The 45,388-nt window shown below is 72.3% G+C and carries 29 protein-coding genes and 1 pseudogene; 7 read left to right on the top strand and 23 right to left on the bottom strand.

Annotated features, from left to right (window positions below; translation table 11 throughout):
- The coding region (locus IO36_RS35165) for a MinD/ParA family ATP-binding protein (RefSeq protein ID WP_037626209.1) at positions 1-1,688 on the top strand (1,688 nt) is incomplete at its 5' end.
- A 112-nt stretch (positions 1,689-1,800) separates the two neighbouring features.
- Here IO36_RS35165 and IO36_RS35160 read toward each other — a convergent pair.
- From IO36_RS35160 to rimP, 9 genes are all read right to left on the bottom strand, one after another.
- Entirely contained in the window at positions 1,801-2,754 is a 954-nt protein-coding gene (locus IO36_RS35160) for a bifunctional riboflavin kinase/FAD synthetase (RefSeq protein ID WP_078943640.1), read from the bottom strand.
- Positions 2,755-2,984: 230 nt separating this feature from the next.
- On the bottom strand, positions 2,985-7,028 hold the full coding sequence (locus IO36_RS48625; RefSeq protein WP_037626196.1) for a trypsin-like peptidase domain-containing protein: 4,044 nt from the start codon (positions 7,026-7,028) through the stop codon (positions 2,985-2,987).
- Positions 7,029-7,292: 264 nt separating this feature from the next.
- A complete protein-coding gene (gene truB, locus IO36_RS35150) occupies positions 7,293-8,198 on the bottom strand; it encodes a tRNA pseudouridine(55) synthase TruB (protein WP_037626194.1) in 906 nt (301 codons plus the stop codon).
- Positions 8,195-8,650: a 30S ribosome-binding factor RbfA gene (rbfA, locus tag IO36_RS35145; RefSeq protein ID WP_037626193.1), complete on the bottom strand. Its 456-nt coding sequence runs from the start codon at positions 8,648-8,650 to the stop codon at positions 8,195-8,197. The genes truB and rbfA overlap by 4 nt, the downstream gene beginning before the upstream one ends.
- A 43-nt stretch (positions 8,651-8,693) precedes the next feature.
- Positions 8,694-8,987 (bottom strand): DUF503 domain-containing protein, encoded by a 294-nt coding sequence (locus IO36_RS35140; RefSeq protein WP_037626190.1) that lies wholly within the window; start codon positions 8,985-8,987, stop codon positions 8,694-8,696.
- Positions 8,988-9,262: 275 nt separating this feature from the next.
- Positions 9,263-12,391, bottom strand: a complete 3,129-nt coding sequence (infB, locus tag IO36_RS45255; protein ID WP_078943639.1) for a translation initiation factor IF-2 — start codon at positions 12,389-12,391, stop codon at positions 9,263-9,265.
- Positions 12,392-12,540: 149 nt separating this feature from the next.
- Entirely contained in the window at positions 12,541-12,819 is a 279-nt protein-coding gene (locus IO36_RS35125; RefSeq protein ID WP_078943638.1) for a YlxR family protein, read from the bottom strand.
- Positions 12,820-12,920: 101 nt separating this feature from the next.
- Entirely contained in the window at positions 12,921-13,919 is a 999-nt protein-coding gene (gene nusA, locus IO36_RS35120) for a transcription termination factor NusA (RefSeq protein ID WP_037626182.1), read from the bottom strand.
- A 2-nt stretch (positions 13,920-13,921) separates the two neighbouring features.
- Positions 13,922-14,419: a ribosome maturation factor RimP gene (gene rimP, locus IO36_RS35115; RefSeq protein WP_037626180.1), complete on the bottom strand. Its 498-nt coding sequence runs from the start codon at positions 14,417-14,419 to the stop codon at positions 13,922-13,924.
- Between the two features lie 251 nt (positions 14,420-14,670).
- Between rimP and IO36_RS35110 the strand changes: the two genes are divergently transcribed.
- Genes IO36_RS35110 through IO36_RS35100 form a run of 3 tightly spaced genes read left to right on the top strand, consistent with a single transcriptional unit; the run spans position 14,671 to position 16,763 of the window.
- Positions 14,671-15,300, top strand: coding sequence for a hypothetical protein (locus IO36_RS35110; protein WP_037626178.1), 630 nt, complete (start codon positions 14,671-14,673; stop codon positions 15,298-15,300).
- Positions 15,297-15,770: a ferritin-like domain-containing protein gene (locus IO36_RS35105; RefSeq protein ID WP_037626175.1), complete on the top strand. Its 474-nt coding sequence runs from the start codon at positions 15,297-15,299 to the stop codon at positions 15,768-15,770. Before IO36_RS35110 ends, IO36_RS35105 begins: the two co-directional genes overlap by 4 nt.
- A gap of 39 nt (positions 15,771-15,809) precedes the next feature.
- Entirely contained in the window at positions 15,810-16,763 is a 954-nt protein-coding gene (locus IO36_RS35100; protein ID WP_037626173.1) for an aminoglycoside phosphotransferase family protein, read from the top strand.
- Between the two features lie 218 nt (positions 16,764-16,981).
- Here IO36_RS35100 and IO36_RS35095 read toward each other — a convergent pair whose 3' ends face one another.
- From IO36_RS35095 to IO36_RS35060, 8 genes and pseudogenes are all read right to left on the bottom strand, one after another.
- Positions 16,982-18,673, bottom strand: coding sequence for a proline--tRNA ligase (locus IO36_RS35095; protein ID WP_037626171.1), 1,692 nt, complete (start codon positions 18,671-18,673; stop codon positions 16,982-16,984).
- Between the two features lie 71 nt (positions 18,674-18,744).
- A complete protein-coding gene (locus tag IO36_RS35090) occupies positions 18,745-19,314 on the bottom strand; it encodes a GNAT family N-acetyltransferase (RefSeq protein WP_051901182.1) in 570 nt (189 codons plus the stop codon).
- Positions 19,315-19,375: 61 nt separating this feature from the next.
- Positions 19,376-20,224, bottom strand: coding sequence for a GNAT family N-acetyltransferase (locus IO36_RS35085; protein WP_037626168.1), 849 nt, complete (start codon positions 20,222-20,224; stop codon positions 19,376-19,378).
- Between the two features lie 475 nt (positions 20,225-20,699).
- Positions 20,700-21,720 (bottom strand): annotated as a pseudogene (locus IO36_RS35080) (flavodoxin/ferredoxin-dependent (E)-4-hydroxy-3-methylbut-2-enyl-diphosphate synthase).
- 170 nt (positions 21,721-21,890) lie between these two features.
- Entirely contained in the window at positions 21,891-23,195 is a 1,305-nt protein-coding gene (locus IO36_RS35075) for a M50 family metallopeptidase (RefSeq protein ID WP_037626164.1), read from the bottom strand.
- Positions 23,192-24,448, bottom strand: coding sequence for a 1-deoxy-D-xylulose-5-phosphate reductoisomerase (dxr, locus tag IO36_RS35070; protein WP_037626162.1), 1,257 nt, complete (start codon positions 24,446-24,448; stop codon positions 23,192-23,194). The genes IO36_RS35075 and dxr overlap by 4 nt, the downstream gene beginning before the upstream one ends.
- Before the next feature lie 192 nt (positions 24,449-24,640).
- Positions 24,641-27,403, bottom strand: a complete 2,763-nt coding sequence (gene secA / locus IO36_RS35065; RefSeq protein WP_107065876.1) for a preprotein translocase subunit SecA — start codon at positions 27,401-27,403, stop codon at positions 24,641-24,643.
- Between the two features lie 161 nt (positions 27,404-27,564).
- Positions 27,565-29,496 (bottom strand): acyl-CoA dehydrogenase family protein, encoded by a 1,932-nt coding sequence (locus IO36_RS35060; RefSeq protein ID WP_037626160.1) that lies wholly within the window; start codon positions 29,494-29,496, stop codon positions 27,565-27,567.
- Positions 29,497-29,798: 302 nt separating this feature from the next.
- On the opposite strand from IO36_RS35060, the gene IO36_RS35055 reads away from it, so the two are divergent.
- Together IO36_RS35055 and IO36_RS35050 are read left to right on the top strand one after the other, a co-directional pair.
- On the top strand, positions 29,799-30,812 hold the full coding sequence (locus IO36_RS35055; RefSeq protein WP_037626158.1) for a LacI family DNA-binding transcriptional regulator: 1,014 nt from the start codon (positions 29,799-29,801) through the stop codon (positions 30,810-30,812).
- Between the two features lie 330 nt (positions 30,813-31,142).
- Positions 31,143-33,185: a glycoside hydrolase family 31 protein gene (locus IO36_RS35050; RefSeq protein WP_037626156.1), complete on the top strand. Its 2,043-nt coding sequence runs from the start codon at positions 31,143-31,145 to the stop codon at positions 33,183-33,185.
- A gap of 51 nt (positions 33,186-33,236) precedes the next feature.
- Here the strand turns inward: IO36_RS35050 and IO36_RS35045 are convergent, their stop codons facing one another.
- From IO36_RS35045 to IO36_RS35020, 6 genes are all read right to left on the bottom strand, one after another.
- On the bottom strand, positions 33,237-33,953 hold the full coding sequence (locus IO36_RS35045) for a glycoside hydrolase family 12 protein (RefSeq protein WP_037626154.1): 717 nt from the start codon (positions 33,951-33,953) through the stop codon (positions 33,237-33,239).
- Positions 33,954-33,993: 40 nt separating this feature from the next.
- Complete coding sequence (locus IO36_RS45250; RefSeq protein WP_078943636.1) at positions 33,994-36,480, bottom strand: glycosyl hydrolase family 95 catalytic domain-containing protein; 2,487 nt, start codon at positions 36,478-36,480, stop codon at positions 33,994-33,996.
- Complete coding sequence (locus IO36_RS35035) at positions 36,477-38,483, bottom strand: beta-galactosidase (protein WP_051901181.1); 2,007 nt, start codon at positions 38,481-38,483, stop codon at positions 36,477-36,479. Before IO36_RS35035 ends, IO36_RS45250 begins: the two co-directional genes overlap by 4 nt.
- A 117-nt stretch (positions 38,484-38,600) precedes the next feature.
- On the bottom strand, positions 38,601-39,536 hold the full coding sequence (locus IO36_RS35030; RefSeq protein WP_037626153.1) for a carbohydrate ABC transporter permease: 936 nt from the start codon (positions 39,534-39,536) through the stop codon (positions 38,601-38,603).
- Complete coding sequence (locus IO36_RS35025; protein WP_037626151.1) at positions 39,533-40,585, bottom strand: ABC transporter permease; 1,053 nt, start codon at positions 40,583-40,585, stop codon at positions 39,533-39,535. Before IO36_RS35025 ends, IO36_RS35030 begins: the two co-directional genes overlap by 4 nt.
- 26 nt (positions 40,586-40,611) lie before the next feature.
- Positions 40,612-42,291: a type 2 periplasmic-binding domain-containing protein gene (locus IO36_RS35020; RefSeq protein WP_037626149.1), complete on the bottom strand. Its 1,680-nt coding sequence runs from the start codon at positions 42,289-42,291 to the stop codon at positions 40,612-40,614.
- A 359-nt stretch (positions 42,292-42,650) separates the two neighbouring features.
- Here IO36_RS35020 and IO36_RS35015 point away from each other — a divergent pair.
- On the top strand, positions 42,651-45,388 hold a 2,738-nt coding region (locus tag IO36_RS35015; RefSeq protein WP_037626147.1), incomplete at its 3' end, for a glycoside hydrolase family 3 C-terminal domain-containing protein.

Raw genomic sequence — 45,388 nt, 5'->3', positions numbered from 1 at the left:
CCCCTGCCCCTGCCCCTGCCCCTGCCCCTGCCCCTGCCCCTGCCCCTGCCCCTGAGCAGGGCTACGGCTTCCCGCAGCCCGCAGCCGGACCGGCCGCTCCGCAACCCGGCCATGACCTCGCGCAGCCGCAGACGCACCCGCAGCCCCCCGCCGGGGCCGCCCCGCCGTACCCGGCACAGGATCAGCCCCAGCCCCCGCAGCAGCCCGGTCCGCCGGTGCAGCAGCAGCCGACCGCCCCCGTCGACCCGCGGACCGGGACCGCCTGGCCGCAGCCCGTGCGGCACGACCAGCGGCAGCCGACCAACCCCGGCGCCGCCCCGCTCGGGTACACCGCGGCGGTGGAGCTGTCCTCCGACCGGCTGCTCAACAACAAGCGGCAGAAGGCCAAGAGCGGCCGTCCGACCGCAGCGTCCTCGCGCTTCAAGCTGGGCGGGAAGAAGGAGGAGGCCGAGCGGCAGCGCAAGCTGGAGCTGATCCGGACCCCGGTGCTCTCCTGCTACCGGATCGCCGTGATCAGTCTCAAGGGCGGTGTCGGCAAGACGACCACGACCACCGCGCTCGGCTCCACGCTCGCCACCGAGCGCCAGGACAAGATCCTGGCCATCGACGCCAACCCGGACGCCGGCACGCTCGGCCGCCGGGTGCGCCGCGAGACCGGCGCCACCATCCGTGACCTCGTGCAGGCCATCCCGTACATCAACTCGTACATGGACATCCGGCGGTTCACCTCGCAGGCGCCCTCCGGGCTGGAGATCATCGCCAACGACGTCGACCCGGCCGTGTCCACGGCCTTCAACGACGAGGACTACCGGCGCGCGATCGACGTCCTGGGCAAGCAGTACCCGATCATCCTGACCGACTCCGGCACGGGTCTGCTGTACAGCGCCATGCGCGGGGTGCTCGACCTCGCGGATCAGCTGATCATCATCTCGACGCCGTCGGTGGACGGGGCGAGCAGCGCCAGTACGACGCTGGACTGGCTGTCGGCGCACGGGTACGCGGACCTGGTGTCGCGGTCGATCACCGTGATCTCCGGAGTGCGCGAGACCGGCAAGATGATCAAGGTGGACGACATCGTCAGCCACTTCGAGACGCGCTGCCGGGGTGTCGTGACCGTGCCGTTCGACGAGCACCTGGCCGCGGGCGCCGAGGTCGACCTCGACATGATGCGGCCCAAGGTGCGCGAGGCGTACTTCAACCTGTCCGCGATGGTCGCCGAGGACTTCGCCCGGCACCAGCAGTCGCACGGGCTGTGGACCAACGACGGCAACCCGCCGCCGGTGGCCGCGCCGCCGATGCCCGGGCAGTACGTGCCGGGGCAGCAGGTCCCAGGGCACTACGCTCCCGGGCAGCAGGTGCCGGGAGCGCCCGCGCAGGGCCCGGCCCCGCAGCAGCCAGGACAGCCGTACGCCCAGCCGCAGCAGCCGCAGCCCGGGCAGCCTTACGCCCAGCCTGGGCAGCCGTACCCGCCCCAGCCGGGCCAGGCCTATCCCCAGGCTCCGGCACAGGGTTACCCGCAGCCGCCCCAGCCCCAGCCCCAGCCGGGCCAGCAGTTCCAGCCCGGTCAGACCGCTCAGCCCGGTCAGCAGGGCCGGCCCGGGGAGCAGTTCCAGCCCGGTCAGCCGTACCCGCCGCACCAGGGCCAGACCCCGCCGCCCCCGGCGCCCTCCGCGCCTCCGCAGCAGTAACAGCGGCGGAAAAACCGCGAAGACCCGCACCGTTCACGGACGGTGCGGGTCTTCGCGTCATGCAGCGCGATGGAGCGCGGTGGAGAGGAGCCGGCGGCAGGCCGGGAAGGGGCTACGCCCCGTCGTACGCCTCGATGAGTTCCCGTGAGCGCTTCACGTCGTCGCCGATCGCCACCAGCAGGGCCTCGATGGAGTCGAACCGGGCCTGGCCGCGGACGAAGGCCAGGAAGTCCACGGCGACGTGCAGACCGTAGAGGTCGAGGCCGACGCGGTCGATGGCGTACGCCTCGACCGTGCGCTCGGTCCCGTCGAACTGCGGGTTCGTGCCCACGGAGATCGCGGCGGGCATGGCCTCGCCCTGGGCGTGCAGCCAGCCCGCGTACACCCCGTCGGCGGGGATCGCGGTGTGCGGGAGCGTCTCCACGTTGGCCGTGGGGAAGCCGAGTTCGCGGCCGCGCTGGGCGCCGCGGACGACGACGCCCTCGACGCGGTGCGGCCGGCCGAGGATCTCGCGCGCGCCCTCGACGTCTCCCTCGGCGACCAGGCGCCGGGTCAGGGTCGAGGAGAACGGCTCCCCGCCGCCCGCCTCGCCGGACACGAAGAGGTCGACGACCTCGACCTCGAAGTCGTACGTCTGCCCCTGCTCGCGCAGGAAGTCGACGTCGCCCGCGGCCTTGTGGCCGAAGCGGAAGTTGGGGCCCTCGACGACCGCCTTCGCGTGCAGCTTGTCGACCAGCACCTTGACCACGAAGTCGGCCGGCGACAGCTTCGAGAACTCCGTGGTGAACGGCAGGATGAGCAGGGCGTCGACGCCGAGTTCGGCCATCAGTTCGGCACGGCGGTGGTGCGGGGCGAGCAGCGGCGGGTGGCTGCCGGGGCGGACCACCTCGCTGGGGTGCGGGTCGAAGGTGACCACGACGGAGGGGACGCCCAGCTCGCGCGCGCGGTCCACGGCATGCCGGATGATCAGCTGGTGTCCGCGGTGCACCCCGTCGTAGGAACCGATGGTGACGACGCTGCGCCCCCAGTCCTCGGGGATGTCCTCCAAGCCACGCCAGCGCTGCACTGTGACCGCTCCTTGTCGAACCCGTGTCCGTGATTGCCTTATTCGCAGCTCTAAGGGTGCCATGCCGTGCGCTCTCGGCATGCATCGGCATCGGGCTGTGACCGATCGCTCAGCGCCGCGGAGCGCGCCGCCGAGGCCGGCCGGGTGCTCGGCGCCCGGCCCGGCGAGGGGTCCGGCGTGGCGCGCGGCGGACCCGGTGCGGTCCCGAGTCGGGGGTGTCCGGGTGCCGGTCAGACGGGAGCCCGGGCTCCCGCCCGGCTCTCGATCAGCCGGCGGGTCCCGGGTCCGACCAGCCCGGCCCACGCCCCGGGGGCGCCGCTCACCCAGCGGGCCAGCAGCGGGGCGAAGCCGGAAACGCGCCGGGCCAGGTCGGCCAGGCCGCGGTCGAAGGCCAGGGCTCCGGCCGGTGTGCGGGCGAGGAGCAGGCCGACGCGGTGCACCAGTTCACGCGTCGGTGCCTCGCCCGTGCGGTCGAGGCCGTCGCCGGCGGCCCTGAGCACGGCGTCGAGAACGGCCGGATCGCGTTCGTGCGCCAGCAGCAGATCGAGGAGTTCGCGCCGCAGCGGGGCGGACGTTCGCTCCCCCGGTGTCGCGAGGACCTGGCCGAGCGCGGTCCGCACCGGCGGACCGCACAGCTCCAGCAGACCGCTGACCAGGGCGAACAGCAGGCCCGGGGAGGCATTCGACCGGTCGATGCGCCGGTCGAGGTCCGCGGCGACGTACGCGGCGACCCCGGGGCACAGGTCCACGGTCTCGCGGACCAGCGCGGCGACGGGTCGGGCGAGGGCGGGGGTGGTCATGTCGGCGAGGGCGCCGAGGAGTTCGGCCGTGTCGGGGCCGAGCCGCAGCAGCCGTTCGCGGAAGGCGGCGAGCACGGGTTCCGGGTCGGTGGTGAGTGCGGCGGCCAGCGCGCTCGGGGCGGGCTGGGCGTCGCCGGCCGCGAAGTGGTCCAGCGCCCGCGGCAGCCAGCGGGCGCGGGTGAGCGGATCCCGGACGAGGACGCCGAGCGCTCCGCCGTGCAGGGCACGGTCGGCGGGGCGGGCGAGCACGGCGAGCGCGGCCCGCCGCAGCGGTTCCCGGTCTGTCTCCGCCACCGCGAACGGCGCCGCCCGCAGTGCGAGGGCGACGGCCGCCGCCCGCCGCTTGGGCCGCTCGTCGTGGGCCCACCGGTCGACCGCGCGGCACACGGGCGACGGCTCCTCCTCGGCCAGTACGGCGAGCAGTTCGTCGCCCCGCGGATGCGCGGCGGCCATCAGGGCCTCGGTCAGATCGTCGGGGGCGCGCCGCCGGTGCGCGTACAGCAGGGCCTGCGCGGCCGTGGCGACGGTCGCGTTCGGTGTCGCGGTGAGGGGCCGTTCGTCGTCGAACCAGCGGGTGAGATGGCGGTGCACGGCGACCGGGTCGGCGCCGAGGAGACGGGAGACGGTGTCGAGATGGCGCGGGACGGCGGGGGCCTCGTCGGGGTACGGGAGCCCGGCCGTCGGGATGCGGCGGGGGTCGGCGGCCACCAGGCGCCGCAGCAGGTCGAAGCGTTCCGCGTCGGGGAGGGGCAGCGCCGCCCAGAAGGCCGGACCGAACTCCTCGGGGACGGTCCTGCCCTCCTGCCGCCAGGCCACGATCCGCTCGGTGAGGAACCGCAGCACGCCGAGGTAGGGGGTCGCGTCGGGCACGCGGAGCAGGACGGTGGCGCTCAGCCGGGTGGCCCACCAGAGCGGGTCGCCCGCCGGGGCGGTGAACGGGATGCCGTGGGGCTCGCCCGGCCGGTCCGGCGCCGGGGGAAGGAGTTCGTCGGCCGCGTGGACGAGTTCGCCGAGACGGAGGGCCAGTTCGGCCGGGGCGTCGTTCCGGGAGAGCAGGAGCAGGGTCTCGACGACGGGGCCGATCCGGTGCCGGGGAACGGGAAGGACGTCTGCTCCGACGGCGGAGGTCCCGGAGCCCCGGGCCGCGATGACCGGTGGTGCGATGCGATCACCCCGGGCGGCCCCGTGGACGGACGCGTCGGTGTCCCTCCACGCGGAGCCGGTCGCATACGACTTGGTGTCCCTCCGCGCGGAGCCGGCGCCGTACGCCGTGGTGTCCCTCCGCCCTGAACCGGTGCCGTACGCCGTGGTGGACGTGCGTACGACACCGGTTCCGTACGCCGCGGCAGTTGTCCCCGCGGAACCGGTGTCGTACGTCGTGCCCAACTGCTCGGAGCCGGTGCCGTACGTCGTGACAGGCGTCCACACGGACCCCGTGCCGTCCCCCGTGGCCGACGCCCGCACAAAGCCGCCGGCGGACGCGGCACGGCCCCGGTGGACCAGGCTGTCCAGTGCCGCCTCCAGGTCGAGGTGGGTGCCCTGGATCCAGTCGGCGAGCTCCTCGTGGGCGAAGCGGTAGCCGTCGCCGGCCGGGACGAGGAGTCCTTCGGTGAGGACGGCGGAGGCCCAGCCGCCGATGCCCGCGAGGCGTCCGCGGGCGGGGCCCCAGGGGAAGACGCTCTCGAAGGAGGCCCGGTCCAGCCGGCCCTGTCCGGGGCCCAGACAGCGCCGGGCGGCTTCGTGCACCTGGCCGGAGACCCGGGCGGCGAGCCGGCGCACGGCGGTGCCGCTCAGCCCGTTCGCGCCGGCGAGGCGGACCGCGACGCGCAGGCACATCAGATCGAGGTGGGCGGCGAACACGTCGTCGCGGTCGAGCGGTTCGGGCCCGGGGTCGACGGGAGCGGCCAGCACCTCGGAGAGCAGCCGGATCACCAGTGGATGGCGGGCGTCGGCCGGGGCGAGGGCGCCTTCGGGGATCCCGGCACCCGACCGGGCCCGGCGCCCCTCCTCCTCGGTCAGATCGCCGAGCGGTACACAGGCCGGCGTCCACCGCCCGCCCGGCGCCGGCGTCGCCGGGGTGCCCGCGTGGTGCAGCAGGGTCGGGGGGAATTCCGATCCGGCCCGCTCCCAGAACTCGGGCCGGCCGGCGATCACGAGCCGGGTGCCGGTCTCCGTCAGCCAGGCCGTCGTCTCCTCGGTCCAGTCGGGGAGGCGGTGGGCGAGCTCGGGGGGCATCTCCTCGGGGCCGTCGAGCAGGAGCAGCAGCGGGCGGCCGGCGGTGAGCGCGGCCCAGGCCAGCCGGTCGGCGGCGATGTCGCCGAGTTCGCCGCCGTACCCCTCCGGCGGCAGGACGCTGCGGTCGGCCGGGGACCGGCGGGTGGCCGGAGCCCCTGCCGTCACCGGGTTCTGCCGGGAGGCGGCGACGATCCGCCCGGCACGCTCCAGGGCGCGGGTGGCCGCGTCGGCCACGCAGGTGTCGTCGGCGCGGAGGTCGGCGCCGCGCAGCCACAGGGTCGGGGCCGGCTCGGGGCCGTACAGGCGGCGTGCGGCGAGGGCGGCCAGTTCCGTCGTACGGCCGCTGCCCGGAGGGCCGACGAGCGCGAGGACGGAGGCCGGGCCGTTCTCGAAGGCCGAGAACTCCCGGTCCACGTCGGCCCGTTCGACGATGACGGGACGCGCCGCGCCGAGGGGGAGCGAGGACGGGACCGGCGGCCGCGGCCCGTCCGAGGCCACCGAGGTCGCGGTGAGTTCCAGGGCGGCGGCGAGGTTCAGGTCGGCGCCGTAGGCGGGGACGGTGGCCGCGTTGCGGGCCAGCAGTCCGGCGAGCGGCGCCAGGGCGACACGGCCCCGCAGCGGGAGGGCGAAGCCGGGTGCCCGGTGTCCGGCCGGGCGCTCCCCCGGCAGGGCGGCTTCGGGGACACCCGCCTCGAGATGGGTGGCGACGACCGCCACGACGGCTCCGGTACGGGCGTCGAGGACCGGTCCCCCGGCCGCTCCGCCGCCCGGCCTGAGCGCGTCGGCGCCCGTCGTACCGATCGCCAACTCCATTGCTTCGACCGGGAGATGAGCGTCGGCGGAGTGCACGGCGGAGGTGCCCAGCACGCGCGCCTCGCGCCAGCCGCCCGCGGCGAGCCTGACGTACGTGCCGGTCGCGACGCGGTCCCGCACGGTGACGGGGAGCGGGACCAGGCCGAGTCCTTCGGTGCGGACGAGGGCGAGCCCGAGGCCGGGCAAGGGGGTGACGGCGTCGGCGCCCAGCACGCAGGTGCGGCCGTCGGGGGCGTGCAGGACGAACCGGTCCAGGCCGTGGACGGCCTCGTGACCGGTGATCACGGTTCCTTGGTGGTCGGCGGCGAATCCCGTGCCGCGTGGCCGGCCGGCGGGGTCACAGACGCGTACGAGGGCGTCGTCCCCCGCCCGTCCGGCACCGTCCGCCGCCACATCGTTCCCGGTCCGCGGGCCGCGCCCCGCCATACTCGAACCTCCCCGCCGTGCTCCTGGTCCGACGGTAGGGGCGAGTTGATCAGCGGGACAGATCGTGCGGGAAACGCGCCCCCTTCTACTCCCCCGGTTCACTCCGAGCGCCCGCCCGATGGGGTGAAAACGGCAGGTCGGATGGATAGACCTTGGGTGGGGGAACCGAGGGGGGACCGTCGAGCGGCGGGCACGAGACCCCGTGACCGCCGCTCCTCGGGCGAACTCCGCGCCCGGCCGCGCCCCGGCGGGCGCGCGTGTTCCTCAGGCGAAGACGGCCAGGCTCTTGGCCTTGCCCTTCTGCTCCTCGACGAGCGCGAGGAAGGCGCCCTCGGGGTCGAAGACCGCGACGGTGCCCTTGCCCGTGTACTCGTCGGGCATCTCCAGGCGCACGCCGTTCAGCAGCAGCCGGGCCCGCTTGGCGTCCACGTCCCAGCGCGGGAACGCGGCCGCGGCCGCCTCCGCGATGGGCATCACCGTCAGCTCCTCCTGGAGCTGGTCGAGGGTGCGCGCGGAATCCAGCTTGTACGGGCCCACGCGGGTGCGGCGCAGTGCGGTGAGGTGACCGCCGACGCCCAGGTCCGCGCCGAGGTCCCGGGCGATCGCGCGGATGTAGGTGCCGGACGAGCAGACGACGGAGACGACGAGGTCGAGCACCGGGGTGCCGTCCTCGGCGACCGCGTCACGGATGTCGTACACCGCGAACGAGGAGATCGTCACCGGACGGGCCGGGATCTCGAACTCCTCGCCCTCGCGCGCCCGCTTGTAGGAGCGCACGCCGTCGATCTTGATGGCGCTGACCTTGGACGGCACCTGCATGATGGCGCCGGTCAGCTTGGCCACACCGGCGTCGATCGCGTCGCGCTTGATACCGGAGGCGTCCGTCGAGGAAGTGATCTCGCCCTCGGCGTCGTCGGTCAGCGTGTTCTGGCCGAGCCGGATCGTGCCGAGGTACTCCTTCTCGGTGAGCGCGAGGTGCCCGAGGAGCTTGGTGGCCTTCTCGACGCCGAGGACGAGCACGCCCGTCGCCATGGGGTCGAGGGTGCCCGCGTGGCCGACGCGGCGGGTCCTGGCGATCCCGCGCATCTTGGCGACCACGTCGTGCGAAGTGAAGCCCGACGGCTTGTCGACGATGACAAGCCCGTCGGGCGTTTTGGTCTTCTGCGTCATCGAGCCGAGTCGTCCTCGTCCTCGTCGTCCTCGCCCGGCTTCCGGTACGGGTCGGCGTCGCCCGCGAAGGCCGCGCCGGCCGAGACCTCGCGCACCTTCGCGTCCGAGGCCCGCGCCTTGTCGAGCAGGTCCTCGATGGTCTTGGCGGTGTCCGGGAGGGCGTCCGCGACGAACGTCAGCGTCGGCGTGAACTTCACGCCGGCCGCCGCGCCCACGGCGGAGCGGAGGACGCCCTTGGCGCTCTCCAGGCCCGCGGCCGCCTCGGCACGCTGCTCGTCGTCCCCGTACACCGTGTAGAAGACGGTGGCCTCCCGGAGGTCCCCGGTGACCCGGGTGTCCGTGATGGTGACGTGAGTGCCGAGCCGCGGGTCCTTGATCCCGCGCTGCAGCTTCTGGGCCACCACCTCTCGGATGAGGTCCGCCAGCCTCTTCGCCCGCGCGTTGTCGGCCACTGGTCCGTCTCCTTCTTCGCCTTGCGTGTTGCGTCGGTCTTCGTCAGTCTTCGTCGCTGTGGAGCCTGCGTCGTACCGACAGCAGTTCCACCTCCGGTCGCCCCGCGACCAGCCGTTCGCACCGGTCCAGTACGTCCGACAGGTGCCCGGTGTCCCCGGAGACCACCGCCAGGCCGATCTCGGCCCTGCGGTGAAGGTCCTGGTTGCCCGTCTCGGCGGCACTCACCGCGTACTTCCGCTGGAGTTCGGCGACGATCGGCCGGACGAGAGAGCGTTTCTCCTTGAGCGAGTGCACGTCGCCGAGGAGCAGATCGAAGGACAGCGTCCCCACATACATGTGTAACCGGATGTCCCGCCGGTACGGGGTAGACGGCCTGCCAAGGCTCTTGGCAGGGACATCAGAACCGTACAACGATCCGTCGGCCCGCTCGACGGGGTTTCCGGGCCCCGGGTCTGCTCCGGGCGGGTGACCGCCTCCGGCCGGCCGTGGGGCCGGCAGGAGCCGGTCGCGCGATTCCCCGCGCCCCGGAAGGGACGCGGGGAATCGCGCGATCTCGCAAAAGCCGGGCTGGCCGGCGGTGAGGCTCACCGCCGGCCAGCCCGGGAACCGCTTTACGAGCGCGGCTTCTCGCGCATCTCGTACGTCGCGATGACGTCGTCGACCTTGATGTCGTTGAAGTTTCCGAGGTTGATACCACCCTCGAAGCCTTCGCGGATCTCGGTGACGTCGTCCTTGAAGCGACGCAGACCGGAGATGTTGAGGTTCTCCGCGATGACCTTGCCGTCGCGGAGGAGGCGCGCCTTGGTGTTGCGCTTGACCTCGCCCGACCGGACCAGGACACCGGCGATGTTGCCCAGCTTGGACGACTTGAAGACCTCGCGGATCTCCGCCGTGCCCAGCTCGACCTCCTCGTACTCCGGCTTGAGCATGCCCTTGAGGGCCGCCTCGATCTCCTCGATGGCCTGGTAGATCACCGAGTAGTACCGGACGTCGACGCCCTCGCGCTCCGCCATCTGCTGCGCACGGCCGGCTGCCCGGACGTTGAAGCCGATGACGATGGCGTCGGAGCCGGTCGCCAGGTTGATGTCGGACTCGGTGACCGCACCCACACCGCGGTGCAGGACGCGGATGTCGACCTCTTCGCCGACGTCGAGCTGGAGCAGCGAGGACTCGAGAGCCTCCACCGAACCGGACGCGTCGCCCTTGATGATGAGGTTGAGTTCCTGCACCAGACCGGCCTTGAGGGCCTCGTCCAGGTTCTCCAGGGAGAACCGGACACCGCGGCGGGCGAAGTTGGCGTTGCGCTCGCGCGCCGCGCGCTTCTCCGCGATCTGGCGGGCCGTGCGGTCCTCGTCGACGACGAGGAAGTTGTCGCCGGCGCCCGGGACGTTGGTGAGACCCAGGACCAGGACGGGGGTCGACGGACCCGCTTCCTCGACGTTGTTGCCGTTGTCGTCGAGCATCGCCCGGACACGGCCGTACGCGTCGCCGACCACCATGGTGTCGCCGATGCGCAGCGTGCCGCGCTGGACCAGGACCGTCGAGACGGCACCGCGGCCGCGGTCGAGGTGGGACTCGATCGCAATACCCTGCGCGTCCTGCTCCGGGTTGGCCCGCAGGTCGAGCGAGGCGTCCGCGGTCAGGACCACGGCCTCCAGCAGGGAGTCGATGTTCAGACCCTGCTTGGCGGAGATGTCGACGAACATCGTGTCGCCGCCGTACTCCTCGGCCACCAGACCGAACTCGGTGAGCTGACCGCGCACCTTGGTCGGGTCGGCACCCTCGACGTCGATCTTGTTGACCGCGACCACGATCGGCACGTCGGCCGCCTTGGCGTGGTTCAGCGCCTCGATCGTCTGGGGCATCACACCGTCGTTGGCCGCCACCACGAGGATCGCGATGTCGGTCGACTTGGCACCACGGGCACGCATGGCGGTGAACGCCTCGTGACCGGGGGTGTCGATGAAGGTGATCTTGCGCTCTTCACCGTTGACCTCGGTCGCGACCTGGTACGCACCGATGTGCTGCGTGATACCGCCGGCCTCGCCCGCGACGACGTTCGTCTTGCGGATGGTGTCGAGAAGGCGGGTCTTACCGTGGTCGACGTGACCCATGACGGTCACGACCGGCGGACGGACCACGAGGTCTTCCTCGTCGCCCTCGTCCTCGCCGAACTCGATGTCGAAGGACTCGAGCAGCTCGCGGTCCTCCTCCTCCGGGCTGACGATCTCGACGACGTAGTTCATCTCGCCGGCGAGCAGCTGGAGGGTCTCGTCGGAGACGGACTGCGTGGCAGTGACCATCTCGCCGAGGTTCATCATCACGGCGACGAGCGACGCCGGGTTGGCGTTGATCTTCTCCGCGAAGTCGGTGAGGGAGGCACCGCGCGACAGGCGGACACTCTGTCCGTTGCCGCGAGGCAGCATCACGCCGCCGACCGACGGGGCCTGCATGGCCTCGTACTCCTGGCGCCTCTGCCGCTTCGACTTGCGTCCACGACGCGCCGGACCGCCGGGACGGCCGAACGCACCCTGCGTGCCACCACGGCCACCGGGACCACCCGGACGACCGCCGAAGCCGGGACGACCGCCGCCACCGCCGGGACCACCCGGACGACCGGCGAAGCCGCCGCCACCGCCACCGGGACCACCGGGACGACCGGCGAAGCCGCCGCCACCGCCACCGGGACCCGCCGGACGGCCGGCGAAGCCGCCGCCCGGACGACCGCCGGGACCGCCGGGACGACCGCCACCGGCACCCGGACCACGGCCACCGGGGCCGCCGCCGGGACGCGGGCTGCCCGCGGCAGGACGCTGAGGCATCATGCCGGGGTTCGGACGGTTGCCGCCGGGGCCGCCGCCGGGACGCGGGGCCTGCGGACGGGGCATGCCGCCCGGGGTCGGACGGGCGCCGCCCGGACCGCCCTGCGGACGCGGAGCGCCGCCGGGACCGCCCTGGGGACGGGGAGCACGGTCCTGGCCGCCCTGGCCCTGCGGGCGCGGGCCGCCGGGGGCACCGGCGCCACCGGGACGCGGGGCACCGCCCGGACGGGGCGCCTGCGGGCGCGCCATGCCGGTGGAGCCACCAGAGGTGAACGGGTTGTTGCCCGGACGGGGACCCGCGGGACGGGCACCCGGACGCGGGGCCTGGCCGCCGGGACGCGGAGCGCCCGGACGGTCGCCGCGCTCGGGACGGTCACCACGGCCCTGGCCGCCCTGGCCGGGACCGGCCGGACGGGCACCGGGACGCGGGGCCTGGCCGGCGGGACGCGGAGCGCCCGGACGGGGACCCGCGGCGGGAGCCGAGGGCGTCTGCGGCGCGGCCGGCGCCGACGGGGGCGCGGTGAACTCTGGCGCGGCCGGAGCCGGAGCCGCCGGAGCGGGCTTCGGGGCCGGCTTGGGGCCCGGAGTCGGGCGAGGGCCCGGGGTCGCCGGGGTCACCGGACCGCCCGCGGGCTTCTCGGCCGTGGCCGGCTTGGGGGCCGCCGGGCGCGGGGCGGCCGGACGGGCAGCCTGCGCCGGGGAGGGGGCGCCCGGCTTGGCCGGGGCAGCCTTGCGCGGGGCGGGCTTGCCGCCACCGTTGCCCTGCTGGAGGGCATCTGTCAGTTTGCGTACGACGGGCGCCTCGATCGTCGAGGACGCCGAACGGACGAATTCACCGAGTTCTTGGAGCTTGGCCATGACGACCTTGCTCTCTACGCCGAACTCCTTGGCGAGTTCGTATACCCGGACCTTAGCCACTTCGCTCCTTTTAGGTCCGGGTCTGCGTCCGGACCGTCGCTACTTCATGGGCGTACTCATCGCGTGCTCATCGAGTGCTCATCGCAATCTCGACCTACTTCCAACTCGCGGAATACCAGGGCCGCACGGGGGTTCCCGCACGACTCCTCTTACGGTGTCGTCTGCTCGACGGTGAGGCGCAACGCCGCGGTGTCGAGCGGTCCCGGAGCGCGCAGCGCCCGTGGGATCGCCCGGCGGCGGACCGCCAGATCGAGACAGACCGGAACGGGATGCACGTACGCACCCCGACCAGGCAGCGTACCGCGATGATCGGGGACGCACGCGTCCTCGACCGCCACGATGCGCAGCAAGTCTCTCTTGGCCGCTCGCTCCCGGCACCCCACACAGGTGCGTTCAGGGCATGCGCGGGCTCGCGTCCGGCCAGACACTGTTAAGTCTACCTCCCCGTACCGACCTCACCCCTTTGGGGCAAGAATCGAACGGTTGTTGTCGTGATGTAAGCGATGCGCGGGCCGGATCTATTCCCGGTCTATTCCCCGCGCTGCTCGGCGGGCTGCTCGGTGTCCGGACGGATGTCGATCCGCCAGCCGGTGAGGCGCGCGGCGAGGCGGGCGTTCTGGCCCTCCTTGCCGATCGCCAGCGACAGCTGGTAGTCGGGCACCGTCACGCGCGCCGAGCGGGCCGCGAGGTCCACGACCTCGACCTTGGAGACCCGGGCCGGGGAGAGCGCGTTCGCCACCATGTCCGCCGGGTCGTCCGACCAGTCGACGATGTCGATCTTCTCGCCGTTGAGCTCGGCCATCACGTTGCGCACCCGGCCGCCCATCGGGCCGATGCAGGCGCCCTTGGCGTTCAGACCGCTGCGGTTGGACCGGACGGCGATCTTCGTGCGGTGGCCGGCCTCACGGGCGATGGCGGCGATCTCGACGGAACCGTCGGCGATCTCCGGCACCTCCAGCGCGAAGAGCTTCTTCACGAGGTTGGGGTGCGTACGGGACAGGGTCACGGACGGACCGCGGACGCCCTTGGCCACCCGTACGACGTACGAGCGCAGGCGCAGGCCGTGCTCGTAGGTCTCGCCGGGGACCTGCTCCTGCACCGGCAGGATGGCCTCCAGCTTGCCGATGTCGACGAGCACGTTCTTCGGGTCGCGGCCCTGCTGGACCACACCGGTGACGATGTCGCCCTCGCGGCCCGCATACTCGCCGAGGGTCGCGTCGTCCTCGGCGTCCCGCAGACGCTGCAGGATGACCTGCTTGGCGGTGGTCGCGGCGATCCGGCCGAACCCCGAAGGGGTGTCGTCGAACTCGCGGGCCTCCTGCCCCTCCTCCAGGTCCTCGGGGTCCTCCTTCGCCCACACGGTCACATGGCCGGTCTCCCGGTCGAGTTTCACGCGCGCGCGGCGGCGGCTTCCCTCGGTGCGGTGGTAGGCGATGAGGAGGGCCGACTCGATCGCCTCGACCAGCAGGTCGAAGGAGATCTCCTTCTCCCGCACCAGACCCCGCAGGGCACTCATGTCGATGTCCACGGCTACGCCTCCTCTTCCTTCTTGTCCTTGCGGTTGAACTCGACCTGGACCCGGGCCTTGACGATGTCTCCGAAGGCGAGCCGGCGGGCGGTGGGCTTGCGCCCCTTCACGCCCGGCACCTCGACGTCGAGACCGTCGTCCTCGACCAGCAGGATCCTCGCGAGCAGTTCGCCGTCCTCCGCCAGCTGGAACTTCACCAGGCGGTCGGTGGCGCGTACGTAGTGACGGTGCTCCTTGAGCTCGCGCTCGGCACCGGGGGTTCCGACCTCGAGGGTGTACTCACCCGAGCCCATCGCGTCCGTCTCGTCGAGCTTCGCCGAGAGCGCGCGGCTCACATCGGCGATCGCGTCGAGGTCGGCGCCTTCGTCCGAGTCGACGACGACACGCAGTACACGCTTGCGGCCTACGGTCTCCACTTCGATCTCTTCCAGATCGAGGCCTTGGGAGCTCACGAGCGGATCCAGGAGTTCTCGAAGCCTCTCGCTCTGGGTCGTGCTCATCCGGGTGACTCCTCGGCCGCGTGTGCTGTTGTGGGTTCGTCGCGTGTCAGCTCAAAGGGTATCCGGTCGCGGAGGGTGTTGCCGTCCACCGAGTGCGTGCTCGCGCGCCGACGGGTGCCCTCCGGGCCGGGCCGAACGGGGGTGGAGACGGTTGGAGGAGAGCCGCTGGGCCGTGATCGGCCGATGCGCGGGTACCGTGATCACGGGCAGTTCGCCCATACATTCGTACGAGCCCTCCGAGGACGTCTGCCGTGTCGTTCCCTCCGCCGCCGCGCACCCCGTCGGGGCCGCGCCGAAGGACCCTGCTGGCAGCCGCCGCGGGCGCCTTCGCGCTCGCCGGCTGTTCCGCTCCCCAGCCGTCCGGCGACACGACGGGCGGCAGCCCCTCGGCGGCGGACCGGGCCCGGGCGCGGGCGGTCCGCGACAGCATGACGCTCTCCGACCGGTACACCGCGGTGATCGCCGCCCATCCTCAGCTCGCGGAGCGGCTCGGGCCGCTGCGGGCGGAGGTCGTCCGGCACGCGACGGCCTTCGGGGGCGGGAGCGCCGGGGCGAAGGGGTCCCCGACGGCGTCCGCGTCGCCTTCGGCCTCGGGGTCGCCTTCCGAGTCGGCGTCCCCTTCCGCATCGACATCGGCATCGGGCTCGGCTTCGGCTTCTGCCTCGGCGTCCGCGTCGGGTCCGGCCGCGGCCGGCGCCTCCCCCGGTGTGGCGGTCCGTCCCAAGGACGCGCTCGCCGACCTGGCCGCCGCCGAACTGGCGCTCGCGGACCAGCGGACCCAGGCCCTGCTGGAGGTCCCCGGCGAACTCGCCCGACTGCTGGCCTCCGTGGCCGCGGCCGGCGCGGCCCACGCGTTCCTGCTGACGAAGGCGGCGAAGTGAGCAAGCGCACCAAGACCCGGGAAGCCGAGCTGGAGGCCCTCCAGGCCGCGCTCGGCGCCGAACACGCCGCCGTCTACGGTTACGGCGTCGTCGGCGCCCGCATCGGCACGGCCCGGCAGAACGACGCCCGGTCGGCGTACGACGCCCATCGCGCCCGGCGTGACGAACTGACCCGCGCGGTCAAGGACATGGGCGCCGCGCCCCGGGCCGCGTCGCCCGCGTACATGCTGCCGTTCCCGGTGACGGACACCGCGGCCGCCATACGGTTCGCGGCCGAGCTGGAGGAGCGGGTCGCCGACGTGTACTCCGACCTCGTGCGCGCCGGCACGGGCGACCGGCGGCGCATGGCGGCCGGGGCGCTGCGCGAGGCCGCGGTACGCGCGGTGCGCTGGAGCGGCGAGAGCGTAGCCTTCCCTGGGCTCGCCGAGCGGGCGGCCACGCCGTCGGCGACGGCGCCCTCGCCCACGTAACGCGACCTGGAAGGGAACATCTCGCGCATGGAATCGCGCATGGCCTTCGAACCGCCGCAGCGCCTCCTCCGGGCGCTCGGCGAGACCCGCCGGAGCGGGCCGGAGGGCGCCGACGAGGGCGACGCGTGGCTGGAGGGCCTGCCCCTGCTGGCGCGGCGGGCCGTGGACGTGCGCGAGCTGACCGTGGAGCGGGTGCAGGCACCGGGCGGGCGCAGCAGTCTGGTCGTCCTGGTGCGCCGGGCCGACGGCACGCCCGCCGTGCTGAAGCTGGCGCCCGCGCGGGCACGTCCGGAGGCCGAGCGCGCCGCGCTCGCCCACTGGGACGGCCGCGGGGCGGTCCGTCTCCTCGACGACGGGGCCCCGGAGGGCACCGGGGGCGAGGGCGTCCTGCTCCTGGAGCGGCTGCACCCGGATGTGTCGGTGCGGTCGCTGCCCGAGGCGAAGGCCCTGCTGGAGGCGGCGGGAACACTGCGACGGCTGTGGGTCGATCCCCCGGCCGACCCCGTCTTCGAGACCGTCGCGGAGCGCACCGGCCGGCAGGCCGAGGCCATGCGGGCGACCGCGGCGGGCGACAGCGGCATCGGTGCCGGAGCCGGGGCCGGGGCCCTGGTCGAGGCGGCTCTCGAGGCGCGCGAGGAACTGCTCCTCGAGCCGCCCGAGGCGCGGCTGCTGCACGGCACGTTCCGGCAGAGCAAGGTGCTCGCCGGCGAGCGCGTGCCCTGGCTGGCGGTGGGACCGGACCCGGTGGTCGGCGAGTGCGCGTTCGACCTGGCGCGGCTGGTCCGCGACCGGGTGGAGGACCTGATCGCCTCGCCGTCGGGGCCCTCGATCACCCGCCGGCGCATCAAGCGGCTCGCGGAGTCCCTGGAGGTCGACCAGGCGCGGCTGCGCGGCTGGACCCTCTTCCGGGCCGTCGAGTCGGGCGTCCGGGCGGCCCGGGTCGGCCGCCCCCAGGACGCCGAACTGCTCCTGGAGTTCGCGGGCTGGCTCTGAGCCCCGCCCGGTTCTCGTCACCGGGACCGCCCCGGGCCGGCCGGCGACGGCCTTGATCCGCCCGGGGCCGGACGGACGGCGGTCCGCCGCTCCCGGCACCCTCTGCCGGAGCCCCGGCCCGGTACCCCGCGGCCTTCGGGGTGGCACAGTTCACGGACGACGACGCGCCGGTGCCCCGTGTCTCCGCGAGGGAGGCACGGGGCACCGGCGGTGGGCTGCTACGCCGCCAGGCGGGCGATCGCCTCTTCGACGGTCAGTTCCTCGCGCTCGCCGGTGCGGCGGTCCTTCAGCTCCAGGACGCCCTCGGCCGAGCGGCGGCCGGCGACCAGGATCTTCGGGACGCCGATGAGCTCCGCGTCGGTGAACTTCACGCCCGGGGAGACACCCGCGCGGTCGTCGACCAGGACGCGGACGCCGGCGGCGGCGAGCTTCTCGGAGACGTCGAGGGCCAGCTCGGTCTGCAGGGCCTTGCCCGCGGCGACCACGTGCACGTCGGCCGGAGCGATCTCCTTGGGCCAGCACAGGCCCTGCTCGTCGGCCGACTGCTCGGCCAGCGCGGCCACGGCGCGGGAGACGCCGATGCCGTACGAGCCCATGGTCACGCGGACCGGCTTGCCCTGCTGGCCGAGGACGTCGAGACCGAAGGTGTCGGCGTACTTGCGGCCGAGCTGGAAGATGTGGCCGATCTCGATGGCGCGGTCCAGCTTGAGGCCGGCACCGCACTTCGGGCAGGGGTCGCCCTCTTCGACCACGACGACGTCGAGGTAGTCGTCGACCTCGAAGTCACGGCCGGCCACGACGTTCTTCGCGTGCGTGTCGACCTTGTTGGCGCCGGTGATCCAGGCGGTGCCGGGGGCGACGCGGGGGTCGGCGATGTAGCGGACCTTCTCCAGGCCCTGCGGGCCCACGTAGCCGCGTACGAGGTCGGCGCGGCCCTCGAAGTCCTCCGCCGTGACGAGCTCGACGACGGCCGGGGCCAGGTGCTCGCCCAGCTTGCCGAGGTCGACCTCGCGGTCGCCGGGGACGCCGACGGCAACGATCTCGCCGTCGACCTTCACCAGCAGGTTCTTCAGCGTGGCGGAGGCGGGCACACCGAGGTGCTCGGCGAGCGTCTCGATGGTCGGGGTGTCGGGGGTGGCCAGCTCCTCGACCGCGCCGTGCTCGGCGGAGACGGGCGTGAGCTTGAAGGTCACGGCCTCCGTGTTGGCGGCGTAGTCGCAGGCGGGGCAGTCCACGAAGGTGTCCTCGCCGGCCGGGGCGGGCGCAAGGAACTCCTCGGAGGCGGAGCCGCCCATGGCGCCGGAGACGGCGGACACGATGCGGTAGTCGAGACCCAGACGCGCGAAGATCTTCTGGTATGCCTCACGGTGCAGACGGTAGGACTCGGCGAGGCCCTCGTCCGTGATGTCGAAGGAGTACGAGTCCTTCATCTGGAACTCACGGCCGCGCAGCACACCGGCGCGCGGACGGGCCTCGTCCCGGTACTTCGTCTGGATCTGGTAGAGCATGACCGGCAGGTCCTTGTACGAGGCCACCTGGTCCTTCACGATCAGCGTGAAGATCTCCTCGTGCGTCGGACCGAGCAGGTACTCGGCGCCCTTGCGGTCCTTGAGACGGAAGAGCAGGTCGCCGTACTCCTCCCAGCGCGCCGAGGCCTCGTAGGGCTCCTTGGGCAGCAGGGCCGGCAGGAGGACCTCCTGGGCGCCGATCGCGTCCATCTCCTCGCGGACCACGCGGGAGATGTTGTCGAGGACCTTCTTGCCGAGCGGCAGCCAGGTCCAGATGCCCGCGGCGTTGCGGCGGACGTAGCCGGCGCGGACGAGCAGCTTGTGATTGAGCGTCTCGGCGTCCGCCGGGTCGTCACGCAATGTCTTGACCATCAAACGGGACATGCGCTGGACCTGGGCCATGATTCTCGACTCCTGCTGCGTAAGGGTGATGCCTGGAGGTTATCCGGGCAGCGGCCGTCCCCGGAAATCCATTAGGCATGTCGCAGCGGAAGGGGGGCTCCCATCACGGCGTAGGGCTTGGGGGCGCTGGGGAACAGGACCTGGCGGGCCAGGTCCTCGTAGCCGAGCGAGCGGTAGAGACCGCGGGCCGGGCTGTCGATGTCGATCGCGGAGAGGATCGAGCGGGGTTCGGACGCCGTGTCCGTGATCGACGTGATCAGCGCCCGGCCGACGCCCCGGTTCTGGAAGCGGGGGTGGACGTGCAGCTCGGTGATCACGAAGGAGTCGTCGAGCCAGCCGTCGTGGCCCTGCGCGCGCAGATAGGGCTCGACGACGGTGGACCACCAGTGCGCCCGGTCGTTGGGCATCCCGTAGACGAAGCCCACGAGCCGGCCGTCGGTGGTGGTGGCGCCGAGCGCGTGGGCTCCCGGGCAGGTCAGATGGCGCAGCACGATCTGGCGCCGTACGGCGATCTCGTCGGCGCCGAGACCGAAGGCGAGCGCCTGCACGGCGAGCGCCTCGTCGACGCGCGCGGCGAGATCCAGCGGGCCGATGACCACGTCGTCGGACTGGCGGTGGCCGTGACGGGGGAAGCGCAGCATGCCGGGAGACTACCTGGCGGGACGTGGGACGCGTGAGGTCACGGCGGGCCGGTGCCGGGCGTCAGAACAGGACACTCATGAACGCGCCGGTCTCCTGGAACCCGACGCGGCGGTACGTCGCCCGGGCCGCGGTGTTGAAGTCGTTGACGTAGAGGCTGACGACCGGGGCGACGTCGGCGAGGGCGTAGCGCAGTACGGCCGCCATGCCGGGGGCGGCGAGGCCCTGCCCGCGGTATTCGGGGGCCACCCATACACCCTGGATCTGGCAGGCCTCGGCGGTCGCGGCGCCGATCTCGGCCTTGAAGACGACCTTGCCGTCCCGGTCGAGGCGGGCGAAGGAGCGGCCGGAGCCGACGAGTTCCGCGACCCGGGCCTGGTAGAGCAGGCCGCCGTCGCCGGCCAGCGGCGAGACGCCGACCTCCTCGGTGAACATGGCGACGCAGGCCGGCATGATCGTTTCCATCTCGTCCTTGCGGATGCGGCGGACGTAGGGATCCGGGGTGACGTCCGCGGGCAGCCGGTCGGTGACCATCAGCGGCTGGTGGGCGCGAATGTCGCGGGCCGGGCCCCAGCTCGGTTCGAGCAGCCGCCACAGCTGGGCGGTGGGCTCGGCGGGGCCGACGATCGAGGAGCAGCGGCGGCCGCCCCTGCGGGCCCGGTCGGCGAAGCCGCGCACGGCGCGCTGGGTGGCGCAGATCGGGACGAGGTTGGCGCCGGCGTAGCAGAGGGACTGGAGCATGCCGTCCTCGTACCAGCCCCACATCTCGCCGCCGAGCCGCCATGGGTCGAGCCCGGCGACCTGTACTCGGGAGGTGACGAAGGCGTTCGCCACCGGCTCGCGGCCGAGGACGGCGAGCGCGGCGTCCAGGTCACTCGGTTCGAGGACCCTGGTGGTGGTCTGGGTCAACACGTACGGGGGCCTCACCCTGGGATCTGCTGATCTCCGCACTGTACCTGGCGGGGTTGTGGCCCGCCGCCCCTCGTTGTCCGCGGGTACTGGCCGGGGGCCCTGTGCTTGTCCCGGGTGCGGGTGCGTGGGGGTTGCTCGCGCAGTTCCCCGCGCCCCTGGGGAGGTCACCCCGGCCGGGGGCGGAAGGTGATCCCTCGTTGTCCTTGGATGCCGGGGTGCTTGCCCCGGGTGCGGGTGCGTGGGGGCCGGGCGCGCAGTTCCCCGCGCCCCTGGGGAGGTCACCCCGGCCGGGGGCGGAAGGTGATCCCTCGTTGCCCTTGGATGCCTGGGTGCTTGCCCCGGGTGCGGGTGCGTGGGGGTTGCTCGCGCAGTTCCCCGCGCCCCTGGGGAGGTCACCTCGGCCGGGGGCGGAAGGCAGGCCCGCGTTGACCTCAAGGGGCCGGGCGAAGTGGCTCGCCCGGCCTTCGGTGACGTGTCAGCCCGCTACCGAGATCGTCGGCTCGCCGGAGGCGACTCCGTCGGCCTCCATCTGGTCGGCGAGCTTCATCGCCTCTTCGAGCCGGAGGCGACGCCGAGGTCGGCCTCGCGGGCCTCGCCGGGGCCGTTGACGACGCAGCCCATGACGGCGACGCGCAGCGGCACCTCCATGCCGGTGAGCCCGGCGGTGACTTCCTCGGCCAGCTTGTAGACGTCGACCTGGGCCCGGCCGCAGGACGGGCAGGAGACGATCTCCAGGCCGCGCTGGCGCAGGTTCAGCGACTGGAGGATCTGCAGGCCGACCTTGACCTCCTCGACCGGCGGGGCCGAGAGGGAGACGCGGATGGTGTCGCCGATGCCCTCGGAGAGACGCCGAGGTGGAGCGGGTAGTCGCAGGCGGCGGCGAGCTGGCGGTAGGCGTTGACCATCACGACCGGGTCGTTGTGCTTGACCGAGATCTTGATGTCGTGGAAGTCGTGCTCCTCGAAGAGGGACGCCTCCCACAGCGCGGACTCGACGAGCGCCTCGGGCGTCGCCTTGCCGTACTTCTGGAGGAGCCGCTTGTCGAGCGAGCCGGCGTTGACGCCGATGCGGATCGGGGTGCCGGTGTCCTTCGCGGCCCGCGCGATCTCCTTGACCTGGTCGTCGAACTGCTTGATGTTGCCGGGGTTGACGCGGACGGCGGCGCAGCCCGCCTCGATCGCGGCGAACACGTACTTCGGCTGGAAGTGGATGTCCGCGATGACGGGGATCTGGGACTTCTTGGCGATGGTGGCGAGCGCGTCGGCGTCGTCCTGGGTGGGACAGGCGACCCGGACGATCTGGCAGCCGGACGCGGTCAGCTCGGCGATCTGCTGGAGCGTGGCGCCGATGTCCGACGTGCGCGTGGTCGTCATCGACTGCACCGAGACGGGTGCGTCTCCGCCCACGGCGACGGTCCCGACCTGGATCTGCCGGGTCTTGCGGCGCTCGGCCAGCTTGGTCGGAACGGACGGCATGCCGAGAGAAATCGCAGTCATCTGCTGTGCAACCCCAAGTTGTGGATCAAGGTCCCGGAAATCGTGGGCTCCGGGGTTCGAGATTACGGTACGGGCGAGCCACCGGGCACATCACGCCCCCGGGCTTCAAACCCACTCAATGGAAGGTGGCCGGACACCAAGGGTGCCCGGCCACGGTCAACGCAGTATGACTAAGAGATTTTCACCGGATTGACGACGTCGGCGATCAGGACGAGCACCGTGAAGCAGACGAAGATCCCGGCCACCACGTAGGCCACCGGCATCAGCTTCGCCACGTCGAACGGGCCCGGGTCCGGGCGCCGGAGCACCCTCGCCGTGTGGCGCCGCAGCGACTCCCACAGCGCGCCCGCGATGTGCCCGCCGTCGAGCGGGAGCAGCGGGAGCATGTTGAACAGGAACAGCGACAGGTTGAACCCGGCGACCAGCAGCAGCATCATCGCGACCTGCTGCGAGGCGGGGATGTCCAGGGTGAAGACGTCGCCGCCGATGCGGGCCGCGCCGACCACGCCCATCGGGGAGTCGGCCTTGCGCGGGGCGTCGCCGAAGGCCGCGTTCCACAGGTCCGGGACCTTGCCGGGCAGCGACACCAGGGACTCGACGCCGTTCTGCATCATGTCGCCCATGCGGGTCACGGACTGGCCGAAGGACTGCTGGACGATGCCGGAGGCGGGTGTGAAGCCGAGGAAGCCGGCGTACACGTACTTGCCCTCGACGTAGCCGCCGTTGCCGTCGGTCTTGCTCACCTGGTTCTTGATCAGGTGAGCCTTGAGGTCGACCTGCTGCCCCTTGCGCTCGACGGTGATCGTGACGTCCTTGCCGGGGTTGGCGCGGATGTCGGACTGGAGGGCCGACCAGTCCTCGACCTTCTTGCCGTCGAACGCGAGGATCTTGTCCCCGCCGTGGAGACCGGCGGCCTTGGCGGGCGCGGCCTGGTCGTCCTTGGCGCACTTCGTGCGGTTCTCGCTCTGCTGGATGACGCAGTCCGAGACCGTGCCGACCGTGGTCGTCTGGGTCTGGACGCCGAACGTCATCATCACGCCGAGGAAGATCGCCACGGCGAGCACGAGGTTCATGAAGGGGCCGGCGAACATCACGATCACGCGCTTCCACGGCTTGCGCGTGTAGAAGAGGCGGGTCTCGTCGCCGGGCTGCAGTTCCTCGAAGGCGGCCGACCGGGCGTCCTCGATCATGCCCCGGAACGGGGATGTCGAGCGGGCCTCGATCCGGCCGTCCGGGCCGGGCGGGAACATGCCGATCATGCGGATGTAACCGCCGAGCGGGACAGCCTTGATGCCGTACTCGGTGTCGCCCTTCTTCCGCGACCAGATGGTCGGGCCGAAGCCCACCATGTACTGCGGCACCCGGATGCCGAACAGTTTGGCCGTCGAGAGATGTCCCAGCTCGTGCCACGCGATCGAGATCAGCAGGCCGACCACGAAGACGACTATGCCGAGAATCATCATCAGGGTCGTCATGCACGAGCCTCCGCGGTCGTCGTCTGTGCCGTCAGTTCACGGGCCCGGGCCCGTGCCCAGGTCTCCGCTTCGAGGACGTCCGCGAGGGTCAGGGAAGTTCCCGTACGCGGTGTGCCGTGTTCCTCGACGACCCGGGTGACGGTCTCCATGATCCCGTTGAACGCCAGTGTGCCGTTCAGGAACGCGTCCACGCACTCCTCGTTGGCGGCATTGAACACCGCCGGGGCCGTACCCGCGAGCTGCCCCACGTGCCGGGCGAGTCCCACCGACGGGAAGGCCTCGTCGTCCAGCGGGAAGAACTCCCAGCTCGAGGCCTTCGTCCAGTCGAAGGCGGGCGCCGCGTCCGGGACGCGCTCGGGCCAGCCGATGCCGATGGCGATGGGCCCCCGCATGTCGGGGGGCGTCGCCTGGGCCATCGTCGAGCCGTCCGTGAATTCCACCATCGAGTGGACATACGACTGCGGGTGCACGACCACCTCAATGCGGTCGAAGGGAATGTCGTAGAGGAGGTGCGCCTCGATGACCTCCAGCCCCTTGTTGACGAGGGTCGAGGAGTTGACCGTGATGACCGGGCCCATGGCCCAGGTGGGGTGCGCGAGGGCGTCGGCCGGCTTCACGTCCGCCAGTTCCGCCTTCGTACGGCCGCGGAACGGGCCCCCGGAGGCGGTCACGACCAGTTTGCGCACGTCCGCGCGGGTGCCGGAGGCCAGCGCCTGGAAGAGGGCCGCGTGCTCGGAGTCGACCGGGATGATCTGGCCCGGCTTCGCCAGTGCCTTCACCAGCGGGCCGCCGACGATGAGCGACTCCTTGTTGGCGAGCGCGAGGGTGCGGCCCGCCTCCAGGGCGGCGAGGGTGGGCGCGAGGCCGATGGAACCGGTGATGCCGTTGAGGACGGTGTGGCAGTCCAGGGCGGCGACCTGGGTGGCCGCGTCGGGTCCGGCGAGGATGTCGGGAAGGGTCTCACCGGGCGCGTACCGGGACGCGAGGGCCTCCCTGAGCGCGGGGACGGCGTCCTCGCGCGCCACGGCGACCGTCCGCACCCGCAGCCGGTGGGCCTGCTCGGCGAGCAGGGCGACCCTGCCGCCGGCGGCGGACAGCGCGGTGACCCGGAACCGGTCGGGGTTGCGCAGCACGAGGTCGATGGCCTGGGTGCCGATCGAGCCGGTGGATCCGAGGATCACGACATGCCGGACTCCGGTCACGGGGTCGAAGACGAGATGCGGATCAGCGAGGGGGGCTGGACTGTCGCTCATCCCCCCATTGTGGCCGCATCGCGGCGGCCGCAGGACAGGGCGTCCCTCATTGCCGCCCTCTCCCGCCGTCGCCGCCGGTGCCCGGGCGCGTCGGGGGACCCCGGTGGGCGGCGGGCCTCCCCCGCGGGCCGTGCCCGGCGGGGCCCGGCCGCGGGGGTGACGGGGGGACCGGCCGCCCTACTGATCCGCAGGTCAGCGCCTGCGGCGGCGCCGGGACGCACGCCGGGTGGGCTGGCGGCGGCCGCGCGCGGAGGGTCCGCCGGGGGGTCCCGAGGCGGCCGGCGCGGTCCTGGGCGGAGGTGCGGGAGCGAACGCGCCTTCGACGACGCCTTCGGCCGTGTCGAGCGTGGGCGCGGTGAACAGGAGGCCGTCGGCGCGGTCGCGCCGTTCCAGGGCGCGGGGGGCCGGCGCGGCGGTGTCGAGGTTGAAGACGTAGCCGACCGACTCCTCCTTGATCGCCTCGGTCATGGCCCCGTACATGTCGTAGCCCTCCCGTTCGTACTCGATGATCGGCTCCCGGCCGAGGGTCCAGCGCAGGCCGATGCCCTCGCGCAGGTAGTCCATCTCGTAGAGGTGCTCGCGCCATTTGCGGTCGAGGACGGACAGCACGACGAGCCGCTCCAGGTCGCGCAGGGCCTCGGGGCCGAGTTCCGCCTCGCGCCGTGCGTAGTGGGCGCGGATGTCGTCGGTGACGGCCTCGACGACCCGCTCGGTGGTGAGGTCGTCGCGGCTGCCGTACCGGTCCTCCAGGTCCTCGACGGTGACGCCCACGGGGTAGAGCTGCCGAAGCGCGCCCCACAGCCGGTCCAGGTCCCACTCCTCGCCGAAGCCCTCGCCGGTCTCGCGCTCGACGTACGCCCGGACGGTGTCCTCCATGAAGTGACGGATCTGTTCGCTCAGGTCCTCGCCGGCCAGGACGCGGCGGCGTTCGGCGTAGATGAGGGTGCGCTGGCGGTTGAGGACCTCGTCGAACTTCAGGACGTCCTTGCGGGCCTCGAAGTGCTGCTGCTCCAGCTGGGCCTGGGCGGAGGCGATGGCGCGGGTGACCATCTTGTTCTCGATGGGCACGTCGTCGGGGACGTTCGCCATGGCCATGACGCGGTCGACGACGTTGGCCCGGAACAGCCGCATCAGGTCGTCCTCCAGGGACAGGTAGAAGCGGGAGGCGCCGGGGTCGCCCTGGCGGCCTGAGCGGCCGCGCAGCTGGTTGTCGATGCGCCGTGACTCGTGGCGTTCGGTGCCGAGCACGTACAGCCCGCCGAGGGCCGTGACCTCGTCGTGCTCGGCCGCGGCCGCGGTGCTGACCCGGTCGAGGACCCGGGTCCGCTCCCCGGGGTCCGCGTCCTCGCCCGTCTCGGCGAGCGCCATAGCCTCGGGGTTGCCGCCGAGCATGATGTCGGTGCCGCGGCCCGCCATGTTGGTGGCGACGGTGACGGCGCCCCGGCGTCCGGCCTGGGCGACGATCTGGGCCTCGCTCCGGTGGTTCTTGGCGTTGAGGACCTCGTGCCGGATGCCCCGGCGGCGCAGCAGCGCGGAGAGCACCTCGGACTTCTCGACGGAGGTGGTGCCGACCAGGACCGGCTGCCCGAGGGCGTGCCGTTCCTCGATGTCGGCGAGGATCGCGGCGTACTTGGCCGCCTCGGTGCGGTAGATCTGGTCGGGGTCGTCGTGCCGGACCATGGGCCGGTTGGTGGGGATCGGGACGACGTGCAGCTGGTAGATGGTGTGGAATTCGGCCGCCTCGGTCATGGCGGTGCCGGTCATGCCGGCGAGCTTGCCGTAGAGGCGGAAGAAGTTCTGGAGGGTGATCGTGGCGAGCGTCTGGTTCTCGTCCTTGATCGCGACGCCCTCCTTGGCCTCGATGGCCTGGTGGAGTCCCTCGTTGTAGCGCCGGCCGGCGAGGATGCGGCCGGTGTGCTCGTCGACGATCAGCACCTCGCCGTCCACGACGACGTAGTCCTTGTCCTTCTTGAAGTGCTCCTTGGCCTTGAGGGCGTTGTTCAGGTGGCCGATCAACGGGGTGTGGTCGGACTCGTACAGGCTGTCGATGCCGAGCTGGTCCTGGAGGTACTCGACGCCGGGGTCCAGGATCGAGACGGTGCGCTTCTTGGGGTCGTACTCGTAGTCGTGCCCGGTCCGCAGTGCGGCGAGGCGGTCCTTGTCGGCGGGGCTGGTGAACTGCTCCTCCTGCACCCGTACGCCGTCCATGTGCCGGGCGAACTCGGCGAAGGCCTCGTACCAGTGCGTCGGCTGGTCGGCCGGGCCGGAGATGATCAGCGGGGTGCGGGCCTCGTCGATGAGGATCGAGTCGGCCTCGTCGACGATCGCGAAGTGGTGCCCGCGCTGCACGAGTTCGTCGCTGGACCAGGCCATGTTGTCGCGCAGGTAGTCGAAGCCGAACTCGGTGTTGGTGCCGTAGGTGATGTCGCAGGCGTACTGGGCACGGCGTTCGGCGGGGGTCGACTCCGCCGTGAGGACGCCGACGGTCAGTCCGAGGAAGCGGTACGCGCGTCCCATCCAGGCGGCGTCGCGGCCGGCCAGGTAGTCGTTGACGGTGACGAGGTGGACTCCCTCGCCGGTGAGGGCGTTGAGATACACCGGCAGGGTGCCGACGAGCGTCTTGCCCTCGCCGGTCTGCATCTCGGCGACGTGCCCGAGGTGCAGGGCCGCGCCGCCCATGATCTGGACGTCGAAGTGGCGCATGCCGAGGACCCGGCGGGATGCCTCGCGCATCGCGGCGAAGGCCTCCGGCAGCAGGTCGTCCAGGCTCTCACCGGCGGCGAGCCGCTCCTTGAACTCGGGGGTGAGGGCCTGGAGTTCCTCGTCGGTCAGGGCCCTGAACTCCTCTTCGAGGGAGCCGACCTGGGCGGCGAGGTGTTCGAGGCGGCGCAGCATCCGGCCCTCGCCCGCCCGCATGATCCTTCCGGTGATGGCCTCGAGCCCTTTTCCTGACATGGGCATTCCCTCACAGTCCGGCGCGGTGGGCGCCGGGGAGGGCCGCCGGGCGTCGCGGTCCGAGTCCCCGTCCGCCGCTGCGTACATTGTCCGCCGCCCCGCCGGGGAGCGGCAAGCAGCGGGGCGGCGGACGGGGCCGGTGCGCGCCACCGGGAGGAACGTCAGCGGATGGGGCGGTGGACGTTCTCCCGGGTACTGGCGCCGGGTGTGGCGTCGGCGATCCAGGGGCCGTCGCCCGAGGGGTCGAGGACGCCTTCCTCCAGCCAGGTGTAGGTCCCGGACAGGACGCCCTTGACGACCTTGCGGTCGACGTCGTCGGTGTTGTTCCACAGGCGGCCGAAGAGTTCCTCGACGCGGATGCGGGACTGGCGGCAGAAGGCGTCGGCGAGCTGGTAGGCCTCGCGTCCGTGGTCCCCCTGGGTGCGCAGGAGTTCGGCCCGAACGCAGGCCGCGCTCATGGCGAAGAGTTCGGCTCCGATGTCGACGATCCGGCCGAGGAAGCCCTGCTTGGTCTCCATCCGGCCCTGCCAGCGCGACATCGCGTAGAAGGTGGAGCGGGCGAGCTTGCGGGCGTTGCGCTCGACGTAGCGCAGATGGGTGGAGAGGTCCACGTCGTGATGGAACTCGCCGTACGAGCGCGGGAGCTGACCGGCGCCGGCGACCAGCTTCGGCAGCCACTTGGCGTAGAAGACACCGGCGTTCGCGCCCGCCTTCGCCTTCTCGGAGAGCGACTTGTCGGGGTCGATGAGGTCTCCGGCGACCGAGAGGTGGGCGTCGACCGCCTCCCGGGCGATCAGCAGGTGCATGATCTCGGTGGAGCCCTCGAAGATGCGGTTGATCCGCAGGTCGCGCAGGACCTGTTCGGCGGGGACCGCGCGCTCGCCGCGGGCCGCCAGCGAGGCGGCCGTCTCGAAGCCGCGGCCGCCGCGGATCTGGACCAGCTCGTCGGCCATCAGACAGGCCATCTCGGAGCCGTAGAGCTTGGCGAGCGCGGCCTCGATGCGGATGTCGTTGCGGTTCTCGTCCGCCATCTGCGACGACAGGTCGAGGACGGCCTCGAGCGCGAAGGTGGTGGCGGCGATGAAGGAGATCTTGGAGCCGACGGCCTCGTGGAAGGCGACCGGCTTGCCCCACTGCTCCCGCACCGACGTCCACTCGCGGGCGATCTTCAGGCACCACTTGCCCGCGCCCGCGCACATGGCGGGCAGCGAGAGACGGCCGGTGTTGAGGGTGGTGAGGGCGATCTTCAGGCCCGCGCCCTCGGGTCCGATGCGGTTGGCGGCGGGTACCCGCACCCGGTGGAAGCGGGTGACGCCGTTCTCCAGGCCGCGCAGACCCATGAACGCGTTGCGGTTCTCGACGGTGACACCCTCCGAGGCGGCCTCCACCACGAAGGCCGTGATGCCGCCCTTGCCCTCCTCGGACTTCGGGACGCGCGCCATGACGACCAGGAGGTCCGCGACGACGCCGTTGGTCGTCCAGAGCTTCACCCCGTCGAGGATGTAGTCGTCGCCGTCGCGGACGGCGGTCGTGGCGAGCCGCGCCGGGTCGGAGCCGACGTCCGGTTCGGTGAGCAGGAAGGCGGAGATGTCGGTGCGGGCGCAGCGCGGCAGGAAGGTGTCCCGCTGCTCCTGGGTGCCGAACAGTTTCAGCGGCTGGGGTACGCCGATCGACTGATGGGCGGAGAGCAGCGCGCCGAGCGCCGGGTTCACCGAGCCGACCAGGGCGAGGGCTTTGTTGTAGTACACCTGGGTGAGGCCGAGGCCCCCGTATTTGGTGTCGATCTTCATGCCGAGGGCACCGAGCTCCTTGAGCCCGGTGATCGTCTCGTCCGGGATCCGCGCCTCGCGCTCGATCCGGGCGGAGTCGATCTTCGTCTCGCAGAAGTCGCGCAGTTTGGCCAGGAACTCCTCGCCGCGCAGCGTGTCCTCGGCGGCGGGGAGCGGGTGGGGGTGGATGAGGTCGAGCCGGAAGCGGCCGAGGAAGAGTTCCTTGGCGAAGCTGGGCTTGCGCCAGTCCTGTTCGCGCGCGGCCTCGGCGACCTGTCGGGCCTCACGTTCGGTGACTGTGGGCTTCTGGGGTGTAGCGGACATGAGGCTCACCTCGCCGCGAATAGGGATCTTGGGGCAGTCCATTACCGACCGGTTCTACTCGATCGTATTTACCCGATTCCGGATGACGCCACCAGTCCTCGCGCAGCGTTCGGCCCCTAGGCTCCTCACCTACCGGCCGCCGGCATCGCAACCGAGGGCCGACAGGCACGACAAGCCCTGTCGAAGCGCTTCGACAGACTATGGACACGATTCCTCCACCGGGCTAGTGTCGAGCCACCCTCATTCGCCCCTATCGGTACCGCGCGCACTGTCGAAGCGCTTCACAAAGCTGGGAGAGCTGGATGGTCACCCTCGCCGAGGTCGCCCAGCACGCCGGAGTCTCGGCGAGCACGGTGAGCTATGTCCTCAGCGGCAAGCGGTCCATCTCCGCGAGCACCCGGGAACGGGTCGAGCAGAGCATCCAGGAACTGGGCTACCACCCGAACGCGGGCGCCCGCGCCCTGGCGAGCAGCCGGTCCAACATCATCGCGCTGATGGTTCCACTGCGCACCGACATGTACGTACCCGTGATGATGGAGATCGCCATCGCGGTGGCCACCACCGCCCGGACCCACGGCTACGACGTCCTGCTGCTCACCGGCGAGGAGGGGCCCGACGCGGTGCGCCGGGTCACCGGCAGCGGGCTCGCCGACGCGATGATCCTCATGGACGTCGAGCTCGACGACGAGCGGCTGCCACTGCTGCGCGCGACGGACCAGCCGTCGGTGCTCATCGGGCTCCCCGCCGACACCACCGGCCTGACCTGCGTCGACCTCGACTTCGGGGCGACGGGCGCGCTGTGCGCCGAGCATCTGGCGCTGCTCGGCCACCGTGACATCGCTGTCATCGGCGAGGCGCCCGCCGTCTACGAACGGCACACCGGCTTCGCCGAGCGGACGCTCGACGGGCTCCGGGCCCGCTCGCGGGAGCTGGGGCTGCGGGTGCTGCACCGGCCCTGCGAGGGCGGCTACGACGCGATGGCCCTCACCCTCGCCCGCATCCTCGACGAGCGCCCCGGCACCACGGGCTTCGTCGTCCAGAACGAGTCGGCCGTCGAACCGCTGCTCGCCCTGCTGCGCCAGAAGGGCCGGGCCGTGCCCGAGGACGTCTCGGTGATCGCGATCTGCCCGGACCAGGTCGCCACCCAGGCCTCGGTGCGGCTGACGTCGGTCGCCATCCCCGCGCAGGACATGGGCCGCCAGGCCGTCGAGCATCTGATCGCCAAGCTCGAAGGGCGCGGCAAGGACGAAGTCGTCCTGATCGCGCCGGAGTTGACCGTACGGGCGAGCACGGGGCCGGCACCGGCCGCTCCCTGATCCCGCTCGTCCGTGCCGGGGGCGTGCCCGCCGCGCCCCCTTCAGGACCCCGCCCCCTTCAGGACCCCACGCCCTTCACGGATCCCGTTCCCGCCTCACGGATCCCGCTCCCCTTCACGGACCGCGCGTCCCCGCCGGGCGACCGCTGTCCGCGAGCCCCGCGCCCGTTCCCGTGCCCGCCCCGCACCCGTTCCCGCCGCGCTCGCTCGTCGCACCCTCGTTCCCGCCCCGCTCCCCCGGTCGCTCTCCCGAGTCCGCACGCCCCTCGCCCCTCCATGCCAGCGCATGTCCGCGTGCCTCCCTGCCCGCCCTGCCACAGGAGCCGTCCACGTGAATCGGTCCGCCGCACCCCAGCCCCAGGTCAGCCTCGCGCAGTCCTCCCCGACCGTCGGCACGTTCCGTGAGCGGGACGGCGCGCTGGAGTGGAGCGGCCGCACGGAGACCGTCCGGATCGAGCCGTGGGGACCCGACGCCGTCCGGGTCCGCGCCCGTCTCGGCGGCCCGTTGCTCGAAGGCCTGCCCGGAGCGCTGCTCGACGAGCCCGAGGACACCCCGAGCACGCTGGAACTCGGGCCCGCCGAGGGCCGGCTGACGGTGGGGGCGCTGACCGTCGAGATGAGCGCCGAGGGGCTGGTCCGCTTCACCCGCACCGCCGACGGCGCCGAACTCCTCGCCGAGGAGCGCGCCCACTTCTGGTGGCCCGGCTCGCGGCTGTACACCCCGACCGGCAACGGCCACCACCGGCTGGAGCAGCGCTTCGCCGCGTACGAGGGCGAGCGGCTGTACGGCCTCGGCCAGCACCAGCACGGGCTGTTCGACCAGAAGGGCGCGGTGCTGGACCTGGTCCAGCGCAACGCCGAGGTCACCGTCCCCGTGCTCACCTCCAGCCGCGGGTACACGCTCCTGTGGAACAACCCCGCCATCGGGCGGGTCGAGCTGGCCGGCAACGGCACCCGCTGGGTCGCCGACTCGGCCCGCCAGATCGACTACTGGATCACCGCGGGCACCCCCGCCGACGCCCAGCGCCGCTACAGCGCGGCGACCGGCCGGACGCCGATGCTGCCGGAGTGGGCGGCCGGGTTCTGGCAGTGCAAGCTGCGCTACCGCACCCAGGAGGAACTCCTGGAGGTCGTACGGGAGTACAGGCGCCGAGGGCTGCCGCTGTCGGTCGTGGTCTGCGACTTCTTCCACTGGACCCACCTCGGCGACTGGAGGTTCGACCCGGCCGAGTGGCCCGACCCGGCGGCCCTGCAGACCGAACTCGCCGAACTCGGCGTCAAGCTGGTCGTGTCCGTCTGGCCGTCGGTCTCCCCGCTGTCGGAGAACCATCAGCTCATGGAGCAGCGGGGCTTCTTCATCGGCACCGAGTACGGGCCGATGGCCCACGCCGACTGGCCCGACAAGCAGGTCGCCTCCACGGTCCAGGTGGCCTTCTACGACGCCACGAACCCCGCGGCCCGGGAGTTCGTGTGGTCGCGGGTGAAGGAGAACTACCTCGATCCGTACGGCATCTCGGCGTTCTGGCTGGACGCCTGCGAGCCGGAGCTGAAGCCCGGGTTCTCCGAGAACCTGCGCTACCACGCGGGCCCGGGGCTCGAAGTGGGCAACCTCTACCCGCGCGAGAACGCCCGTACCTTCTACGAGGGGCTGCGCGCCGCCGGGGAGAGCGAGATCGTCTCCCTCAACCGCTCGGCCTGGGCGGGCAGTCAGCGCTACGGGGCCGCGCTGTGGTCGGGGGACATCGGGACCGACTTCGCGACCCTGCGTCGGCAGATCGCCGCGGGTCTCAACACGGCGCTGTCCGGCATCCCCTGGTGGAACACCGACATCGGCGGCTTCCACGGCGGCGACCCGGACGACCCGGCCTACCGCGAGGTCATGGTCCGCTGGTTCCAGTTCGGCGCGCTGTCGCCGCTGATGCGGCTGCACGGCTTCCGCGACCCCGCCATGCCGCTGGGCCCCGCCATGACCGGCGGCCCGAACGAGGTCTGGTCGTACGGCGAGGAGGCCGGGGCCGTCATGGAGAGGTACCTGCGGCTGCGGGAACGTCTGAAGCCGTACCTGCTGGACGTCATGCGGGAGGCGCACGAGGAGGGGCTGCCGGTGATGCGCCCGCTGCTCCTGGAGTTCCCCGGGGACCAGGCCGCCTGGTCGGTGGACGACGCCTACCTCCTCGGCCCGGACCTGCTGGTCGCGCCGGTCCTGACCGCGGGCGCGACGGCCCGGACGGTGTACCTTCCGGCGGGCGCGCGCTGGACGGACGCCTGGACCGGGACGGAGTACGAGGGCGGCGCGTCCGTCACGGTGGAGGCGCCGCTGGACCGGATCCCGCTGTTCCTGCGGGACGGGGCCCGGCTGCCCGTGGCGGAGTAGCGCGGGGCGGCCGGTCCCCGGAGAAGGGACCGGCCGCCCGACGGACCACGGTCAACTGCTGCTGACGGTCAGGTTGTTGGTGACGAAGTCGAGGCCACCGGAGGACGAGGTGATCTCGAAGCCGAACTGCACGTCCCCGATGGTCTTCGTGTTCGGCATCCAACCCTTGGTGTTCGCGATCCACCGCAGGATCGGAAGAATGTCGACGGTGCCGGAGGTGGAGTCCGAGCTGCGCAGGAACGAGAAGACGTCGTTCGCTCCGTTGTTGCCCTTGTAGACGGTCCAGGTGGTGCCGTTCAGGGTGAGCGAGCCCTGCGAGGTGCCGAGCGCGCCGACGGCTCCGTTGTAGTTGACCCAGAGCATGGTCTCGTAGGCGTAGCCGGTGTCCCAGATGTCGTACGAGGTGTTGTAGGCGCCCGACGACGGGACGGTGACGTTGTAGGTGCTGGTCAGGGAGGACAGCCCGGCGATCGTCCTGCCGACGTACTTCTTGGAGTTGGGGTAGGACTTGATGCCGCCGGTGTCGGGGTGGTTGGCCCAGACTCCCCAGCTGGTGCCGGAGTTGGCCCAGATGCACTGGCTGCCCGCGCCGGAGCCCCAGATGTCGTTGTAGAGCGTGTACCCGTTCAGGGTGGTGCTGCCCCACTGGTCGCAGGAGGACCAGACGGCGGCCTGGGCGGGGGCCGAGGCGAGGGCGATCGTCGCGCCGAGGGCCAGCGCGGGGGCGACGACGGCCCGGGCGAGCCGGAGCGTTGTTCGAGGTGCCATGGCGTTTCCTTCCATGGGTGGGGGGATGTGCGAGTGGGGGCTACCGCGGCCCCAGGGTGAGGACGCGGTCCTCTCCGGCGCGCAGCACGAGCGGTCGCGCGCCGGAGGAAGTCCGCAGTTCGATCCGGCAGGTGCGGCCGGGCCGCAGGACGGCCTTGGCACCGCCGGGAGCCCAGGTGAGGTCGATCCGTGCCCCGAACCGGGTCCGGATCCCCCGGAGTTCGCCGCTCGGCAGACCGGCGGGGAGCGCCGGGAGGAGGACGAGCCGCCCCGGGGTGGACTGGATCAGTGCCTCGACGAGCACGGCGGGCAGGGTGTGGGAGGCGTCCGCGTTGTAGACGTGCCGGTTCGGGTAGTGGCCGCTCATCAGGGAGAGGTGGAAGAAGTCCCCGGCCAGGACGGTGCCGAGGGCGTGTGCGAGGCGCTCGGCGTCGCGGAGCCGGGCTGCGATCAGCGCGTGGTGGAGGTGGCCGTGTGCCGAGTCGTTCTCGGCGCCGCGCAGTTCGAGGGCGCGGTGGGCCGCGGCGGCGAGTGCCGGGGTGTCGTAGGGGTTGATCTCGTCGAGCGGCCAGACGCCGTAGAGGTGACTGAGGTGCCGGTGGTCGTAGCTGTCGAGGAGTCCGGGGCGGGCCCATTCGGCCAGCGCGCCCTCGGCGTTGACCCGGTGCCGCGGCAGCCGGTCGGCGAGCGCCAGCCAGCGCTCGGCGTCGGGCCCCGGGTGGTACGCGGCCGCGGTGCGCAGGGCGTGCCGGGCCGCCGAGAGGTCCATGGCGGCGTTGACGGTGATCCAGCTCGCGTTCGCGGGACGGTTCTCCGGTGAGTAGGACGGCACGACGACCAGGCGGCCGTCCTCGTCGGTCCGGGTGAGGAAGTCCTCGTAGAAACGGGCCGTCTCGGCGAGCGCGGCGGCGAGCCGCGGATCCTGTGCGCCGCGGGTCTCGTCGTGGTCCACGAGGGGGCTCAGCAGCCAGTCGGCGCCCGCGGTCCACACGTGCAGCGGGTAGGCGCGGCTGAGGTGGTACAGGTGTCCCGACTCGCCGTCGGTGTGGGCGGGTGCCACCACTCCGCGGGTGCCGAAGACGGCCCGGGCGTTGTCCCGCCAGTGCGGCAACTGGGCGTGGACCAGGGCCGCGTGGGCCTCGGTGACCTCGGGGAGTGCGGCCGCGGCGGCCGACGCCGTCTGGAGGTTGAGGTTGGCGTCCGTGGTGAACGCCCCGGACCAGGCGGTGTCCCAGTCGCCGGTCCACAGACCGGTCAGCCGCGGCGGGAGCGTGCCGGACGCGGACAGCAGGTGGTGGCGGCCGGCCGCGAAGAGCCGCTCCAGGAGGGCAGGGCTTGCCGGCCGCCGGAGCAGCGCCGATCCGGGCAGGGCCCGTTCGGCGGGGTCGGCGCGCAGGTCGAGGGTGACCCGCAGATAGGCGGCGCGGTGCAGGGCGGTGTGGCGGGCGAGCAGCCGGGCGTGGACGCGCCCGATCTCCTCCTCCGTACGGGGACCACCGGCCCCGGCGCCGCTCCCTGCCCGGGCACCGACGGCATCGGGACGGGCGGCCTCCCCCGCATCGGGACCTGCGTCTCTGCCCGCCCCGGCGTCCCCGGCCTCGGGACCTGCGTCTCTGCCCGCCCCGGCGTCCCCGGTCTCGGAACCTGCACCCCTGCCCACCCCGGCACCCCCGGCCTCGGGACCCGCGCCCCCGCCTTCGGCCCCGCCGGTCAGCAGTTCCCGCAGTGCGCGCAGCTCCGCGAGGGCGTCGAGCTCGCCCGGGTGCCGGTGCACCCGGGTCAGCAGCAGCATCGAGCGGGCGCCCTCCACCCGCAGGCCCGGCAGCGCGGGACGGGCGGCGCCGTCGGTGACGACGAGGGTCACGCCGGTGTACGCGAGGTCGCTGCCCGGGTAGCGGGCGCGCAGGGTGAGCAGGGCGCCCTCGGGGGTGCGGACGGCCGCGTGGGCCACCGCCAGGTCCGACGGCGCGCCGGGCAGCCGGTGGTCGAGCATCACCTCGACCGAGGGGCCGGGGGCGGTCACGTACTGCGCGATCACGTCGTCGGCGCGGGAGACGAACACCTCGCTGCGCCGCCCGCCGCAGTCGGCGCGGACCACGCCGGTGGTGAAGTCGGCCTCGCGCCGGTAGGGGCGGCTGTCCCCGGGCGGGCGGCGCACGCGGACCTGGAACGCCGGGTGGAAGGGCTGCACCCACAGCAGGGGCCTGCCGTCGGTGAAGTCCTCGCCCGCGTGCACGTCCCCGGCGAGCAGCCGGTCCTGGAGGTCGCCCAGCCGGTCGGCGAGTTCGGGCGGGCGCGCGTCGGCGCTGCCGTTCGGGCGGACGAGCCGGTGATGGTTGACGATGACCCGGTCGTCGTCTGGATCGCCGAACACCATGGCGCCGTGGGTGCCGTTGCCGCTCAGGAAGGCATCCTCCCAGCGGGCGGCGGGCCAGGGTTCCCAGGTGCCGTGAACGGGCGCCGAACCCCGGCTGGTGCCGGTCCGGGGGCGGTCCGCGGGAGTGCCGGGGCGGGTGTCGCCGGTCATGGGGCGAGCACCGCCGCTCCGAGGCGTTCCAGCCGTACCCGGTCCCGTACGTTCGCACCGCCGAGGAGGTCGCGGTGGCTGCCCGGCACCTCGACGGTCACCGGGTCGCGGCCGTGGTTGAGCAGGAAGAGCAGACCACCGCGCCGGACGGCCTCCACCCCGTCGGGGAGCTCGTCGAGCACGGGCCGGACGCCCGCCTGCTCCGCGGCCCCGGTCAGCAGTGCGCGCAGAGCGGGGGGTTCGGGGAGGGTGGAGAGATAGCGGGCGGTGCCCCGGCGGAGGACGGCGGGCAGTCCGTCGAGCTCGCCGCCGCGGTAGCGCGCCTCGACGACCGCGTCCGGGCCGGGCTCGATCTCCTCGGACCAGAGCGTGCCCGTGAAGCCGTCGCAGACCGCGGTCTCCCCCGGGTCCAGCGGCCACCACTCGTGCAGGGTCCGGATGCCGAAGAGGTCGCGCAGCCGTTCGTCCATGCCGCCCGGCCGCACCCGGTCGTCCTCGTCGGCGACGCCGGTGAGGAAACCGCAGACGAGCGTGCCGCCCGCCCGCGCGTAGGCGGTCAGGTTCTCGATCGCCCGGTCCGTGAGGAGGTACAGCTGGGGCACGACGACCATCCGGTACCCGGAGAGGTCGTGCTCGGGGTGGGCGAAGGCGGTGGTGAGGTGCGCCTCCCACAGGGCGCGGTGCCAGGCCCGCAGGACTTCGGCGTAGTCGTTCCGGGCGGACAGGGCGCCCTCGTGCGCTCCGGCCCACCAGGAGTTCCAGTCGTGCAGGATCGCGATGCCGGCCGGGACCCGGGTGCCGGCCACGTGCGGTGCGAGGAGGGCGAGTTCGGCGCCGATCTCCTTGATCTCCTGAAAGCCCCGGCCCGGCTCCCCCGCGTGGCCGATCATCCCGGAGTGGAACTTCTCGGCGCCCTGGCGGGAGGCGCGCCACTGGAAGTAGCAGACGGCGTCGGCGCCGCGCGCCACGGCCTGCAGCGACCACAGCCGGTTCAGCCCGCGCGGCTTGGGGTGGTTCACCGTGCGCCAGCTGACCGCGCCGGCCGCCTGCTCCATGAGCATCCATGACCCGCCCGCCGCCTGCGACCGGGTCATGTCCTGGACGAGCGCGCCGTACTGGGCGCCCAGGGGGTCGCGCGGGTCGGGGTAGAGGTCGACCGAGACGACGTCCTCCTCGGCGGCCCACCGCCAGGCGTCCTGGCCGACCCACATCGGCATGAAGTTGCTGGTCACCGGGATGGCGGGACTGTGGCGGCGCACGATGTCCCGTTCCGCGGCGCAGCACTCCAGGAGCATGTCGGAGGTGAAGCGCCTGAAGTCGAGGACCTGCGTCGGGTTCTTCAGGTAGTGCGCGTGGCGGGGCGGGACGATCTCGTGCCAGTCGTCGTAGGACTGGCCCCAGCAGGCCGTTCCCCAGGCCGTGTTGAGTGCCCCGAGGGTGCCGTAGCGGTCCTGGAGCCAGCGCCTGAAGGCCCCGGCCGCCTCGTCGCCGTGGTCGGTGGTGCAGTACTCGTTGTTGATGTGCCACATCGTGAGCGCGGGGTGTGCCCCGTAGCGGGCGGCCAGGTCCTCGGTGATGGCGGCGGCACGGCGGCGGTAGACGGCGCTGGAGTGCGAGAAGTGCTGTCGGGAGCCCCACCACTCGGTGCGGCCGTCCTCGTCCCGGGGCAGGGTCTCGGGGTGCAGCCGGCCCAGCCAGGGCGGCGGCGAGGAGGTGGGGGTGGCGAGCACGACCCCGATGCCGTGCTCGTGCATCAGGTCCATCAGCCGGTCCAGCCAGCCGAACTCCCTTGCCCCGGGACGTGGTTCGAGCCGGGCCCAGGAGAAGACCCCGAGGGTGACGGAGTTGACGCCGGCCTCCTTCATGAGGCGGACGTCCTCGGGCCAGGTCTCCTCGGGCCACTGCTCGGGGTTGTAGTCGCCGCCGAACAGGATGCGGCCCCGGGTGGCGTCGCTCAGACCCGGCGCTCCGGGTTCCGGAGGGGTTCCGGGGGGCGTGCGCATGAACCACCTCGATCGGGGTGAGGGTGGGACGGGGAAGTGGTACGCCGCGGCCGACCGCCGGTCAGGAGCAGGTCGGCCGCGACGAGCAGGGGGCGGCGTCGGGTGCCTCGGACGAGGTCATCCCTTCACGGCGCCGGTGAGCATGCCCTTCTTGAAGTGCCGCTGGACGAAGGGCGAGAGGACCGCGACCGGCAGCAGCGCCATCACCATGACGGCCATCTGCACGGCGAGCGGCGACAGTTGTCCGGTGTTGATCTGGGTGGCGAGTCCGACCGGGCGTTCCTGCTTCTGGACGAGCTGGATCATGACGTTCTGGAGCGGCATCATGTCCTGGTCGGTCAGATAGATGGAGGCGTTGAACCAGGCGCTCCAGTAACCGACCGCGTAGAACAGCGAGATGACCGCGAGGACCGCCCGGGACAGCGGCAGCACGATCTGCCACAGGATGCGCCAGTCGCCCGCGCCGTCGATGCGGGCGCTGTCGGTCAGTTCGGGCGAGATGCCCATGAAGAACGCCCGCAGCACCAGGATGTTGAAGACGCTGACCGCGCTGGGGAGGATCAGCGCGAGATAGCTGTCGGTGAGGCCGAGGGCCTGCACCAGCAGATAGGTGGGGATGAGTCCGGCGCCGAAGAACATGGTGGCGAGCAGTGTCATCAGGAACCAGCGGTGGCCGAGCGATCCGCTGCGCGAGAGCCCGTAGGCGCACAGGACGGAGACCGCCATGCTGAACAGGGTGCCGGTCAGGGTCACGCCGACGCTGACGAGGGCGGCGCGCTGCACCTGGCCGCCGGTGAGCAGCTCCCGGTAGGCGATGAAGGTGACGCCCCGGGGGACGACGACCAGTCCCCCGGCGGCGTCGATGGTCTTCTTCGACTGGAGGCTCGTGACGACGACGATCCAGAGCGGGAAGAGGATCGCGAGGGCAGCCAGGGTGAGGGTGAGTCCCTTGCCCGCGAGGCCGGCCTTGGAGGGCTCCTCCTCCCAGGGCGGGCGGGGCGGCGCCGCCCACCGGCCGGGCCTCTCACGGACGTCGGGCGTCACGGCGGTCATTTCTCGTACACCCCCTGCTCGCCCATGAGATGGGCGACCTTGTTGGCGGTCAGGACGAGCCCCAGCCCCACGACTCCCTTGACCAGTCCGGCCGCGGCGGCGTAGCCGAAGTCCTGGTTGCGGATGCCGTTCCACCACACGTAGGTGTCGAGGACCTCGGAGGCGCCGGGGCCCACCGAGTCGCGCTGGAGCAGGAGCTGTTCGAAGCCGACGGTGAGTGCGTCGCCCACGCGCAGCACCAGCAGCAGGGCGATCACCGGGCGCAGGGCGGGCAGGGTGATGTGCCACATGCGCCGCCAACGCCCGGCCCCGTCCATCGCGGCGGCCTCGTACAGATCGGGGGAGACGGACGACAGGGCCGCGAGGAAGACGATGATGCCCCAGCCGGCGTCCTTCCAGACGCCCTCGGCCGTCACCAGGAACTTGAAGATCCCCGGGTCGGTCATCAGGTCGATCCCCTGGTGGCCGTGCCGGCGCAGGGTCTGGGCGATGATGCCGGCCCCGCCGAAGATCTGCTGGAAGACGGTGACGACGAGGACCCAGGAGAAGAAGTGCGGGAGGTACATGACCGCCTGGGCCACCGCCCGGACCCGGGGCCTGACCACGCTGTTGATGAGCAGCGCGAGGGCGACGGGGACCGGGAAGTAGAGCACGAGCTGGAGGAGGAAGAGGACGAACGTGTTCTGCACGGCGTGCCAGAACGCCGAGTCGGCGAAGACGCGCTGGAAGTTCTCCAGACCGACCCAGGGACTCTCGAACATCGCGACGAAGCCGTTGTCGCTCAGGTACGGGTCGTAGTCCTGGAAGGCGACGACGTTGCCGAGCACCGGGACGTAGACGAAGACGAGCAGCAGCGCGACCGCGGGCAGGGTCATCAGGACCAGGGCGCGGTCGCGTCTGAACCGCAGCCGGAAGGGCAGTTTCCCGGTGCCCCGCCCGGTGCTCGTGGCGGCCCGGCGTCCGCCGCCGGCCTCGGCGGGGCTCCCGTCCGGCGTCCTGCTGCCCGCCCTGGCCCCGGCCCTGCTCCGGGGCACGGTGCTGTGCGACACGGCCTTCTCCTTGCCTCAGACGCGGGTCACTTGGCCGCGGAGCCGTTGTCGTCGAGCAGCTTCTTGTACCAGGCGCGCAGGTCGTCGCCGCCCTTCTGCTTCCAGTCCGCGACGGCCTGCTGCATGTCGGCGATCTTCTTGCGGCCGCGGACGATGTCGTCCTCCAGCTGCTCGAAGTCGTTGGCGAGGTTGGTCCACCGGTTGGGCTCGGTGATGGTCAGCCCGTAGAAGGAGGACTTCTTGGTGAAGGCGCCCATGCGCTGCTGCCACTCGACCTGGAGCCGGGCGATCTCGGGCAGGTCGGGGTGGGCGAGGTAGGCGGCCGGGTCGCCGGTGTAGTCGTAGGCGCCGTTGACCTCGTTGGTGCCCTTGGTGGTCTTGGTGGGCAGGCCGTTCTTGACCGTGTAGTCGGTGCCCTCGACGCCGTACACCGTCAGCATGTACTCCTTGGTGCCGTACGGGGCCGCGCAGAAGTCGGCGAGCGCGAGGAAGTCCTTGATCTGCCGCGCGGAAGCGGTCTTGCTGACGAAGGTGAAGATGCCCGCGGGCTGGGTGGCCCAGAGCGTGGGGTCGCCGCCGTCGGGGCCGAAGATGTCGAACGCGCCCATCTCGAAGTCCGTCTTCTGGGTGCGCTGTTCGGCGGTCGAGCCGTACCAGTAGGACAGGTCGCCGTTGAAGACGAGGGACTGGCCGGCGGTGAAGCGGTTGGAGGCGTCGCCCTTGACGGCCTTGGCGTCGGGGTGGACGACGCCGGCCGCGTACAGCTTGCGGGTCCACTCCAGGGCCTCGAGGTACTCGTCGGTCTCGATCCGGTTGACGAGCTTGCCGTCCCTGAGGTCCCACCACAGGGCCTTGTCGCTGCCGTTGAGGACGCCGTAGATGTTGAAGGCCGTCCACTTGAGGTCGTCGCAGGCCCACACCTTCGCCTTGGCGTCGGTGGCCTCCTTCGCCCAGGCGAGGAACTCGTCCGGGGACTTCGGCAGGGTGTAGCCCTTCTTGGCGAAGACGTCCTTGCGGTAGAAGGGCGCGATGTTCGTGACGTACGAGGCCGGCATCGGGATCGCGCGGAGCCTGCCGCCGAAGATGGACCGCTGCCAGGCGTCGGTGGGGACCGCCGCCAGGTTCGGGTAGTCCTTGACCTTGTCGCCCGACAGATACGGGCCGAGGTCGGCGAACTTGGCGTTGATCGCGCTCGGTATCTTGCCGTTGAGGTTCCAGCCCGGGACGACCACCACGTCCGGGATGTCGCTGGAGGCGAGGATCGCGCCCAGCTTCTCGTCGTAGGTGTTGCCGTCCTGGTTCTGCCAGGTCGCCTTGACGCCGATGGCCTCGTTCATGGCCGTGTAGTACGCGTTGTCGCCGGCGGGCGGGCTGCCCCAGAACGGCGACATGATCTTCAATCCGCTGCCGGCGCCCAGCTTCTTCGGCACGGACGTCTTGAGCGCGCCCAGGTCGATCGCTCTGGTGAATCCGGCGGCCGAGCCGTTCTTCGACGGCAGGTCGGGTGTGACGACGCTCGACGCCACGAACGCCGGAAGGATCTTCTGGGCGTCCTTCCCCGAGGTGGTGCCGTCCTTGCTGCCGTCCTGGCCGCCGCCGCAGGCGGCGAGCAGCGGCGTTCCGCCGGCCACGGCGGCCGCTGCGACCGCCGTGGAGGCGAGGAAGCTTCTCCGGCTGGGGGCGGAGGGGGCGGAGTTCGGCGTCATTGCGTCAACCCTTCGTGGCGCACAGCAGGACACCGGCGGTGGGGCCGTCGGCTGCGGTGTCTCGAGTGGATCTGCCCGAGCGGAAGCGGTCCTCGGGGGACTGGGCCCTGGAAGAGGGAAGCCCGCAGTCGAAGCGCTTCGATGTTGCTGCGAGGTTAAGTGAACGCCTGGGGGTGCACAAGGGTCGTTCCCAAGATTCCTCAACGGCCCACGACAACAGAGCGTTTCCGTACGGCACTTGACGTCACTGGCGGGAAACAGCGGTGGTGCGCCCCGATGTCTTGACACCCGCCCCCTGGTCGATCGAGCATCGAAGCGCTTCGAAAGGCTTCACCGCCCCAGTGCAAAGGGATCACCACGTGACCGCAGAGACGCCCTCCACGCCGCCTTTCCGTGATGCGAGCCTGCCGTTCGCGAAGCGCATCGACGACCTGCTGTCGCGGCTCACCCTGGGCGAACGGATCGCGTTCCTGCACCAGTTCGTGCCCGCCGTCGAGCGGCTCGGGGTGTCCGCGTTCCGCACCGGCCAGGAGGCGCTGCACGGGGTCGCCTGGATGGGTCCGGCGACGGTGTTCCCCCAGGCCGTCGGGCTCGGCGCGACCTGGAACGAGGACCTGGTGCGGCGGATCGGCGAGGCCGTGTCGTCCGAGGCCCGCGCGATGCGTGCCCGTGACGACCGTGTGGGCCTCAACGTCTGGTCCCCCACGGTCAATCTGCTGCGCCATCCGCTGTGGGGGCGCAATGAGGAGGGCTACTCGGAGGACCCGGCGCTCACCTCCGCCATCGCCACCGCGTACACGCGTGGGCTGCGCGGCGACCACCCGGTCTACTGGCGCACCGCGCCGGTCCTCAAGCACTGGCTCGCGCACAACAACGAGACGGCCAGGGACACCTCGTCCTCCTCCGTCCGGCCGCGCGTGCTGCACGAGTACGACCTGCGCGCCTTCCGCGACACCGTGGTGGCGGGCGCCGTCGCCGGGGTGATGCCCGCGTACAACCTGGTCAACGGCCGCCCCAACCACGTCTCGCCGTATCTGCGCGAGCACCTGCGGGCCTGGACGGACCAGGAACTGCTCGTCTGCTCGGACGCGGGCGCGCCCTCCAACCTGGTCGACTCCGAGCACTACTTCGACACCCACGAGGAGGCGACGGCCGCCGCGCTCCTCGCCGGCGTCGACAGCTTCACCGACCACGGCACGGACGGCTCGCGGATCACCGCCCGCGTCCGGGGCGCCCTGGAACGGGGCCTGCTGACCGAGGCCGACGTCGACACCGCGGTCCGGCGCCAGCTCGCCGTGCGCTTCCGGCTCGGCGAGTTCGACCCGGACCTCGACCCGTACGCGGACGCCGGGAAGTTCGACACGCCCGCCCACCGCGCGCTCGCCCGGGAGGCCGCCGAGCAGGCGGTCGTCCTGCTCAGGAACGACGGTCTGCTGCCGCTGCGCCGGGGCGTCCGCCTCGCCGTCGTCGGTCTGCTCGCCGACGAGTGCAAGCTCGACTGGTACAGCGGGACGCTGATCCACCGGTCGACACCACTGGAGGGCCTGTACGAGCGCTTCGGTGCCGAGCGGGTGGACTTCGCCGAGGGTGTGGACCGGGTACACCTGCGGACCTCCGCCGGTCTGTATCTCGCCGTGCCCGCGGTGGACGACGTACCGGAGGAGACACCGGATGCCGAGGGCGCCCTGGACCCGGCGCTGATCGCCGGACGCACGGACCTGCCCCCGCTGACCGCCGACGCCGTCGGCACCGAACTGGCGCTGGTCGACTGGGGCGGGGGCGTCCTCACGCTGCGCGCACCCGACGGCCGCTGGCTGTCGGTCGCCGACGACGGCTTCCTGCGCGCGTCCGCCGACCGGCCGGGCGGCTGGATCGTCCAGGAGACCTTCCGGCTGGAACCCTCCGCGGCCCATGACGGCGGCCACCTCCTGAAGCACCTCGGGACGGGTGGATACGTGTGTGTCGCCGCGGACGGCGTGAAGGTTGCCGGGCCGGACCCCCGGGAGGCCGAGGTCTTCGAGCCGCGGTTCACCGAACGCGGCGAGGAGGCGGTGGCACGTGCCGCCGCCGCGGCCGACGTGGTGATCGTCGTGGCGGGCAACGACCCGCACATCAACGGCCGCGAGACCGAGGACCGTACGACGCTGCGGCTGCCCGCCCACCAGGAGCGGCTGCTCGACGCCGCCCGGAAGGCGAACCCGGCCACGGTGCTCGCGCTCGTGTCCGCCTACCCGTACGCGGTCGACGTGGCCGGCCTGCCCGCGGTGCTGTGGACCGCGCACGGCGGCCAGGCGGCCGGCACCGCGCTGGCCGGGGTCTTCGCCGGGGACGTCTCCCCCGCCGGCCGTCTCCCGCAGACCTGGTATGCCGGGGACGACGACCTGCCCGGGCTGCTCGACTACGACGTGATCGGCGGCCGGCAGACCTACCTCTACTTCGAGGGGACCCCGCTGTTCCCCTTCGGTCACGGCCTGTCCTACACGACGTTCGCCTACACGGACCTGCGGATCCGCCGGCAGGGCGACTCACCGACGGTGTCCTGCACGGTCACGAACACCGGGGCCGTGTCCGCCGACGAGGTCGTCCAGCTCTACACCCGGGCGGTCGCCCCGTCCGTGCCGCGCCCGCGCCGCGCGCTGGCGGCGCACCGCAGGATCCGGCTCGACCCGGGCGCCTCGGCCACCGTGACCTTCGAACTTCCTCCCGAGGCGCTGGAGTTCTGGGACGTGGTCCAGGGCCGCCGACGTCTGGAGCCGGGCGCGTACGACCTGCTGATCGGCGCGTCCAGCGAGGACATCCGGCTCGCCGCGACCGTCGAACTCGACGGCGAACCCGGAACGTTCCGGCAGGTCCGCGAACACGGCCTGAACGCGGCCGACTTCGACGATCAGCGGGGCGTCGCGATCGTCGACCGCACGAGGACGGCGGGCGACGCGGTGACTCCCGAGGACGGCGGCACGGGTGAACTCCTCTTCCGCGGGTGCGACTTCGGACCCGGTGTCACGCGCCTGGTCGTCGAGGCGGCGGGCGAGGGAGAGATCGAGGTCTCGCTGGACGGGGGGCCGCTGGGGGGCGGGGGCGGGACGGCCGTCGGGGG

It is taken from the genome of Streptomyces aureus (assembly GCF_000725495.1).
Classification (GTDB): Bacteria; Actinomycetota; Actinomycetes; order Streptomycetales; family Streptomycetaceae; genus Streptomyces; species Streptomyces aureus_B.
The sequence above is the reverse complement of the archived record's forward strand: the minus strand, read 5'-3'. Positions and strand labels throughout refer to the sequence as shown.

What these genes read in the sequence shown, in the direction of transcription:
- IO36_RS48625 (WP_037626196.1), bottom strand. Translation starts at nt 7,028, where the DNA reads ATGGCGGGGCGCGGCCCGCGGACCGGGAACGATGTGGCGGCGGACGGT.
- truB (WP_037626194.1), bottom strand. Translation starts at nt 8,198, where the DNA reads ATGACGCAGAAGACCAAAACGCCCGACGGGCTTGTCATCGTCGACAAG.
- IO36_RS35140 (WP_037626190.1), bottom strand. Translation starts at nt 8,987, where the DNA reads ATGTATGTGGGGACGCTGTCCTTCGATCTGCTCCTCGGCGACGTGCAC.
- rimP (WP_037626180.1), bottom strand. Translation starts at nt 14,419, where the DNA reads ATGAGCACGACCCAGAGCGAGAGGCTTCGAGAACTCCTGGATCCGCTC.
- IO36_RS35100 (WP_037626173.1), top strand. Translation starts at nt 15,810, where the DNA reads ATGGCCTTCGAACCGCCGCAGCGCCTCCTCCGGGCGCTCGGCGAGACC.
- IO36_RS35095 (WP_037626171.1), bottom strand. Translation starts at nt 18,673, where the DNA reads ATGGCCCAGGTCCAGCGCATGTCCCGTTTGATGGTCAAGACATTGCGT.
- IO36_RS35090 (WP_051901182.1), bottom strand. Translation starts at nt 19,314, where the DNA reads ATGCTGCGCTTCCCCCGTCACGGCCACCGCCAGTCCGACGACGTGGTC.
- IO36_RS35075 (WP_037626164.1), bottom strand. Translation starts at nt 23,195, where the DNA reads ATGACGACCCTGATGATGATTCTCGGCATAGTCGTCTTCGTGGTCGGC.
- dxr (WP_037626162.1), bottom strand. Translation starts at nt 24,448, where the DNA reads ATGAGCGACAGTCCAGCCCCCCTCGCTGATCCGCATCTCGTCTTCGAC.
- secA (WP_107065876.1), bottom strand. Translation starts at nt 27,403, where the DNA reads ATGTCAGGAAAAGGGCTCGAGGCCATCACCGGAAGGATCATGCGGGCG.
- IO36_RS35060 (WP_037626160.1), bottom strand. Translation starts at nt 29,496, where the DNA reads ATGTCCGCTACACCCCAGAAGCCCACAGTCACCGAACGTGAGGCCCGA.
- IO36_RS35055 (WP_037626158.1), top strand. Translation starts at nt 29,799, where the DNA reads ATGGTCACCCTCGCCGAGGTCGCCCAGCACGCCGGAGTCTCGGCGAGC.
- IO36_RS35045 (WP_037626154.1), bottom strand. Translation starts at nt 33,953, where the DNA reads ATGGCACCTCGAACAACGCTCCGGCTCGCCCGGGCCGTCGTCGCCCCC.
- IO36_RS45250 (WP_078943636.1), bottom strand. Translation starts at nt 36,480, where the DNA reads ATGACCGGCGACACCCGCCCCGGCACTCCCGCGGACCGCCCCCGGACC.
- IO36_RS35035 (WP_051901181.1), bottom strand. Translation starts at nt 38,483, where the DNA reads ATGCGCACGCCCCCCGGAACCCCTCCGGAACCCGGAGCGCCGGGTCTG.
- IO36_RS35030 (WP_037626153.1), bottom strand. Translation starts at nt 39,536, where the DNA reads ATGACCGCCGTGACGCCCGACGTCCGTGAGAGGCCCGGCCGGTGGGCG.
- IO36_RS35020 (WP_037626149.1), bottom strand. Translation starts at nt 42,291, where the DNA reads ATGACGCCGAACTCCGCCCCCTCCGCCCCCAGCCGGAGAAGCTTCCTC.